52 protein-coding genes and 1 tRNA gene (1 of these 53 running past the window's edge) are annotated in these 57,671 nt (G+C 52.1%); 39 read left to right on the top strand and 14 right to left on the bottom strand.

The genetic code is table 11. The features are described 5' to 3' along the window. The 13 genes from BHAP_RS07535 to BHAP_RS07595 form a co-directional block, all read left to right on the top strand. Positions 1-409: DUF3710 domain-containing protein (locus tag BHAP_RS07535; protein WP_143248763.1), on the top strand; the 409-nt coding region annotated here is incomplete at its 5' end. Between the two features lie 20 nt (positions 410-429). Next, on the top strand, positions 430-1,149 hold the full coding sequence (locus BHAP_RS07540; protein WP_094730124.1) for a DUF3159 domain-containing protein: 720 nt from the start codon (positions 430-432) through the stop codon (positions 1,147-1,149). A gap of 29 nt (positions 1,150-1,178) precedes the next feature. Next, positions 1,179-2,438 carry a class I SAM-dependent RNA methyltransferase gene (locus tag BHAP_RS07545; RefSeq protein WP_094730125.1) on the top strand — a complete coding sequence of 420 codons (1,260 nt, stop codon included), beginning with the start codon at positions 1,179-1,181 and terminating at the stop codon, positions 2,436-2,438. 45 nt (positions 2,439-2,483) lie between these two features. Then, entirely contained in the window at positions 2,484-3,098 is a 615-nt protein-coding gene (locus BHAP_RS07550; RefSeq protein WP_143248764.1) for a type 1 periplasmic-binding domain-containing protein, read from the top strand. Between the two features lie 80 nt (positions 3,099-3,178). Then, positions 3,179-5,731 (top strand): HAD-IC family P-type ATPase, encoded by a 2,553-nt coding sequence (locus BHAP_RS07555; protein ID WP_420807725.1) that lies wholly within the window; start codon positions 3,179-3,181, stop codon positions 5,729-5,731. Between the two features lie 76 nt (positions 5,732-5,807). Beyond that, a complete protein-coding gene (gene acnA / locus BHAP_RS07560) occupies positions 5,808-8,507 on the top strand; it encodes an aconitate hydratase AcnA (RefSeq protein ID WP_094730128.1) in 2,700 nt (899 codons plus the stop codon). Between the two features lie 169 nt (positions 8,508-8,676). Further along, positions 8,677-9,390, top strand: coding sequence for an HAD family hydrolase (locus tag BHAP_RS07565; RefSeq protein ID WP_094730129.1), 714 nt, complete (start codon positions 8,677-8,679; stop codon positions 9,388-9,390). A 63-nt stretch (positions 9,391-9,453) separates the two neighbouring features. Beyond that, a complete protein-coding gene (locus BHAP_RS07570) occupies positions 9,454-10,266 on the top strand; it encodes a histidine phosphatase family protein (protein ID WP_094730130.1) in 813 nt (270 codons plus the stop codon). A gap of 115 nt (positions 10,267-10,381) precedes the next feature. Next, a complete protein-coding gene (locus BHAP_RS07575; RefSeq protein ID WP_094730131.1) occupies positions 10,382-11,671 on the top strand; it encodes a uracil-xanthine permease family protein in 1,290 nt (429 codons plus the stop codon). A 119-nt stretch (positions 11,672-11,790) separates the two neighbouring features. Further along, complete coding sequence (locus BHAP_RS07580) at positions 11,791-12,501, top strand: SDR family oxidoreductase (RefSeq protein WP_094730132.1); 711 nt, start codon at positions 11,791-11,793, stop codon at positions 12,499-12,501. A 107-nt stretch (positions 12,502-12,608) separates the two neighbouring features. Further along, positions 12,609-14,525 carry a DEAD/DEAH box helicase gene (locus BHAP_RS07585; protein WP_420807726.1) on the top strand — a complete coding sequence of 639 codons (1,917 nt, stop codon included), beginning with the start codon at positions 12,609-12,611 and terminating at the stop codon, positions 14,523-14,525. 79 nt (positions 14,526-14,604) lie between these two features. Beyond that, positions 14,605-15,405 carry an AzlC family ABC transporter permease gene (locus tag BHAP_RS07590; protein ID WP_094730134.1) on the top strand — a complete coding sequence of 267 codons (801 nt, stop codon included), beginning with the start codon at positions 14,605-14,607 and terminating at the stop codon, positions 15,403-15,405. Beyond that, positions 15,402-15,737 carry a branched-chain amino acid transporter permease gene (locus tag BHAP_RS07595; protein ID WP_094730135.1) on the top strand — a complete coding sequence of 112 codons (336 nt, stop codon included), beginning with the start codon at positions 15,402-15,404 and terminating at the stop codon, positions 15,735-15,737. Before BHAP_RS07590 ends, BHAP_RS07595 begins: the two co-directional genes overlap by 4 nt. Positions 15,738-15,769: 32 nt before the next feature. On the opposite strand, the gene BHAP_RS07600 is transcribed toward BHAP_RS07595, so the two are convergent. Then, positions 15,770-17,005, bottom strand: coding sequence for a glycoside hydrolase family 3 N-terminal domain-containing protein (locus BHAP_RS07600; RefSeq protein ID WP_169713191.1), 1,236 nt, complete (start codon positions 17,003-17,005; stop codon positions 15,770-15,772). Between the two features lie 186 nt (positions 17,006-17,191). Between BHAP_RS07600 and BHAP_RS07605 the strand changes: the two genes are divergently transcribed. The 4 genes from BHAP_RS07605 to BHAP_RS07615 all read left to right on the top strand — a co-directional run bounded on the left by BHAP_RS07605 (position 17,192) and on the right by BHAP_RS07615 (position 22,200). Then, positions 17,192-20,425, top strand: a complete 3,234-nt coding sequence (locus BHAP_RS07605) for a UPF0182 family membrane protein (RefSeq protein WP_094730136.1) — start codon at positions 17,192-17,194, stop codon at positions 20,423-20,425. Between the two features lie 212 nt (positions 20,426-20,637). Then, entirely contained in the window at positions 20,638-21,072 is a 435-nt protein-coding gene (locus BHAP_RS07610) for a hypothetical protein (protein ID WP_094730137.1), read from the top strand. Between the two features lie 91 nt (positions 21,073-21,163). Further along, a complete protein-coding gene (locus tag BHAP_RS11500; RefSeq protein ID WP_143248765.1) occupies positions 21,164-21,640 on the top strand; it encodes a hypothetical protein in 477 nt (158 codons plus the stop codon). A 71-nt stretch (positions 21,641-21,711) separates the two neighbouring features. Then, complete coding sequence (locus tag BHAP_RS07615) at positions 21,712-22,200, top strand: hypothetical protein (protein WP_094730138.1); 489 nt, start codon at positions 21,712-21,714, stop codon at positions 22,198-22,200. 84 nt (positions 22,201-22,284) lie between these two features. Here BHAP_RS07615 and BHAP_RS07620 read toward each other — a convergent pair whose 3' ends face one another. Continuing rightward, a complete protein-coding gene (locus BHAP_RS07620) occupies positions 22,285-23,079 on the bottom strand; it encodes an ABC transporter permease (protein ID WP_094730139.1) in 795 nt (264 codons plus the stop codon). Between the two features lie 415 nt (positions 23,080-23,494). Here BHAP_RS07620 and BHAP_RS07625 point away from each other — a divergent pair, with 415 nt between their 5' ends. From BHAP_RS07625 to BHAP_RS07635, 3 genes are all read left to right on the top strand, one after another. Next, entirely contained in the window at positions 23,495-24,589 is a 1,095-nt protein-coding gene (locus BHAP_RS07625; RefSeq protein ID WP_094730140.1) for an ABC transporter substrate-binding protein, read from the top strand. Positions 24,590-24,592: 3 nt separating this feature from the next. Beyond that, positions 24,593-25,756: a nucleoside hydrolase gene (locus BHAP_RS07630; protein ID WP_094730141.1), complete on the top strand. Its 1,164-nt coding sequence runs from the start codon at positions 24,593-24,595 to the stop codon at positions 25,754-25,756. 65 nt (positions 25,757-25,821) lie between these two features. Beyond that, positions 25,822-26,358, top strand: a complete 537-nt coding sequence (locus BHAP_RS07635; protein ID WP_094730142.1) for a GNAT family N-acetyltransferase — start codon at positions 25,822-25,824, stop codon at positions 26,356-26,358. A gap of 8 nt (positions 26,359-26,366) precedes the next feature. On the opposite strand, the gene BHAP_RS07640 is transcribed toward BHAP_RS07635, so the two are convergent. Continuing rightward, positions 26,367-26,981, bottom strand: coding sequence for a Fic/DOC family protein (locus BHAP_RS07640; RefSeq protein WP_143248766.1), 615 nt, complete (start codon positions 26,979-26,981; stop codon positions 26,367-26,369). A gap of 31 nt (positions 26,982-27,012) precedes the next feature. Further along, a complete protein-coding gene (locus BHAP_RS12155) occupies positions 27,013-27,216 on the bottom strand; it encodes an antitoxin VbhA family protein (protein ID WP_158216455.1) in 204 nt (67 codons plus the stop codon). 189 nt (positions 27,217-27,405) lie between these two features. Between BHAP_RS12155 and pth the strand changes: the two genes are divergently transcribed. From pth to BHAP_RS07680, 8 genes are all read left to right on the top strand, one after another. Continuing rightward, entirely contained in the window at positions 27,406-28,005 is a 600-nt protein-coding gene (gene pth / locus BHAP_RS07645; RefSeq protein ID WP_094730144.1) for an aminoacyl-tRNA hydrolase, read from the top strand. Beyond that, positions 27,995-31,603 carry a transcription-repair coupling factor gene (gene mfd / locus BHAP_RS07650; protein ID WP_094730145.1) on the top strand — a complete coding sequence of 1,203 codons (3,609 nt, stop codon included), beginning with the start codon at positions 27,995-27,997 and terminating at the stop codon, positions 31,601-31,603. The genes pth and mfd overlap by 11 nt, the downstream gene beginning before the upstream one ends. A gap of 63 nt (positions 31,604-31,666) precedes the next feature. Then, positions 31,667-32,149 (top strand): GNAT family N-acetyltransferase, encoded by a 483-nt coding sequence (locus BHAP_RS07655; RefSeq protein WP_420807727.1) that lies wholly within the window; start codon positions 31,667-31,669, stop codon positions 32,147-32,149. A gap of 457 nt (positions 32,150-32,606) precedes the next feature. Beyond that, positions 32,607-33,905 (top strand): phosphopyruvate hydratase, encoded by a 1,299-nt coding sequence (gene eno, locus BHAP_RS07660; RefSeq protein WP_094730146.1) that lies wholly within the window; start codon positions 32,607-32,609, stop codon positions 33,903-33,905. 113 nt (positions 33,906-34,018) lie between these two features. Further along, on the top strand, positions 34,019-34,690 hold the full coding sequence (locus BHAP_RS07665) for an FtsB family cell division protein (protein ID WP_094730147.1): 672 nt from the start codon (positions 34,019-34,021) through the stop codon (positions 34,688-34,690). Positions 34,691-34,710: 20 nt separating this feature from the next. Next, positions 34,711-35,277, top strand: coding sequence for a DUF501 domain-containing protein (locus BHAP_RS07670; protein WP_094730186.1), 567 nt, complete (start codon positions 34,711-34,713; stop codon positions 35,275-35,277). A 38-nt stretch (positions 35,278-35,315) separates the two neighbouring features. After that, on the top strand, positions 35,316-36,335 hold the full coding sequence (locus BHAP_RS07675) for a Ppx/GppA phosphatase family protein (protein ID WP_094730148.1): 1,020 nt from the start codon (positions 35,316-35,318) through the stop codon (positions 36,333-36,335). A 98-nt stretch (positions 36,336-36,433) separates the two neighbouring features. Then, a tRNA-Leu gene (locus BHAP_RS07680) sits at positions 36,434-36,512 on the top strand. Between the two features lies 1 nt (position 36,513). Here BHAP_RS07680 and BHAP_RS07685 read toward each other — a convergent pair. Next, positions 36,514-36,798: an addiction module antidote protein gene (locus BHAP_RS07685; RefSeq protein WP_094730149.1), complete on the bottom strand. Its 285-nt coding sequence runs from the start codon at positions 36,796-36,798 to the stop codon at positions 36,514-36,516. Next, on the bottom strand, positions 36,795-37,100 hold the full coding sequence (locus BHAP_RS07690) for a type II toxin-antitoxin system RelE/ParE family toxin (RefSeq protein WP_094730187.1): 306 nt from the start codon (positions 37,098-37,100) through the stop codon (positions 36,795-36,797). Before BHAP_RS07690 ends, BHAP_RS07685 begins: the two co-directional genes overlap by 4 nt. A 227-nt stretch (positions 37,101-37,327) precedes the next feature. Here BHAP_RS07690 and BHAP_RS07695 point away from each other — a divergent pair, with 227 nt between their 5' ends. The 4 genes from BHAP_RS07695 to BHAP_RS07710 all read left to right on the top strand — a co-directional run bounded on the left by BHAP_RS07695 (position 37,328) and on the right by BHAP_RS07710 (position 40,596). Next, positions 37,328-37,894 carry a hypothetical protein gene (locus BHAP_RS07695; protein WP_094730150.1) on the top strand — a complete coding sequence of 189 codons (567 nt, stop codon included), beginning with the start codon at positions 37,328-37,330 and terminating at the stop codon, positions 37,892-37,894. 92 nt (positions 37,895-37,986) lie between these two features. After that, positions 37,987-39,444 carry an L-serine ammonia-lyase gene (locus BHAP_RS07700; RefSeq protein ID WP_094730151.1) on the top strand — a complete coding sequence of 486 codons (1,458 nt, stop codon included), beginning with the start codon at positions 37,987-37,989 and terminating at the stop codon, positions 39,442-39,444. A 156-nt stretch (positions 39,445-39,600) separates the two neighbouring features. Next, the gene (locus BHAP_RS07705) at positions 39,601-40,002 is read left to right on the top strand and encodes an FKBP-type peptidyl-prolyl cis-trans isomerase (protein ID WP_094730152.1); all 402 of its coding nucleotides are present in this window, start codon (positions 39,601-39,603) and stop codon (positions 40,000-40,002) included. A gap of 114 nt (positions 40,003-40,116) precedes the next feature. Next, on the top strand, positions 40,117-40,596 hold the full coding sequence (locus BHAP_RS07710) for a GreA/GreB family elongation factor (protein ID WP_094730153.1): 480 nt from the start codon (positions 40,117-40,119) through the stop codon (positions 40,594-40,596). A 100-nt stretch (positions 40,597-40,696) separates the two neighbouring features. On the opposite strand, the gene trhA is transcribed toward BHAP_RS07710, so the two are convergent. Continuing rightward, the gene (gene trhA / locus BHAP_RS07715; protein ID WP_094730154.1) at positions 40,697-41,602 is read right to left on the bottom strand and encodes a PAQR family membrane homeostasis protein TrhA; all 906 of its coding nucleotides are present in this window, start codon (positions 41,600-41,602) and stop codon (positions 40,697-40,699) included. A gap of 207 nt (positions 41,603-41,809) precedes the next feature. On the opposite strand from trhA, the gene BHAP_RS07720 reads away from it, so the two are divergent. Next, a complete protein-coding gene (locus BHAP_RS07720; RefSeq protein ID WP_094730155.1) occupies positions 41,810-43,297 on the top strand; it encodes a sensor histidine kinase in 1,488 nt (495 codons plus the stop codon). A gap of 90 nt (positions 43,298-43,387) precedes the next feature. Here BHAP_RS07720 and BHAP_RS07725 read toward each other — a convergent pair whose 3' ends face one another. From BHAP_RS07725 to BHAP_RS07735, 3 genes are all read right to left on the bottom strand, one after another. Next, positions 43,388-43,663, bottom strand: coding sequence for a WhiB family transcriptional regulator (locus BHAP_RS07725; protein WP_094730156.1), 276 nt, complete (start codon positions 43,661-43,663; stop codon positions 43,388-43,390). A gap of 76 nt (positions 43,664-43,739) precedes the next feature. Beyond that, positions 43,740-45,623, bottom strand: coding sequence for an FtsK/SpoIIIE domain-containing protein (locus BHAP_RS07730; protein ID WP_338024691.1), 1,884 nt, complete (start codon positions 45,621-45,623; stop codon positions 43,740-43,742). 193 nt (positions 45,624-45,816) lie between these two features. Further along, complete coding sequence (locus tag BHAP_RS07735; RefSeq protein ID WP_094730157.1) at positions 45,817-47,286, bottom strand: LCP family protein; 1,470 nt, start codon at positions 47,284-47,286, stop codon at positions 45,817-45,819. Positions 47,287-47,578: 292 nt separating this feature from the next. On the opposite strand from BHAP_RS07735, the gene BHAP_RS07740 reads away from it, so the two are divergent. From BHAP_RS07740 to BHAP_RS07750, 3 genes are read left to right on the top strand one after another with little or no spacing between them, the layout of a single operon-like run. Beyond that, complete coding sequence (locus BHAP_RS07740) at positions 47,579-47,887, top strand: WhiB family transcriptional regulator (RefSeq protein ID WP_094730158.1); 309 nt, start codon at positions 47,579-47,581, stop codon at positions 47,885-47,887. A gap of 35 nt (positions 47,888-47,922) precedes the next feature. Next, positions 47,923-51,132: a glycosyltransferase family 2 protein gene (locus BHAP_RS07745; protein WP_094730189.1), complete on the top strand. Its 3,210-nt coding sequence runs from the start codon at positions 47,923-47,925 to the stop codon at positions 51,130-51,132. Beyond that, the gene (locus tag BHAP_RS07750; RefSeq protein ID WP_094730159.1) at positions 51,129-52,655 is read left to right on the top strand and encodes a DUF5719 family protein; all 1,527 of its coding nucleotides are present in this window, start codon (positions 51,129-51,131) and stop codon (positions 52,653-52,655) included. The genes BHAP_RS07745 and BHAP_RS07750 overlap by 4 nt, the downstream gene beginning before the upstream one ends. 10 nt (positions 52,656-52,665) lie before the next feature. Here BHAP_RS07750 and BHAP_RS07755 read toward each other — a convergent pair whose 3' ends face one another. Next, entirely contained in the window at positions 52,666-53,094 is a 429-nt protein-coding gene (locus tag BHAP_RS07755) for a metallopeptidase family protein (RefSeq protein WP_094730160.1), read from the bottom strand. Between the two features lie 103 nt (positions 53,095-53,197). On the opposite strand from BHAP_RS07755, the gene BHAP_RS07760 reads away from it, so the two are divergent. Next, positions 53,198-54,052 (top strand): HAD-IIB family hydrolase, encoded by an 855-nt coding sequence (locus tag BHAP_RS07760; RefSeq protein ID WP_094730161.1) that lies wholly within the window; start codon positions 53,198-53,200, stop codon positions 54,050-54,052. A gap of 238 nt (positions 54,053-54,290) precedes the next feature. Then, complete coding sequence (locus BHAP_RS07765) at positions 54,291-54,902, top strand: ComF family protein (protein ID WP_158216456.1); 612 nt, start codon at positions 54,291-54,293, stop codon at positions 54,900-54,902. On the opposite strand, the gene BHAP_RS07770 is transcribed toward BHAP_RS07765, so the two are convergent. Further along, on the bottom strand, positions 54,884-55,891 hold the full coding sequence (locus BHAP_RS07770) for a sensor histidine kinase (protein WP_094730190.1): 1,008 nt from the start codon (positions 55,889-55,891) through the stop codon (positions 54,884-54,886). The two genes, BHAP_RS07765 and BHAP_RS07770, sit on opposite strands and share 19 nt — an antisense overlap. On the opposite strand from BHAP_RS07770, the gene BHAP_RS11760 reads away from it, so the two are divergent. Then, positions 55,890-56,042, top strand: a complete 153-nt coding sequence (locus BHAP_RS11760) for a hypothetical protein (protein WP_211279708.1) — start codon at positions 55,890-55,892, stop codon at positions 56,040-56,042. The genes BHAP_RS07770 and BHAP_RS11760 overlap by 2 nt on opposite strands. A gap of 19 nt (positions 56,043-56,061) precedes the next feature. Here the strand turns inward: BHAP_RS11760 and BHAP_RS07775 are convergent, their stop codons facing one another. Continuing rightward, the gene (locus BHAP_RS07775; protein WP_094730163.1) at positions 56,062-56,793 is read right to left on the bottom strand and encodes a response regulator transcription factor; all 732 of its coding nucleotides are present in this window, start codon (positions 56,791-56,793) and stop codon (positions 56,062-56,064) included. Between the two features lie 15 nt (positions 56,794-56,808). Continuing rightward, positions 56,809-57,671 carry the final stretch of a 1,4-alpha-glucan branching protein GlgB gene (gene glgB / locus BHAP_RS07780; RefSeq protein WP_094730164.1) on the bottom strand. Its footprint extends 1,393 nt past the window's final position, so the window shows 863 of its 2,256 coding nt (coding positions 1,394-2,256); the start codon falls outside the window, past its right edge — the gene reads right to left on this strand; it ends in the stop codon at positions 56,809-56,811.

A 57,671-nucleotide genomic window follows, 5' to 3' on the forward strand; every position in this document is an offset into this window, starting at 1 on the left:
CGGTACCGAGGTCACGCTACCCGTGCAGCTCAAGGGTGGGAAGACCCTCGACACGCGTATCGTAGGCGTGGACGGCCCGCGTTGGATGCTACGCGGTATTTTCTCCGGCAAGGCCGCAACCGATCCAACTGACCCTGAGACGCAAGCACTCAATGGATTCTTTGCTGATATTGTCGTTGATCGTGGTGAGGAACCGCTTGCACCGCGTGATCTTATTCCTATGCATCCGCCAGTCGCTCCTGCCGAGCGTAAGGCTGCTGCCGCTGCGGCACAAAACGGCGATAACGCAGAAGATAAGGAACATTTAAAGGATATTCCGAACCGCCCCGATGGTCCGTTTGACTCCGATCAGCAGGTCGAGGTCAAGACAACACTGTCGCGCGGTCCTATGTTCTCTGAAGTTCGCTAATCTAGGGCGGCAACAAACTGATGGTTGACAATAAACGTCGTACAGGCATGGCATCGCTGGCAGCGGTGGGCGATGGCGGTGACTTTTCCGTTATTGAAGCGATCGGCGGTCCTCGTGGTGTCGTTGAATCCATGCTGCCCGGTGTGGTGTTTGTGATGATGTTCATTATCACCAGTAATCTCAATCTCACGATTGCCGTGTCTGCCGCTTTGGCAGTGATTCAGGTGATCGTGAGATTGTTACAACATCAATCAGTAATGGGTGCGCTCAGTGGTCTGGTTGCGGTTGGTATCTGCCTAATATGGGCGTGGAAGAGTCACGAAGCTCGCAATTATTACATGTTTGGATTTATTTCCAACAGTGTGTATTTTGTGCTGTTAACTCTGTCTCTGATCGTGCGAGTGCCTGGACTTGGCGTGATGATTGAGTTCATTCGATCATTGCCAACTGAGCATTTCCAAGCATGGTTTGATGACTGGATGTCTGACCGTGCTCTCAAGCGTGCATATATGATTGTAACCGCATTGTGGATGGGCGTGTTCGCATTACGTCTTGTGGTGCAGGTGCCGTTATATATAACTGATCATGTAGCATTGCTCGGCACTGCACGACTGCTCATGGGCATTCCGTTCTGGGCGTTGGCAATCTGGGTATCGTACCTTATCATTGCCACGCCGTTGCATCGGCACAAGATCGCCGAGCAGGCGAGTGAACGTAATAGCGATCAGTTTGCCGACTGACATAATTAAGATTTTGAGGAGAGATCAGCATGGACGTTGAGGTCCGTATCGAACGCTACGCCGATCAGGGACGTTGCGTTGGTCATATCGATGGCCGCGTAGTGTTCGTACGGTTCGCACTACCTGGCGAACTCGTACGCGTGCGTCTTGACGAACCACACGATCGTGACGACCGATTCTGGACTGGCGAAGTTACGGATGTTGTGGAAGCAAGTGACGATCGTGTGCCACCTGCATGGCCGCTCGCAGGTCCCCTTGCGATGGGTGGCGGTGTTGGCGGCGCTGACCTCGTTCACGTGAGCTTGCCCGGACAGTTGAAGTGGAAAGCAATCACCGTATCTGAACAGTTGAGTCGACTCGGACATATTGACGTCACTGTGCCGATCGACCGCATGGACGGCGATGAAGCACTTGGCGGATTCCACTGGCGTACACGTATTGAAATGATTGCCGACGACGATGGCCGCCCATCCATGCGTCGCCGCGGATCACATACTCGCGTGCCACTTGGCACGATGCCGCTTGCCACCAAATCGTTACTTGACGTGGCCGACCGTGAGCATGTCTGGGACGGTGGTTTTGAACCCGGCTCACAGATTCGTCTATCCGTGCCCGAGCCGCGCGTCAATGTGCCTGAACACGATAATTACGCTGTGCTCGTCGATGGTGAATTGCGTGCCGGCAGTCGCCAACTCATCGAACATGTCACAATCGACGACACGCCATTCACATACGAGGTTGACGCGAATGGTTTCTGGCAAATTCACCGTCAGGCACCAATCGCGTTAGCGAATCATGTCATCACGCTTGCCAAACAAGAACTTGCTGACCAGCCGTCTGCTTGTATCTGGGATCTGTACTCTGGTTCAGGTCTGTTTACGCTACCATTGGCTACTCGTGTCACGCAGCGTACCCGTATGCTCAGTATCGAGGGCGGCCGTATTGCTGTTGCGAACGCGCAACGTAACATACGTCGACTGGATTTGCGAGATGTGGACGCACGATGTGGCGATGTGTCAGCAACGCTTACCAACGTGCCTGCTCATCTGGCACATCCTGATCTGATTGTGCTCGACCCGCCGCGAGCTGGTGCAAGAGCCAAGGTTTGCCGGCAAATGGTTGCTGCTGGAGCTCGCTCAATTATTTACATTGCTTGCGATCCGACCAGCCTCGGCCGTGATGCCGGCACGTTGCGTTCGCTTGGTTACGAACTTGCTGACGTGCGTGCGTTTGATATTTATCCGATGACGCATCACGTTGAGACAGTGGCACTTTTTCGCCGGGCGTAACGCGTGAGACAAGCACGCTGCGAGAGTTTCACGTACAATCAGCGTATGAGTTCACGCATGTCAGTTCGACTGTTTCGCCATACGATCGCAGTACTGTTGTGCGCGATCGTATGTCTAACGTTATCTAGCTGTGCACCAGCTGGTCGTGCAGTTGGCGATACGCAAGATAGCGAGCCTGAGGTTGCTCATATCGGCAAAATCAAAATGGATATGCTGATTGGTCTCATCGGCAGTACGCAGAGCAGTGATATTGATACGCTCGCATTATCCGCGTTCGATACAGCTAAGGTAAATGCCGTGTACTCGTCAACCGTCAACGCATCCGACCCAGATGAAGCTGCACGACAGGCTGTGAACGATATGATCGACCGACGTGCAACGATCATCGTGCTCAATGAAGCCGATGTTAACGGGAAAGCTGCAACCGCATGGAATCAGGTATTACTGCGAGCGCGTGATGCTGGTATTCCTGTCACCATGTTGAACCCGATCAGTGCGCCTGACGATGATACATTGTTTGCTGCCTCGCTCACGACTAATGATCGTGCCACTGATGCGCAGCCGATTGCGCGCGTACTTGCGAATATCATGGATGATAAGCCGCATGGTCGTGAGATTACTGTCAGTACGGTTGCTGCTGAAGATCTTAACCGCCCGTGAATGAGCGAGTGAACACGTTCGTGTAACGATCCGTCCACGGTATGAGAGCATAAGCAGCTGCACGCGGTAGGCTGGACGTTATGAGCGCGAATCCAATTTTGCCACAGACAGTAGCATCATCGGTCAAACAGTCAGCGACCAAGGTGTCAACTATGCCCTACGTGTCCGCAACTGGCTTAACGAGCGACGAAGTTGCTGAACGTGTCGCCAGCGGGCAAGTCAACGCTGTTAACACTTCTACGTCGCGTTCTGTTGCTGATATTGTGCGTGCGAACGTGTTTACGCTGTTCAACGGGATTATTTTCGCGGCCATGATCATGGTGCTTATTACCGGGTCGTGGAAAGACGCTGTTTTTGGTTTCGTGATTCTTATTAACACGAGCATCGGTATTGTCACTGAATTGAAGGCTAAGCGCACGCTCGACAAGTTGTCGATTCTTGTCGCTGCAGACTATGTGGTGCGCCGTGACGGCCACGATGAGACTGTTGCGCACAACGGTATTGTGCTTAATGATGTGCTGTGGTTGCGCGCTGGCGATCAGGTACCTGCTGATGCTGAAGTTACGGACGTATGGGGTATTGAGCTTGACGAGTCGATGCTTACTGGTGAATCACGTACGGTCCGTAAGCAGATTGGTGACGCAGTGTATTCCGGCTCTACGGTGGTTTCCGGTATGGCTTTGGTTCGCGTGACAGCCGTTGGTGAACACGGGTATGCGGCGAGTCTGACGCGCGAAGCTAAGGTGTATCGCAAAACTGTGTCCGATTTGAGTCGCGGTATTAATACGATTCTCAAATTCATGACGTTTCTTGTCGTGCCATTGTGCGTATTGCTGATTGTGTCGCAAATTCGTACGGTTGGCGGTTGGGATGTAGCGTTAGCAACCGGAGCATGGCGACGCGCGGTCGTTTCCGCTGTCGCTGGCGTAGTCGGCATGATTCCTGAAGGCTTGGTATTGCTCACATCACTCAACTTTGCGATCGCAGCGATGCGACTAGCCCGACATAATACGCTCGTACAGGAACTCGAATCAGTGGAAACATTGGCGCGTGTCGACTGTCTTAATGTGGATAAAACTGGCACGGTAACGGACGGTGGTATTGCGTTCGACCAGCTAATCATGTTGGAACCAGATGGTGCTGATAGTGGCAGTAGTGAACAGTCCGCGAAACAGGCACTGTATGATTTGTCCAACGAAGCACAACCAAACAGCACTGGTCAAGCAGTGCTCACTGGGCTACGCGAAGAAGGAATAAATGCAGGCAGTGTTATTGCGCGCATACCATTCTCCAGTGCGCGCAAATGGAGTGCGATTACAGACGAACATAACACGACGTGGTATCTCGGTGCTCCAGAAGTACTGCTCAACGCGTTCGACGGTGATTGGACGAATGTGCTGCACCGCGTAACCGAATACGCGCATGATGGCAATCGTGTACTTCTAGTGGCCAAGACAGCAACCAAGACAGTCTTTCCCCATGCGGTACTGCCACAAGACGGCGAGAATGAGCCAACACTGAATCCGACTGCACAGCCAGTAGCATTAGTGTTATGCACCGAGCGAATCCGCGCCGATGCGGAGCAGACTCTCGCATGGTTCCGGGACCAAGGCGTGCGCTGTCGTATTATTTCCGGCGACAATCCCGCCACCGTTGGTGCGATCGCAGCCAAAGTCAAACTCACCGGCGAACGCACGCCAGTGGCAATGGACGCGCGCAACTTACCGAACGATATCAACGAACTCGCCCGTACTCTTGAAACCGTTGATGTACTCGGCCGCGTGCTACCAGATCAGAAAAAAGCGATCGTACAAGCATTACATGTTGACGGTCATGTTGTTGCCATGACCGGCGATGGCGTCAACGATGCGCTCGCCATTAAAGAAGCTGATCTGGGCATTGCAATGGGCAATGCTGCACCGGCGACCAAGGCTGTTGCACAAGTTGTGTTAGTGGACTCGAAGTTCAGTCATTTGCCTGATGTAGTGGCTCGCGGCCGTCAAGTCATGGCCAATATGGAACGTGTCGCCAGTTTGTTTCTTGTCAAAACCGTTTATTCAGCGCTTATTTCACTCGGCGTGGTACTCACTGCTATTCCGTTCCCATATTTGCCACGTCATATCACGTATATTGGCGGACTGACAATCGGCGCGCCAGCGTTTATCCTTGCGCTTGCACCGAATACGCGCCGCTATATTCCGGGCTTTTTACAACGTGTGGTGCGCTTCGCATTACCAGGCGGCATGGCTATCGCAATATCCGTGTTGCTTAGTTCATGGCTATTGCCGGGCATCATAGGATGGAATCTTACTGATCCTGCTGATCTGGCTGAATTGCGTGCGACAAACGCAATTATCGTGTTCGTACTCGGCGTGTTCGTGCTCGCACGTGTTGCTCAACCGTTGAACTCGTGGCGAGGCATACTCGTTGCTGCCTTTGCTAGTATCGGTATTATCGGCATGTTTATACCGTTTGTAGCGAACTTTTTTGCACTCGAAATGCCTACTGGTCACGAGATTGTCGCGACGATGATTGCATTACTGATTGCGGCTGTACTGTTCATCATCTGCCATGTTGGAGTGAAACTCGTGTCGCGGATTATCTCACATGGCAAGCCGACACGCCAGAGCTGAAGTAACATGCCGGTATTGTAAAGGGCAGATAATCGGCGATACTACCGATTAGAAGTCCCATCAAGCCGGAGGCAATATGTCCGTACGCGACGACCAGCTGTCCACGCTTAACGTGAACGGCAAGGACTATGACTATTATTCGATCGCTGGTCTGCCCGGCATCGATCATCTGCCGTACTCATTGAAGGTACTCGTTGAGAACCTAGTGCGCAATATCGACGGTGCGAATATCACTGACGATCATGTACGCGCATTACTTGACTGGGACCCGCAAGCCCAGCCCAGCCACGAAATCCAGTTCACACCAAGCCGTGTGGTCATGCAGGACTTTACTGGCGTACCCTGCATCGTTGACCTTGCGACCATGCGTGACGCTGTCAAGCAGCTTGGCGGCGACCCCGAGGTTATCAACCCACAAGTCCAGTCCGACATGGTTATCGACCACTCCGTGCAAATCGACAAGTACGGTGTTGCAGACGCGGTCGAACAAAACATGGATATCGAATACCAGCGCAACGGTGAACGCTACCAGTTCCTACGCTGGGGTCAGCAAGCGTTCCGTAACTTCCGCGTTGTCCCGCCAGGAACCGGCATTATCCACCAAGTCAATATCGAGTATCTTGCCAAAGTCATTATGACCAAGGCAGGGGAGCGCGGCCGTGAACTTGCGTATCTCGATTCGTGCGTTGGCACCGACTCACACACTACTACCGAAAACGGTCTTGGCGTGCTCGGCTGGGGTGTTGGCGGTATTGAAGCCGAGGCAGCTATGCTCGGTCAGCCGATTTCCATGCTCGTGCCGCGCGTCGTCGGGTTCAAGCTCACTGGATCTATTCCTGAAGGTGTGACGGCCACCGACGTGGTACTCACCATCACTGATATGCTGCGCAAGCATGGCGTGGTCGGCAAGTTTGTCGAATTCTACGGTGACGGTATCGCGTCCGTACCGCTCGCCAACCGCGCCACTATCGGCAACATGAGCCCTGAATTTGGCTCCACCTGCGGTATTTTCCCGATCGATCAGGTCACGCTCGACTATCTCAAGCTCACTGGCCGCTCTGACGAGCAAGTCGCGCTCGTTGAAGCGTACGCGAAAGCCAACAAGCTGTGGGGTGACGCAAGCGATCCCGACTATGTTGAACCGCAGTACTCTGAATACGAGGAGCTCGACCTGTCAACTGTCGTGCCATCGATCGCAGGTCCGAAGCGTCCACAGGATCGCATTGTGCTTTCGGATGCGAAGAGCACGTTCGAGCAAACGCTGCCATCGTACGAAACTGACAACACTGCACACGAGCCGATCGCCGTGTCGACCGACTTCCGTGGTGACTTCGATCTGACCAATGGCGATGTGGCGATCGCTTCGATTACCTCGTGCACGAATACTTCCAACCCGTCAGTCATGATCGCGGCCGGTCTGATCGCCCGCAATGCGGTCGCGCGCGGACTGTCCCCGAAGCCGTGGGTGAAGACTTCACTCGCTCCCGGCTCGCAGGTTGTCGCCGATTATCTCAAGGCTGCCGGCTTGCAAGACGATCTCGATCGTCTTGGCTATGAGCTCGTCGGCTTCGGCTGCGCAACGTGCATCGGCAACTCTGGACCTCTGCTGCCGGAAATCAGTGAAGCTATTAACGCCAACGATTTAACGGTTACCGCTGTTCTATCTGGCAACCGCAACTTTGAAGGTCGTATCAGTCCAGATGTCAAGATGAACTATCTTGCTTCGCCGCCACTGGTCATCGCATACGCGCTCGCCGGCACGATGGACTTCGACTTCGCGACGCAGCCGCTTGGTAAAGACCCGGACGGTAACGACGTGTATTTGAAAGATATTTGGCCGACGAACGAAGAAGTCGCTGCCGTGGTGAACGGCACGGTGAGTCGTGAAATGTTCCTCAAAGACTACGCGTCTGTGTTCGAGGGCGATCATCGTTGGAAGGGCCTTGATGTGCCTGAAGGTGAACTGTTCCAATGGGATCCGAAGTCCACGTATGTGCGTCGCCAAACATTCTTCGACGGTATGAAGGCAACTCCTGACCCGGTTGAAGACATTCACGGCGCTCGCGTGCTCGCTCTGCTAGGGGACTCGGTGACCACTGACCATATTTCTCCGGCCGGCGCGTTTAAGGCGTCTAGCCCTGCTGGCAAGTATTTGACTGAGCGTGGTGTCGAACCGAAGAACTTCAATTCATACGGTTCTCGTCGTGGTAACCACGAGGTTATGGTGCGTGGCACGTTCGGCAACATTCGTCTGCGCAACCAATTACTCGCCTCGACCGGTAACGAGGTGACGCCGGGTGGTTTCACATTTGATTTCACGACCGGCAAGCCGTCCACGATTTTTGATGCGTCGCTCAATTACAAGGCTGCTGGCACGCCTTTGGTTGTGCTGGCGGGCAAGGAATATGGTACTGGTTCGTCGCGTGACTGGGCGGCTAAGGGCACACTGATGCTGGGCGTGCGCGCTGTGATTACGGAAAGTTTCGAGCGTATTCACCGGTCGAATCTGATTGGTATGGGTGTGCTGCCGCTGCAGTTCCCGGCGGGGGAGAGTTACACGTCGCTTGGCCTCGACGGCACGGAAACCTACGATATCGACGGTATTGACACGCTGAACACTGGTGAAACGCCGAAGACCGTGCACGTTACCGCCACGCACACGGATGGTTCAACAACCGAATTTGACGCGGTGGTGCGTATCGACACGCCCGGTGAAGCTGACTACTATCGCAACGGTGGCATCCTGCAGTACGTGCTACGTAACCTCATGAAGTAACAGCAAGTTCGTCGAATAGAATAAAAAGCCTCCTTGATCAAGGAGGCTTTTTAATGAACGACAGGTGAACGCTGAGAGTCAGAGTGCAAATATAGCCATAACCAAGAGCACAATACCTATGATGTCCGCTATGATTACCTGAAGCATGAAAGGTAGGAGTAGCGAGGGCATGAGGGTATTCGATTTCGACGGAACAATTTACGACGGCGAAAGTCTGTTCGACCTATACCTCTTCAGTGCGCGCTACGATCCGATAGTATTCCGTCATCTTGCGCCAGTATTGCGGTATGCGATCAAATATAAACTCGGTAGAGCCACGCTTGAGCAGATGGAACGTGGCGTGGGTGATATCGCGCGCAAATATTTGCACGATCTTACACACTCACGACGAGTGAACGCATTATGTGAACGCGATAATACTAATGAAGCGGATGACCGTGGTGATCTTGATGTCATTCTCGATGGTGTCGCTCGAGATGTGGAAACCGGTCGCATCGTCGCACCGCAGACTGAACGTGCATCGTCGGGAGGACTTGATGCGCTTGTCAGTCGTTTCTGGGACCGTAATATGCGACGCATCAAACCGTGGTACCATCCACAGCCTGACGATGTTATTCTCACTGCATCATTCGATGTAACCGTAGGCGAAGCATGTCGCAGACTTGGACTGCATAATCTCGTTGCCTCGACGATCGATCCGGAAACGTTGCAAGTCACGTATCTGAATTTCAATACGAATAAGCCAAAACGATTCCGCGAACTGTTCGGTGATGATGTGATTGTTGACGAATTTTATACTGACAGTCGCTTCGATCAACCAATGATCGATCTCGCCCGTAGCGCCTATATGGTGAAAGGCGATCGAATCACGCGCATCAAATAAAGCAACAGTGAGATATCGCAACTCTATAATGCGGTATTACGGATACAGAAACGAGGAACGGCTATGGGAATGCCGCTTGATTTATATGTCATACGACACGGCGAATCCGAAGCAAACGTGATCATCAGCGCCGGAGATCGAGGTGACAACTCGCTATACACGCAGGATAATGTCACCGTCCCCGATCGATCGTGGCGACTGACCGCCACGGGCCGCAAACAAGCTGACTGTATCGGCCGCTGGCTTGTCGAACAGCAGCAATTATTCGACCGCTATCTCGTCTCCCCATACGTACGCACTCGTGAAACAGCAGCTACGATGGCGTTGCCGAAAGCAAAATGGGAAGAAAACCGCGTACTCCGTGAACGTTCATGGGGTGAAATCAACACAATCACCAAGGATGATTTTCGCGACAATTATCCGCGCAACTGGATGTTCAAAAACACGGACCCACTGTACTGGCGGCCGCCAGCAGGTGAGTCAATCGCTGACGTAGCGGAAAATCGCGTACATAATCTACTCACCTCGCTCGATCGCAAATCAGATGCGCAATCGGTGGTCATGGTCAGTCACGGTGATCTCATGCTCGCGTTGATGCTTGTACTCGAAGATCTTTCGGATGAAGAGTTTATGCACCGTGCCGCTTCTGACGATTGGAAAATCACAAACTGCACTTGCCTGCATTATTCACGGCGTGACCCGGCAACTGGGCGCACGTACAAGCGATTCCGCTGGGAACAGACCGCTCGACCGGTATTGCGTGAAGAAACCGGCAAGTGGGAAGTCGAAGTGACTGACTGGCGTTCATTCAAGAAACCGACACTGTCCAACGGCGACTTGGTAGATGTGGTGCGCACCGTTGACCCGCACCTGTGAATAGTGCGACGACTCGTCGCGAAACGTGAAGGACTGGTGAACAGGTTACAATGGCTCACGATGCGCGAGCGCGGATAGTGTGCGCTCGCATCGGGAGAACCAAAGGAGTTCAGTTATGAAGAACTTGTTCACATGGTCACTACACGGTGACGGTAAAACACTCGCCCCTGGCGAAGTTGTCGAACCTGACGAACGCCTGACATGGCCTCGCACCGCTGGCATTGGTGCACAACATGTTGTCGCCATGTTCGGTGCAACTTTCCTTGTGCCGATTCTCACCGGTTTCAACCCATCAACCACACTGTTCTTCACCGCATTGTCAACCGCGCTGTTTTTGCTGATCAACAAGAATGTGCTGCCGAGCTACCTTGGCTCATCCTTCGGCTTCATCGCACCGATTACCGCTGTCACAACCGCGAACAAGGGCCTTGCGGTTGCGAGCTTTGGCATTCTGGCCACCGGCCTACTGCTCGCCCTCGTCGGCGTGGCTGTGCATTATGCCGGTTCCAAGTGGATTGACATTATCATGCCGCCGGTTGTCAACGGTGCAATCGTTGCCATCATTGGCTTCAACCTCGCTCCAAGCGTGTGGACGAACTTCAAAGTCGCGCCCGACACGGCACTCGTGACACTAGTCGCCGTGCTACTCATTGCGGTTCTGTTCAAGGGACTGACCGGTCGACTCAACATTCTGCTCGGCGTGATCGTCGGCTATGCGTATGCATGCGCTCGCGGACAGGTTGATTTCTCTGCGATTGGTAAGGCTGCTTGGATTGGCCTGCCACAGTTCCACACGCCGCAAGTGGATTTCTCAATCCTGCCCATGTTCCTGCCGGTGGTGCTCGTGCTCGTCGCTGAGAACGTTGGTCATGTGAAGTCTGTAGCGCAGATGACTGGTCGCGATTACGACAATCAAATGGGTACGGCACTGTTTGCTGACGGTCTTGGCACCGCGATTGCAGGCTTCGGTGGCGGTTCTGGTACTACCACGTACGGTGAAAATATCGGTGTTATGGCTGCTACGAAAGTGTATTCGACCGCTGCCTACTGGTGTGCTGCTGGTTTCGCGCTACTGTTGAGCTTGTGCCCGAAGTTCGGTGCGATTATCAACACGATTCCTGCTGGTGTACTCGGCGGCGTGACCACACTGCTGTACGGTATGATCGGCATGATGGGTATTCGTATTTGGGTGGAGAATAAGGTCAACTTTGATAAGCCACTCAACATTATGGTTGCTGCAATCGTGATGATTATTGCAATCGGCCAGTTTGCCTTCGCGTTCGACGGTATCCAGTTCAACGGCATTGCGATCGGTACGATCGTGATTCTCATCGCTTATCATGGTCTCAAAGCTATTGGTAAGGCCACTGGCACCATCGATAAGCATGATCCTGACATCCTGTAAATCATGATGATGTGCTGTGCTTAATGTGACCTCAGTGTGTCGTACCGGTTCGATACACTGAGGTCACTTTGTCAGGCGATGTGACATCGCTACATGTCGCAGTAAGCAAGGAGGCTCTTATGGCAACGTCGCAAGGACGCAAGATTGCAATCGTAACGGGTAGTGCATTGGGACTTGGGTTTGAACTGACTCGTCAACTGATTGAGCGCGGCTGGTTCGTCGCAGGCATTGACTTTAACGCTGAGCGACAGGCTGAACTTGCTGATCAATTTCCGCATGATGCATATCGCAGCTTCATAGGAGACGTGTCCGACGAAGATTTTGTGACACGCTCTGTTGCTGAGATCGCTCATATTGGTCATATTGATCTGCTCATCAACAATGCTGGGCAACCGTCGTTTAAAGTACCAACCGGATACGAGGGCGCGGATATTGACAAGTGCCTTAAAGGGCTTAAAGGCATGATCCTATGGTCGGTGGCAACGCTGCGCGCCGATAAGGAATCCGACCTGAAAATCGCAAACGTCATGAGCACTGCCGCCACGCGCGGCAACCCCAACGAATCTGTGTACTGTGCAACCAAGTGGGGAGAAAAAGGCTATACGCAAAGTCTCAAAGCTGCATACAAAGGCACAAGCGTCAAAATCGTTGGCGTATATCCGGGCGGTATTGACACTCCGTTCTATCGCGACAGTCGTGACTATGTTTCCGAAGACAAACAACACACCTTTATGAGCCCGGCTGAACTGGCTGAAGTCATCCTGTTTAACCTTGTCAACGATGCGAATCTCACGGTTTCCGACATTCTCATCGAACGTAACTATCAGTAACTATCAGTAGTTTTCTCACCAATTCTTCGACGCGAAGTAGTGGGCATCGGCTACAGTAGATGAGTTTGTGCGCATCCGGCGCACCATCCTGATGACGAAAGGCCATCGTGCCCACAACATTCGCGAAGAAGAAAACAACAAAGAAGAAGACCTTTGACGACGAACTCGCCGAGCCGTACGCGGTAACTGATACCGCAGTTGAAACACGGCCGATCCCGTTCGCCGAACTCGGCGTACCCGCACCACTCCTGCGCGTACTCGCCGCTGACGATAAAACTATTGCATTCCCCATTCAGGCCGACACCTTGCCTGACTCGCTCAACGGCCGAGACATTCTCGGCCGCGGACGCACAGGTTCTGGCAAAACGCTTGCATTCTGCATCCCGCTTGCAGCACGCTTATGCGAGGCTGCATGGGAGCCGAACATGTCAATGGCTGAATATCGACGCAATATTAAACATATTCGCCGCCTACATCTCGAAGAACGCGCGGACAACGACTTTATGCCGCATCCGCGCGGTCTCGTGCTCGCGCCAACACGCGAACTTGCTAACCAGATTAACGACGTGCTTGAGCCGCTCGCACAAATGGCTGGCATGACCACCACTACCGTGTACGGTGGTGTTCGGTACAATCGGCAGATTCGCGACCTCAAAGCAGGCGCCGACATTGTCGTCGCTTGCCCGGGTCGACTCGAAGATCTGCTGCGCCAGCAAGCGCTCGTATTATCCGATGTGCGCGTTGTGGTGCTCGACGAAGCAGATGAAATGGCCGACATGGGCTTTTTAGAGCCTGTGCGTCGCATTCTCGCACAAATTCGACCCGACGCACAACACATGCTGTTCTCCGCGACTCTCGACCACGGTATTGATCAAGTCGTGCGTGATTTCTTACACAATCCGAAAGTACATAGCGTAGCCGAACCGGAAAATGCTGCGGACACAATGGAACAGCACGTATTCGACATCGACAAAAACGATAAGAATGCGATTGTTCATGCGCTCGCTTCTGGCAAAGGCCGGCGTATTCTCTTTACTCGTACCAAATATCAGGCAAAGAATCTCGCGAAGAAACTCACGCAGTCTGGCATTCCGGCTTCTGAGCTGCATGGCAATCTGTCACAAAATCAGCGCGACCGCAACCTTGCTGCATTCGAGCAGGGTGATGTGAACGTTATGGTCGCCACTGATGTGGCTGCTCGCGGTATTGATGTCAGTGACGTGGAACTCGTCGTACAAGTTGACCCGCCGGCAGACCCCAAGTCGTTCGTACACCGTTCTGGTCGTACCGCGCGTGCCGGCAAGTCTGGCGTGGTAGTCACGCTAGTGACTCCCGATCAGCGTCGTGAGGCACGGCGCATGCTGAAGGCGGCTGGCATTGATGTCAAGCCGGTTAAGGTGCGTCACGATTCTACTGAAGTCCTCGAACTGGTTGGCGAGAGAGCTGATCTTGTTGAAGGCTGGAGTCTTGATTTAACGCAGCCGGCTGGTAACCCGCGCGAACGTGCTAAGCGTGGTATGCGTGGCGGACGACGAGCCGACCGCGACAAAGCGTTGAAACATTTGCCAGCTGATATGGAAGTGGATTTAGCACCGGGGGAGAGCCCTGAAAAGCGTGCGATACGGTTAGAACATGAGCGCAACGCAATGAAGAAGGAACGTCGCCGCCGCCGTGCTGCCGAACGCGCTGAACGCGCTGCAGTACAAGCTGCTACGCCACGTAACGATTCATCTCATGACGAGGCGGCGACTGCGCCGCTTGCTCATCGAACGGTGACGAACCATGTCGAACACGACAGTAAGACTGACAATCGATCGCTGTCACCACGACGCTCTTCATCGAGACAAGGCCAATCTGGTAGCAAGCGTATTCATCGTCGGGACGAGAATCGTATCATCGTTGACGAACGTGGCGAAGCAGTCAAACGTCACGAACGTCGCATGATCGCTAAATACGGCAACGCTGATGGCCCACATCGCCGTCACTCCAAGGTACAGCGTGCACCGTTCCGTATCGGCCGATAACCACGCTGACGTTTCTCCGCAGACTCATCTACGATGAGATGCCATGAACGAGTTGGGTGGCAATGGCAGGAAGCCAAGTATGCAAGGTGGTCATGCGCAGATACACAGACATGACACGGTAGCGCGCGCATGCGCAGCCGCGCTACCGCTCACCCTGCCTATTGCCGCCGGATTCTTCTTCCTTGGCGGCTCATATGGGCTGCTCATGCATGCCAAAGGATTCGGCATACTCTGGCCGATTTCGATGGCATTCTTTATTTTCGCGGGTTCTATGGAATTTGTGACCGTGAATCTGCTGATGTCTGCGTTCAATCCATTTGCTGCATTCTTGCTCGCAATTATGGTGAACGCACGTCACCTGTTTTACGGCCTGTCCATGCTTGAACCATTTCGCGGACTCGGTTGGAAGCGACCGTACTTGATTTTTGCGATGTGTGACGAAACATTCGCGATTAACTCGTCTGCGACAATTCCACCCGACGTTGACCGCGGCTGGTTCATGATGTTCGTGTCTATACTCAACCGCTGGTATTGGATTGGCGGTACTGCAATCGGTTGGCTGATTGGGGGACTGCTTCCATTTTCCACGCGAGGTATTGAGTTCGTATTAACCGCGCTGTTTCTTGTGATTTTCTTAGATCAGTGGATGGGATCGCGACAACATGTACCTGCGATGGTTGGTGTGCTGGCATCCGCATTGTGCTTGGCTGTATTCGGCTCTGAACGGTTCATGATTCCGTCACTGGCACTCATGCTTGTGTTGTTCGTTGCGTTGCGTCCATATCTCGATGATATGCGAGGAAATATTGGCGATGACGATCATGCCGTCGCTGCGGATGATACCAAGGATGGGACTGTGGAACAGGGGGAGACGGCATGACGATGACCATGTGGCAGGCAGTCGCAACGATTGCCGTAGTAGCATTTGGCACGATGCTCACCCGGTTTGTGCCGTTTTTACTGTTTCCAGAATCCAAGGAACCACCGCAATTCGTACGCTATTTAGGCAAAGTACTGCCATACGCCATGACCGGCTTGCTTGTCGTATATTCACTCAAGGACGTTTCGCTCGCCTCAGGCAGTCACGGCATCCCCGAAGCAATCGCTATGCTTGCAATCATCGGACTGCATGTGTGGAAACGTAATATGCTGCTTTCTATCGCTGGCGGCACGATTTTGTACATGATTCTCGTCCAACTTGTATTCGCGTGATCACAGTGCTTTGCGCTGAAAGACAGAGCTGGTTACGACGCCAATCCCATGCGGAACTTCAACGTCATGACGCGTTCGGCCGACTGCCGCACACGTCGCGCAAACGACTCGTCAGTACGTGCGCGAGCCAACAAGCCTTCGATAATTGGTTGCACATATGAATTGTCACCGATGCATGCGAGATCACCTCCTGCTTCAATGAGCCGTACGCCAAGCTGATCGGGAGCGATGCCACCTAGAGCGGCGGCTGACAATGAATCAGATGTCACCACACCGTCATAACCAGTCTCTGTACGCAGCAGACCGTTAATGATGGTAGGTGAGAATACGGCGGGAGCAGTTGAATCAATCTGTTGATAGGTAGCCAGTGACATCATCACCATCGCCGGCTCTGATTCGTGAATAACTTGTGTGAATACGCTTATTTCGGGGCCGTTTGCCGTGGTGGTTACATCGAGAATACCGTCTGTCGTGAAATCCGTGTTGCCGGTCACGGCTCCCAGTCCGGGATAGTGTTTGACTGACGCGCCAACCCCCGAGTCACGCATCCCCTCAACGAAAGCGATCGCATGATCGGCATTACCGTTCGCATCTAAACCGAAATCACGATTCAATGCACCAATCGGAGCGTTGGACGCACGGTCCACCGTCACTGTTCCAGCTACCGGTGCCAGATCAATACCGATACCAGCTGTCGCGAGCTGATTGGCCCACACCTTAGCCGATGCGCGCAACGCGTCGGGCGTCATCGTCCCTTGCACCACGGCGGAAGGTATTCGATCAAAACCTGGTCCTTTGAGATGCTGGACAAGACCTCCTTCCTGATCGGTGGCAATGAGCAATCGATGCTGTGTCGGCGTATACGATTGCAACACGTCGGTGGCTGCACGTACCGACGCGACTCCACTAGTCCAATTCCCGATGATGAGCACTGAACCGATATGCTGTCCTGCGATCACATCATGCAGTGTGGACGGATCGGTTCCTGCAAACAGTGGTGCCATAATAAGCTGTCCGACCTGTTCCTCAAGGTTCATCGCAGCAACAGCATGCCGTGCATGGGCCAAATTTGCGTCTATCGGCGCAGGTACGGCAATGCGAACCAGATCGTCATGTATATTAGGGCGCAACGTTGGACTGGTAACAGTGCCTACCACAGAATCGATTGTTTGGCTGTTGTTAACGTTGTCTGTATATTCGCTGCCAAATTGTGAGCAAGCTGTTAACGATACGATCATCGCGCAACACAGTACTGTGGCAAGCATCATGCGCACAGCATCACATACGCGCCGCACTGCTTTATCGATAACAGAAATATGATGAGTGTCGTGCCAAGCAGTATGACAGTCGCCAGCAGCAACAAAAAATCCCATATCCCTGATTATCTCACCGCGTCGCGCCTAACGATGCTGTAAGCATAAGCTATTTACGTACCTGACGATACGCTGGGGATTATGTCATTTTTCGATGCGTTTGGTCCCTTATTCGATGGCGACCCTCACAATCGCAACCGCCAGTCAAACGGCAATGATGATGGAGAGCCGATCATCATCAACGTGCAAGCTGATGGCGACGATTCAGCCACACCTCACGTTGATACCTCGGCACGCCCACCACGCCGGCCTTCCGAACCACGCATCACGCAACGGCCAAGCGGGCCACAGTCCAACCGTGGCTCAAAAATCCTCATCGGCGTGGCGCTTGCACTCGTCGTGATCGTCGGATTATTCTTCGGCCTTGCCCAATTCATCACTGATCTCATGTGGTACGGTCAGCTCGGTTTCCAAAGCGTGGTATGGACACAACTGGGCACCAAAGTCGGTCTGTGGATTGCATATGCGCTCCTCATGGCACTCACTGGATTCATCTCCGCCGTGCTCGCCATCCGTGCTCGCCCCGACTCTGCTGACGGCTCAACCATTCGCATTAACGGTGACGTGATCGAGATTGGTAAGGGCGTTGCTTCCAAGACCGCCCGTCGCGTGGCCGTTGTGATCTCCTTGATCGTCGGCGCAGTATTCGGCTCACAGTTCAACGCGAACTGGGCTGACGTGCTCCTCATGTTCAACGCGCAATCCTTCGGCACCACCGATCCCCAATTCGGTCTCGACAACGGTTTCTACGTGTTCATCCTGCCCGGTCTTGAACTGGTCGTTTCAGCCATCTCCATGCTGCTGTTTATCGGCATTGTGTTTTCACTAGTCAGCCATGTGCTTATGGGCGGCATCCGTTTCACGATGCCTGTGCACGGCCGCGGTATTCTCGCCGTTACTAAGCGCGCTCGCCGTCAAATCGGTATCTGGCTTATCTTGAACATGTTCGCATGGTCTGCTCGCCAAATCGTCGGCGTCTTCACTCATTTGACGGAGCAAGGCTCACGTATTACCGGTGCTACCTACACCACCGTGAACGCCACTATTCCGGTCACGTTTATTATGGCCGCGATCACTGCCATTCTCGGTGTGTTCCTTGGTATTTGGCTGATGCGCTCGCATGCCCTCGAAGGCCCTGCGAATCCTGCGGTACGAGCGGTTGCGGCTCTCAAGGCATGGCGCACACCAGTGGTGGCTATTGCCGCCACGCTTGTGGTTTCGCTGGTACTTACCGTCGCCTGGCCAATGCTCTTGCAACGGTTCAAGGTCAACCCTAATGCGCAGGAAATGGAATCAACCTATATTCAGCGCAATATCAAGGCTACTCAGCAGGCATATGGTCTCGATAATGTTAAGGTTGAACAGTATAAAGCCACGACTAAGGGTGAGTCTGGAGCACTGTCTGGCGAAGCGGACACAACCGCACAAATCCGCTTGCTTGACCCGCAGATCGTCTCGCCAACGTTTAAGCAGCTGCAGCAGTCCAAGCAGTACTACACGTTTGCAGACACGCTTGCTGTTGACAAGTACGAGATTGACGGAGAAAGTCAGGACACGGTTATCGCTGCGCGCGAGCTTGATCTCGACGGTCTTGACAATCGTAACTGGGTCAACGATCACACCGTATATACACACGGATACGGTATCGTCGCCGCGTACGGTAATAAGGTAACGGCGGACGGTCAACCGAAGTTCTTTGAATCGGGCATTCCGACGCAAGGCAAGCTCACCGATAACGAGAAGTATGAGCCGCGTATCTACTTCTCGCCGAATGCGAGCGAATACTCAATCGTCGGTGCTCCGCAAGGCACGAAGTCGTGGGAGTTTGACTATCCGACCGGTTCCGAGGGTGCGACTACCACATTCGAGGGTAATGGTGGCCCGTCAGTTGGTAACATTTTCTCGCGATTACTCTATGCGATTCGATTTGGTTCTGATCAGATTTTGTTCTCTGATCGTGTTACATCCGCATCGCAGATTCTCTACGATCGTTCCCCGAAGGAGCGTGTTGCGAAAGTTGCGCCGTATTTGACGCTTGACGGCCGTGTGTACCCGGCGGTCGTTGACGGTCGCGTCAAGTGGATTGTTGACGGGTATACGACTTCCGATGCTTATCCGTATTCACAGATGACGGATTTGGGGCAGGCAACCGCTGACTCGACCACTGAAACATCCAATACGGTGCAGGGACTTGGCTCGCAGCAGGCCAATTACATTCGTAACTCGGTCAAGGCTACTGTTGATGCCTACGATGGCTCGGTTGATTTGTATGTGTGGGACGAGAACGATCCAGTCATTAAAGCATGGCAGCAGATCTTCCCCGGCCAATACCACCCGGTTTCTGAGATTTCCGGCGATTTGATGAGCCACCTGCGTTACCCGGAGAATCTGTTTAAGGTACAGCGTGAACTGCTTGCCAAATATCATGTGAGTTCGGCAAACCAGTTCTTCTCTGGTGAGGATTTCTGGCAGACGCCGGTTGACCCGACCGAGTCTGAGGCAGCTCAGTCGCGCGATATTCTTCAACCACCGTATTATTTGACGTTGCAGACGGGTGGTACGAAGGAGCCGATTTTCTCGCTGACTTCGTCGTATATTCCTGCTGGTACGTCGACGCGTGAGATTTTGACTGGCTTCCTGTCAGTTGATTCTGATGCTGGATCAACCAAGGGCGAGATCGGTTCCAACTACGGTACGATTCGCTTGCAAGAATTGCCGAAGGATTCTAACGTGCCCGGTCCTGGTCAGGCGCAAAACAATTTCAACGCGGATGCTGACGTGTCTAAGGAATTGAACCTACTGCAATCCGGCTCTACAAACGTAGTACGCGGCAACCTGCTCACTCTGCCGCTTGGCGGCGGACTCGTGTACGTGCAGCCGGTATACGTAAAGTCGAGCGGTTCGACCTCGTTCCCGCTGCTCAAGAAAGTACTGGTTGCCTTTGGTGATCAAGTTGGCTTTGCTGACACGCTTGATGAAGCACTTGATCAAGTGTTCGGCGGTGATTCCGGTGCGGCTGCTGGCGATGCGGAGAATGCGGCAGGCGGCGCTGGTGCTGGTACCAACAGCGGCCAATCTGGCTCAACAAACCAGAATGGTTCCGGTACTACGAACGAGCAGGGGAATGGCTCTGGTAGTTCTAGCTCGAACGGCAATGCAGCAACATCGGCTGATCTTAAAGCTGCACTACAGGATGCTGCACAAGCAATGAAAGATGCCGATACCGCCATGAAGAACGGCGACTGGAGTGCATACGGCGAAGCCCAGAAGCAGCTTCAGGAAGCCCTCGATAAAGCTCTCGCACTTGAGCAGTAGGGGCGGCAGACAGTTGATTTCCTGATGGGGGAGCGATCGTTCTAGCAAACGATCGCTCCCCTTACGTCTTTAGATATAAAATTTTCGAATGTTGAAAAATTCTTATTATGTCAATGCGACAAAAGAGTAGAAATAATCAAGCCATTTTAGATTTATAGTACAAGATGTGCGTGTTGATAAAAATTCTCATATATAATGAAACTACATCGAAGATGATGGAAGAAGGAAATTATGAGAAAAAAATATATTACTTAGTTTCGTACATTATTAGTTTTGTAATGTTGACTAGTTATTTACCGGTCGCGTTTGCAGATGATGCTTTTCGATATGATGAAAACTATGTTTCAAGTCAATTGATGGATTATGTTATGCTATCTAAGGAGGCTGAGCTAATTTCACGATTCGATGATTCACACTCATCGAATATAAGCGATTATCGAAAAAGTATAGCGTATAAAATTAAAAACAATTTAACAGATGCTGGATACGCTGCATTTGTTGTGGACAGTAGTACATATTCAGATGTTCAGATAGAATTAGGCGCTGATCTGCAATCTATGAATCTTGATCTTCAATATTCTTATTTGATTGTCGGAGCTTCCCCAAATAATGCAATAGTTCGTAGGGGGTGTTATCACCACCTATAAGCATACATATGCTGGGAAGACGTACGATCTGCGAACTCTTCAAGTCACATCCGCAGATGATCCTGCATACGGAAAATCTACATATAAAGATTTGTTAGATTCTACCATTCGTAAAACAATTATAGGATGTATCAATGAAGCTGTCATCGCATATATCAGTGCAATAAGTAAAAAATTGGGTACAGTTGCATCGATTACTGGGCTTGATGTATCGCAAATTGTAACTTCGAGCAGAGAAACGTTGCTTTTTCATGCTGCCACGAATTGGACTCGCGAGTTTACTCAGGTGAAAGGTCAGTATGGATGGACTAGCGGTTCTTCTGTTGAATATGCAAGATTGCTGTCATATATGTCTGGAGATTATTATGATAAAAGAACTAATAGTTATCGAAGAGTTCCTGAGGATCAGAAGTCTGTAATACATTACTCTTCTTATTATAATAATTATACTTGGAGGAAGGATCGTGCGGTTATTGGATATTTGCAGTCAGCTATTCAATGGAACGTTACTGGAGATATTAAATATCGCTGCAGGGATAAAGTTATAACGCATAAAGAAAACTTTTAGTTATAGATAGTCATGTGGCCTTGATTCACATTGTTGTGTAAAGGCCACATTAATTTGCATTAGGAAATTATATGAATGGCGGGTATATGCATTTTGATTTTCGTGGGAAATATTTTTCTCGATTTACGATTGGTATAATATTTTTTATATTTATTGTAATCTTTTTTCCTGTTCCATCTCATATTGAAATCGAGGGAGGAGCCTGTGCTTTTGTTAATGGTAAAGCGGTTGATGAAAAAATCCATCTTTATTATGATGCTTGGGTTGGATCAAGTTTTCTTGGGAAAGATATTATGTCGGCCCATATCTCCTTATTATCTGACAATAGAGGAGAAATTCTATCTAATAAGAAAATAGAAGGTGTTGCAACTTATTTATCTAAAGATAATGAAGGCCAACCCATCAGACGCTTTAATAGCACATATTATAATGAAAAAATTAATGGTTATGTGCCAATTGGTGGATATCTAACTAAAGATAATGGATCAATTATATTGTCTTTCAATGAGGTTACTTATACCGCTCCGATAGATAATGTCTGTGATACTCAACTTTATTAAGTACTTTTATTATAAATAGCTAAATCGTTGGGATTTTTACGGTGAGAATATACGAATCACATGTTCCCTATAGATTTGAGTGAATCACTCGTCAGGATTCTCATCATTTTCTGGAGGTCCCAACAGTACACGTTCGCACACATTCACAATCGACATCAGCAATACCGTCAACAGCACAATCACAATAGTTGCTGAAAAAATCAGCGGCGTACGAAACGAGTTATACGCAGCCTGTAACCAAATACCAAGACCCTTGCGCGCGCCTAAATACTCCGCAGTCGTAGCCGTGGCAAAAATATACGCGGCACTAATGCGCACGCCGCCGAAAATCTGGCGAGCTGCCACGCGCAGTTTGACATGCCACAGTGTCCATACCGGAGTCGCACCACATGTAAGCGCCACGTCAGAATAAAACTGTGGTACCGCTTTCAGACCACGAATCGTTTGCACGGCAATCGGGAATAATCCCCAGAAGGCAGTGATCACGATCTTGCCGGAGATCTCAAATCCAAACCAAATCAAAAACAACGGGGCGATAGTAATCAGCGGCATCGTTTGCGCCGCATACAGTAACGGATACAACGCAGCATTTAACGTACGAAAACAGTAAAACGCAATACCAATCAGTACACCGCACAGTACAGCGAACGCAAATCCAACAAATCCTTCAATGATGGTGACTTGGGTTGCCGGCCATAATGTTGGCCACGCATCAATCGTAGCTTGCACAATCTGCGTGGGAGAGGAGAACATACTCGTCGGCACATGGGATAATCTCACCCACGCCTCCCACACCACTAACAGTATGATCACTGCTGTAGCAGTAGCAATACGATCCAAGAGTTGTTGTCTGCGTTCCAAACGACGCGAATTATCCATGTCACCTTCCCCTTTCTTGGGGTGCATACAATAAGTGGACGACGGCGGTCACGGTAAGGTGAGGAGCCCGCTGCCGATTCATCCAAGGAAAACCCATGACCATTATGACGATTCAACGGACTTTCACGAACGCTCATGCTCAATAGTGAACTAATCGTGAACGTGTGCTGCTTCAGCTGGTATATGCATTGTTTGTCCGATTGTTCACATGCACAGATAGAATAAAAGCGCTTCAGCGCCAATGTGTGGCAAACCAGTCGATACAATTCGCTTGTAATCGTTACCCGAACATCGACTGGGGGCATTGGGCAAGCGGAATCAGGCCCTCAGTCGCTCTCTGCCGAACTCCGCTTGAAAGCATCCCAGAGAACGACGCGTAGCAATACGTTGAGAAGAACTGATTTAGGGAATCATTATGACCATTGCGTCAACAATACGCACAACACTGACCCGTGCTGCCGCAGCTATTCTAGCTTTCGCTATGGCATTTGCCATCGCCGGCTGCGGAGCCACTGCAAACAATACGGACAATACTGCGAGCGGCGACAAACTCACAAAAGTTACCTTCATGCTCGCGTGGATTCCAGACACCAACCACATCGGCGTATATGTCGCAAAAAACAAAGGCTACTTCAAGGAAGCTGGACTTGACGTCGACATCATCGCTGTAGCAAAAACCGGCGCTGAACTCGCCGTCAACAACGGACTTGCCGACTTCGCACTGTCGAACATGTACAACGCCGCAAGCTACACCGATCTCAAAGGCGCACATATCAAGCAAGTATTGCAAGTCCAACAAAAGCCAAGCGCAATCTGGTGCGCGCTCGCCAGCAACACAGCAATCAAGTCCCCAAAGGATTTTGACGGCAAGACCTTCGCCACATTCGGCGGCAACGAATCTGACATCGTCATCAAGCGTATGGTCCAGTACGACGGTGGTAAAGGCGAGTTTGACAAAGTAACCGTCGGCACGTCCACGTTCAAGACGCTCGAATCCGGTCGCGCGGACTTCGGCGGCTTCTACGCCACATGGGAAGGCGTGCAAGCCGACATGTACGGCCCGAAGCTCAACTGCTTCACCGAACCTGATTACGGCGTACCCGGCAACGGTGACGCGATCGGTATTATCACCAGCGACAAGATGATTAAGGAAAACCCGGAGGTCGTGCGCAAATTCGTGCAAGCATCTCAGAAGGGTTACGAATACGCATACGAGAACCCAGATGACGCGGCTTCTATCCTCGTCAAGGAAGCTCCCGACGCCAATCTTGAAGAAGCATTCGTCAAGAAGAGCATGCACATGATCGTTGACGGACAGTACTGGGGCGATCCAGCCAAGATCAAGGACGGTTCCTTCGTGCTCGGCACCAACGATTTTGTGGAGACGCAGAAGCGTTTCGACTTCCTCGGTGAAGGCCACGCGTACACCGACGCTAACGGCAACCCGGTTGATACGGTGCCTCAATCCAAGGACGGTGCCACTAACGAGTTCCTGAAGGGAGCTAAATAACCTATGACACGAATCGTGCTCGACGCCGATACCGGTATTGACGACACCCTAGCCTTATGCTATTTACTCGCTTCACCTGAGGCTGAGCTATTGGGGATTGTCGGTACGTATGGCAATGTAACTGCACGTGAGTCTGTACGTAACAATCGTGCGGTGCTACGCCTCTTCGGCCACGAGCACGTTCCGGTCATGCTCGGATGCGAAGCACCATCATGGGCTGATGCATTTCAAGTCGATGAAGGTTGCGCTCGCTTCCACGGTTCTAACGGACTCGGCAACGTAAATCCAGCGAAATATAATCGTGCGAATGCATCAAAGACACTGGATACAACGGCGTCGAGTCTGTTGGACGACGGTACAATAGCGGCAACATCTTCCGTCAGCGATACAGCACATGCTGAACAGTCAGTATTTCGTCGCCAGTTAACTGTGTCGATTGGCGGGGAACGCGCGTCGGTGGAATCGACGCCAACATTGGCATCTGAAGCTGCGATGGTTGACACAAGTCGACACGGTGAAGGCGTGCAGTTCATCATCGATATTGTGCGTCAATACGGTTGTGACGTTACTATCCTCGCTACCGGTCCACTCACTGACGTAGACGCAGCAATCTCACTGGCACCAGATATCGTGCCAAACTTGCGTGTAGTGATTATGGGCGGTTCCCTCACGCAAGAAGGTAACTGTTATGATCTGATCTGCGAGACCAATATATTCCAAGATCCAGAAGCCGCCAATCATGTATTCCGCTCCGGTACTGACGTAACGATGATCGGTCTTGATGTGACTCACCAATGTCTGCTTACACGTGCTGACGTACAGTCATGGCGTGATACAGCCACTGCTCGCGGTGCATTCCTCGCTGATATGACCGGTTTCTACATCAATGCAAACGAAGCCAGCGATCCAATTTTCCTTGCAGGAAGTCCGTTACATGATCCGTTGGCTGCGGCCGTTGCACTCGATGCATCTCTCGTCAACTGTTTCGATATCAATATGATGACAGAAACAGCCACCGGTAACGGTCACGGATTCCGTGGACGTACTATTGGAGACCCTACGAAACTACGTGACCCGCACAAAACCACGCACGTTGCTTTACACGTAGACGCGCAACGTTTCACAACACAGTTGCGCGAACGAATCTGCGCACTGTGTACGGACTAATACGCTGATTCGTGTGACCGAATGTTGTTGCAAGTCGTGCCTGTATGCCGTGCTAACGTCGAGTCATGCTCGAATACACGATCCGACCTATTGATGAATCTCGCGAATCTGACCTGCAAGCTGTTAGAGACATATATAACGAGGCTGTAATTCGCGGTGGCGCATCTGCTGATCTCGTACCAGTCTCACTGGACGCACGCCGCGCATGGGTTGACTCGCATCAGCCACGTGGCAAATATCCAGTCGTCGTTATCGACGTCACTGATCCTATAACTGGCGTGTCAACGGTCGCCGGATTCGGTTCCCTCTCAAAGTTCCATCAACGTGCCGGATACGACGGTATTACAGAACTCAGCTACTACATTGCAAGCGCCTACCACGGTCAAAAACTCGGCACAGCACTCGTACAATGGCTACTCGACGCTGCTACAGCGCGCAACTTCACTCACGCTACCGCTATTATCTACGCTGATAATGCCGGTTCAATCGCGCTCATGCACAAGTTCGGATTCACTCGCTTCGGCTTGTTACCCGCCGCTGTCACCACCGCCGGCGACCCCACCCCGAAAGACATGAGCTACTGGGTTAAACCATTGCAATAAGTGTGATACTACTCAGAAAGATGCTGACTAAGTCCGAATATTGTAGCTTGTGCATTGGCCCCATCTTGGACAGTACGAGCAATGAGATCACGCAAATCATCAAGATCATTATCCATACTTTTCGCTGAAGCTCGCCGCATCCACTGTCCGTTAACATGAGACCAATCCAGTGGATGACCAGCATCGGCTGCAATAAACGTCCAGAACAGTCTCTGCACTCGTCCATTGCCTTCCCGGAATGGGTGAATACGATTAACCTGCGCAAAGTGATAGGTGAGACGTGTAATAAATGTTGCTTCATCCATGCCAGCAAGTAATGATTCCGAGTGCAGCAGCCGACTCTCCTCTCCCATATCATGAACGATACGATTCCACGGCGTAAAAGAATGCGCCGTATCGTGTTCTTTGTATAAGTCAACTGTGCGGATTTTCCCTGCCCACTCATACACAGCACCAAAAAGACGTGCGTGAATCTCACAAAGTTGACGCAAATCACCGGTATTAGCTGGAGGATCAATACGAAGCATCGGCTCCGCATAAGCCGTGGCATTCGCTTCTAGCTGATCAAGTTCTTGCTGTGTATAAACTCCTGCTTTATTGCGCAGTACTGTTGTTCCGGGCATAAAGTAGGAGTGCCAACGAAGATAGTTAAGCTCAAGAGACGACAAGTCGACGGATTCCTCTCTCGGTTAATTCCTGAGCATTGATATATCCATTGATAAAATCTTCAAGATCTGCATTGGTTAAAGAATCAGGAGACGGTAGACCCTCGATCTCTGCATTATGAATTGATGCAGCCACGACACGTTCACGAAAAGTCTTTCGCTGCGCAGAACTTAACTGAGAAAACGATGTCATAATTGCTACCTGTCTATCTGCATGTTTTCATGAAGCTATCGACGAAAATAATACTTGAGCATATGGATAGCATATGTAATTATCAAAAGATGCACTGATGACGGCGGGCACGGGTATGATTCGTATGTTTCGTATATGTACGTCGTGAAGATACGACGCGAGGCGAGTGATAAGAGTAGGGATACGAAGATGGCATCTGATTTTTGGCTGATCGTAGGATTAGGCAATCCGGGCAAAAAATACGAAGACACGCGGCACAATATGGGTTTTATGACTGCCGACGTGCTCGCTGAACGCTGGTCAGTTGCGTTTAGCGATCACAAAGGACTCGCGATGCTCGGCAAAGGCGCAATGCAACTACAGGGCCGCACAGTCAAATTCTTCCTCGCGAAACCGCTAACCTACATGAACGATTCAGGCAACGCAGTCGCTTCGATCAGCGCTTACTATCAAATTCAACCTGATCATATCGTCGTTATTCACGACGATATGGACCTCGAATTCGGCCGTATCAAAGTCAAAGCCGGAGGCTCTGCAGGCGGACATAACGGTATCAAATCCATTGACCGTTCACTTAGCACACCCAAATACGCACGCGTACGCATGGGCGTCGGTCACGCGAAACGCGGCGCCAACGCCCACGACAACACCATCAACTGGGTACTCGGCGGATTCGGCCCAGACCAACGCAAGCAACTGCCCGATTTTCTCGCCGACGGTGCCGACGCAGCAGAAGCCATTGTTTTTGACGGACTAGCGAAAACTCAGGAGAAGTTCAATGGTCGATAACGCCAAACGTCAACGTACGGCAAACTCGACAACCGCAGCCAACCCATCACTCATCCACGGCTCTCTCGCCGGCGTACTTGACGCACTCGATCGAGATCCAGTCTTCCACCAACTCAGCGTCGACGGCATCGAACCATACAGCGACGACCACACTGACCCAACCATCACCATCGGCATCCCCGAAGGCATAAGACCAGCACTCGCCGCCGCAACCGCCACACACAACAGCAACAAGTCAGTCATCCTCGTCGTCGCATCAGGCCGCGAAGCTGAAGAAACCGTCAACGCACTGCGCTCATGGTACGACGGCAACCCCAACGACATCGCCCAACTCGAAGCATGGGAAACCCTGCCACACGAACGGTTAAGCCCACGCGCCGACACAGTCGCCAGCCGCATGGCAGTCTTCCGCAGACTCACCCATCCGAGCACCACTAATCCCATGTTCGGTCCGATCAAAATACTCGTCATGCCAGTGCGCTCGCTGATTCAGCCGGTCGTCAAAGGTCTTGGCGACGTTGAACCGCTCGTATTTACGCGTGGTGAGGAACTACCACTGGACGAAGCGTCAGCACGGCTTGTTGAGAACGCATATACGCGCGTTGATTTGGTAATGGATCGTGGCGAATTCGCTGTGCGTGGCGGCATTATTGACGTATTCCCGCCCACCGCTCCACACCCGGTCCGTATTGAGTTTTTCGGTGATGACATCGACACCATCCGTGAATTCCATGCGTCTGATCAACGCACCTACGGTGACGGATTAGCTACGATTTGGGCGACGCCATGCCGCGAATTGCAGCTTACGCAGGCGGTACGCGATCGAGCGCATAGTCTTATCGGGCAGATTCCCAACGCTGATGACATGCTTGAGTCTATTGCGAATGCGATTCCTGTCGAAGGTATGGAATCGCTGATGCCGGCACTGATTGACGACATGGAGCCGATTACTGTCATGCTCGATAAGCATGCGCTTATCATGCTGTCTGATCCAGAAAAGTTGCGCCGTGCTGCCGATGATCTTGCAAAAACAGCTAATGAGTTTCTCGCTGCCAGCTGGCATGTTGCCGCATCTGGACACGGTGCTGGCGCTCCGATTACGTTCGATCAAGCGAGTTTCCTTGACTTTGAGGACATGATCAATTCGCTCGCGTATTCGAATCATGATGTGTGGAAGCTCAGCAGTTTTGGTGTGGATACCACGCTGCCGAATCATGTTATGCTTGCCGCGCAAAATCCCGGTGAATATCGAGGTGACGAAGAGAAAGCTGCAGCTGGTATCGAAGGACTGATTGACGCTGGATATCAGGTTACGGTTACTGCTGCTGCGCAAGGTACGCTAACGCGTCTCAAACGTGCGATTAATGAAACCGGTATTGCCACGTTTGACGTTATTCGTTCTCAAGCTGTGGACGGTTTTGTGGACACAGCGGCAAAGATCGCGCTACTAACTGAGCGTGATTTGACTGGACGTTCATCTGCTGCAGGTGTTGCAAAAACGCCGAAACGTCGGCGCAAAGCGATTGATCTCATGGAGTTAAAGCCCGGCGATTTCGTCGTGCATGAGCAACATGGTATCGGCCGATTTGTTGGCATGAAGCAACGTGAAATCGGCACTGGTGCGAACAAAAGTACGCGCGAATATCTCATTATTGAATATGCGCCGAGCAAGCGCGGTGCTCCAGCTGACAAACTATTCATTCCTACTGATCAGCTTGACCAAATCAGTAAATATATCGGTGCGGAAGTTCCTAAGCTCAACAAACTAGGCGGTTCCGATTGGGCTGAAACCAAGGCAAAAGCGCGCAAGCATGTGCACGAAATTGCTGAGGATTTAGTCAAACTGTATTCGGCTCGCCAACGTACTGCCGGTTTTGCGTTCAGTCCCGACACACCGTGGCAGAAAGAATTGGAAGACGCGTTCCCGTATCAGGAGACTGCCGACCAGCTCACCACGATTGACGAAGTCAAAGCTGATATGGAAAAGCCAGTGCCGATGGATCGCCTCATCTGTGGCGATGTGGGCTTTGGTAAGACTGAAATTGCTGTGCGAGCTGCATTCAAGGCGATTCAGGACGGCAAGCAGGTGGCTGTGCTCGTGCCCACTACGCTGCTCGTCCAGCAGCATTACGAGACGTTTACTGAACGTTACGAAGGTTTTCCGGTCACGGTTGCGGCAATGAGCCGATTCCAGACTACGAAAGAGATTAATGAAACCATCGAAGGCTTGGAATCTGGCGCGGTGGACGTGGTCATCGGCACGCACAAGTTACTCAACCCGAAGATCAAGTTCAAAGATCTTGGCCTTGTGATTATTGACGAGGAACAACGCTTCGGTGTTGAGCATAAGGAAACACTCAAAGCTTTGCGCACAAACGTGGACGTGTTGTCACTATCTGCAACACCGATTCCACGTACGCTGGAAATGGCAGTGACTGGTATTCGTGAGATGTCTACGCTGGCGACTCCGCCTGAGGACCGTTTGCCAGTGCTCACGTATGTTGGCGCCTATGAGGATGCGCAGGTAACTGCTGCGGTGCGACGCGAATTGTTGCGCGGTGGACAAGTCTTCTACGTGCATAATCGCGTGCAAGATATTGCGAAAACCGCGGCGAAAATTCACGAGCTTGTGCCCGAAGCGCGCGTCGGTATTGCACACGGCAAAATGGGGGAGAAGCAGCTCGATCAGATCATCCGTGACTTCTGGCATCGCGATATCGACGTACTCGTATGTACGACGATTATCGAAACGGGTCTTGATATTTCGAATGCGAACACGTTGATTGTTGATCATGCTGACAAGTTTGGTTTGTCTCAGCTGCATCAGTTGCGTGGACGAGTCGGTCGTGGTAGGGAACGCGCGTATGCGTATTTCTTATACGATCCGAGCAAGCCGATGACTCAACAGTCGCATGATCGACTGGCGACGATCGCACAGAATACGGCGCTTGGTTCCGGTTTCGACGTGGCAATGAAAGATTTGGAGCTGCGCGGTACCGGCAATCTACTTGGCGACGAACAATCTGGGCATATTGAGGGCGTTGGCTTCGACCTATATATTCGCATGGTGTCTGAAGCGGTTGAACAGTATAAGGAACCGGAACGCGCGGTTGAACCGTTGACGGTGACGATTGATCTGCCGATTGAGGCGTCGATTCCGGTTGACTATATTGACTCGGATAAGTTGAGGCTTGAAGCATACCGTAAACTTGCGGCAGCACATAACGAGGATGATTTGCGCGAACTGTCTGAAGAATTGAGTGACCGTTACGGCAAGTTGCCTGAAGAGTTTGAAACGCTGTTCGGTGTGGCTCGACTCCGTATGCGGGCGCGTACGCTTGGAATTTCGGAGATTGTTGCGCAAGGTAAGAATGTGCGTGTCGGTAAGATTGACCCGCCTGAGTCGTTGCAGATGCGTATTAACCGTATTTATAAAGGTGCGCAGTATCGTCCGCTCACGCACACGTATCTGATTCCTGCCCCGTTCGCAGGGTCTCTCGGTTCTGGTCCGATGAGTGGTGAAATGGTTATGGACTGGGTGAGTGACTTGCTCAACGATTTCGCGTGGACGTCGAAGAAACGCGTGGATACGCATTAAGCAAGTCGAATATGAGATGGGATCAATATGAGTGTAGAGCACGGTTGTTCGCAGGCGGCAATGATATCTGGCATGCATATTCGCTGCGCTGAGACGCGAGACATTGAGCAGTTGCATAAGTTGTTGCGTCAAGTACTTGAAGTTCATCACATGGGTCGACCAGATTTGTTTAAAACTGGTGCGACGAAGTATACGAACGATGAATTGTGTACTATTCTCGCAAACGAACAAACTCCAGTATTTGGTGCGTTTGCTGATGATGATGTGACGTTACTGGGTTATGCATTTTGTATATTTCAGCAGCATGAACACAGTAATATTCTCACGGATATTACGACGTTATATATTGACGATTTGTGTGTGGATGAATCAGCGCGAGGACAGCATATCGGTACTGCTTTATACCAGCATGTGCTTGATGTTGCGCGCTCGGCTGGTTGCTACAACGTGACGTTGAACGTGTGGTCATGCAATCCGGGAGCACAAGCGTTCTATGAGCGTTTGGGATTGACTCCGTACAAGGTTGGTATGGAACAGATTCTCTAATCACGCACGTACAGTCAACATACGCACGCATATGGTCGCTGTGGGAGTGAAAATCGGATGTATGTGTGCGAATTGTATTGCTCTGCTAAACCAAAAATGACGACATTGATTCTTTCCCTAGCTCCCCTTGTCAGCGAAGCTGACTGAGAGATAGTCCGCAAGTATATGTCAAAGTTGGTTTAACAGATCTAATTGTATTGCATTACCTTGGTTGGTGTGGATGTTATATAACAACAATGCACGAATTTACGACGTAGTTAGTCGCATGTGCCACGTATGTGCAATATGGAATATGCGATGTCTACATGAACGATGCGTGAATAGAATATGGACAAGAATACGGCGATCTCACAATGATGTGAGCGCTCACATATTCGTGTCGCGTGATCTTGCATCTCGTCCATAAATTCCACTATTCTTGACGTTGTCATCACAACCTAACGTTAAAGGAGTAGTTGTGGCAGCAATTGAAAGCGTGTACGCGCGTCAGATTCTCGATTCCCGTGGCAACCCGACCGTTGAGGTTATCCTCGACACTGAGGACGGCGCTGAAGGCCGTGGTCTGGTTCCGTCTGGTGCTTCCACCGGTGAAGCTGAGGCTTGGGAGCGTCGCGACGGCGACAAGTCCGTTTACGGCGGCAAGGGTGTTCTGAACGCGGTCAAGGCCGTCAACGAGGAGATCGCTCCGAAGGTCATCGGCATGGATGCCTCCGACCAGCGTGCTCTCGACGACCTGATGATCGAGCTCGACGGCACCCCGAACAAGGGTCGTCTGGGCGCAAACGCCATCCTCGGCGTCTCGCTGGCCGCCCTGTACGCATCGGCTGAGTCCGCTGATCTGCCGCTGTACCGCTACATTGGCGGCACCAACGGCCACATCCTGCCGGTTCCGAACATGAACATCATGAACGGTGGTGCTCACGCTGACTTCGCAACCGATATTCAGGAGTACATGATCTCCCCGTACGGTTTCGACACCTTCCACGACGCACTGCGCGCTGGTGTTGAGGTCTATCACACCCTGAAGAACGTCCTGAAGAAGGAAGGCCTGAACACTGGCCTCGGCGACGAGGGTGGCTTCGCTCCGAAGCTGAAGTCCAACAAGGACTCCCTGAACTACATCGTCGACGCTATCTCCGCTGCCGGCTACGAGCCGGGCAAGCAGATCGGCATCTGCCTCGATGTGGCTTCCTCCGAGTTCTACAACAAGGAAACCGGCAAGTACCACTTCGAGGGTGGCGAGCGCGACGCTGAGTACATGCTCGACTTCTACGAGCAGCTCATCGAAGAGTACCCGATCGTTTCCATCGAGGACCCGTACCAGGAAGAAGGCTGGGACGACTGGGCAAAGATCACCGCTAAGCTCGGCGATCGTCTGCAGTTCGTCGGCGACGACCTGCTGGTCACCAACCCGAAGCGTCTGCAGAAGGGCATCGATCTGGGTGCTGCCAACTCCCTGCTGGTCAAGCTCAACCAGATCGGTTCTGTCACCGAGACCCTCGACGCTATCGAGCTGGCCACCGCTAACGGCTTCACTTCTATGGTTTCTCACCGTTCTGGCGAGACCCCGGATACCACCATCTCCGATCTCGCGGTTGCTAAGAACACCCGCCAGATCAAGACTGGTGCTCCGGCCCGTGGCGAGCGCGTTGCCAAGTACAACCGCCTGCTCGAGATCGAGGAGGAGCTCGGCTCCACCGCTCAGTACGCCGGTTACAGCGCCTTCAAGGCTTGCAAGAAGTACATCGCTAAGTGAGTCATTGACTCGCCGCGTGTGGCTTCGCTGGCATAGTATCGAACATCGTATATCATGCCGGCAAGTTCAATAGCATGGCGTAGACGTGCATAGCCCGTCGCATTCTCAGTCGAATGCGACGGGTATTTTTATTACCTATGAGTGCACGATCGACATCTGGTAAATCCCGAGGTAGTAACAAAAAAATCAAAAGTGCCGCCAAAACGACTGGATTCTCGTCGCGATCATCGCGCACAGCGACAATAAACAAAACAGACAAGCGCACGTTCACGAAAACCAAAACCCGTAGTAGCGGTCCAATCGTGTTTTTTATTGCGCTCTTTATTGTCGCGTTGGGAACTATCCAACTGCTGTCGACGTTCTACACATATGCAATCAGTGTGTCCGAACTCAACGGTTTGAAACGCGAAGAAGCATCACTTATCGCGCAAAAACAAGAACTTGAAAACAACATCACTCGGTGGGATGACAAAGCTTATGTTGCAGCACAAGCTCGTGAAAAGCTCGGTTTTGTATTCCCCGGTGAACAAGTGGTACATGTACTCCATCCCGAAGCAGTAACTGGTGATACAACTTCCACTGATACCAATATAGACACGACGTCACGCACTACCAAAAAAGCCTTGCCTTGGTACAGTGAATTAGCGTACTCGTTTGAACAAGCGGACAAACGACCCGAACAAACGAGCACAGAAACACATTCAACTACGAACAATACGACCGATCAATCTAACCAATCCGAAACCACTACGACCGACACCAATACGGAGGACCAACAACAGTGACGAATCTTGATACCACGATTATGGACCAAGCAGCAGCACTCGCAGATCGTATTATGGCTAATCCTGCCAACGATCACGACGTCGCTATCGTCGAACGTCAACTTGGACGTTTCCCTCGTGGTATGGTTGCGGTCGGTGCGCGGTGTGTGTGCGGTCGGCCGCTCGCGGTCGTCACTCGGCCCATGCTGCCCGGAGGTGTGCCATTCCCGACTACTTGTTACCTCACTGGTCCGGAAGTGGTCAAGGCCGTTTCTCACGTGGAAGCAGACGGTGTGATGGCTGACTATAATGCGTTGCTCGCTCAAGAGGGTGAGGATGGCGATCGTTTGCGTGCTGCATATCAGCGTGCGCATGATCTCTATCTTGCGTTCCGTCACGAACTGGCCGTCCGTCTTGGCGATGATGAAACGCATATCGCGGGTATTAGCGCGGGCGGTATGCCGGTCCGCGTTAAATGCCTGCATGCGTTACTCGCGCAAACGTTGGTTATGGGCGAAGGTGTGAATCCGATCGGTGACATGACATTGGCTCGTATTGCTGACGAATTCGATCCGCATGTATGCCGTTGTTCAGTTGATGCTGAATAATATTGGCTGTTACCAGACATAGGGGGAGAGGCTGTGCGATGAATGATAATCGGCATTCGGATCAGCATTCAGTAACGGTCGCAGGTATTGATTGCGGCACGAATTCGATCAGGCTCAAGATTGCGCGTGTGGATGCGGACGGTATGCACGATATCGTGCCGCGTACGCTACGCGTGATTAGACTCGGGCAGGATGTTGATAAAACGCATCGTTTTGCTGACGAAGCGTTGGAACGTGCGTATGCTGCGGCCCGCGAATTTGCGCAGATTCTGTCTGCACATCCGGTTGATGGATTGCGATTTGTAGCTACGTCAGCAACGCGTGACGCTGAGAATCGTGATGAGTTTGAGAATGAGATCGAACGGATTCTTGGGGTGCGTCCTGAAGTCGTTCCCGGTACCGAAGAAGCTGATTTGAGTTTTCTCGGTGCTACGAGCGTGGTGCCACGTACACAACTTGATGCACCGTTCCTTGTGGTTGATTTGGGTGGAGGCTCGACGGAACTTGTGCTCGGTGGCGATGGTGTTCATGTGCCGGATACGCAAGTAGAAGCGGCATTTTCAATGAATATTGGTTCAGTTCGTATGACTGAACGTCATTTACACTCTGATCCGCCTACGCAGCAAGAAATCGATGAAACAATTGCTGATATTGACGCGCACATTGATGAAGCATTTCAAACGGTACCAGCGGGTAAAACGCGTACGATTATCGGTGTGTCGGGAACGGTCACCACGATGACTGCGCTGGCGCTCGGTTTGAAAGAATATGATCATCGGGCAGTTGATGGTGTGAGGTTGAGTCTTGAGGATGCGTTCGCTGTTGATGATCGGTTCCTTCGCATGACTCGCGCTGAACGGCGTACGTATAAGACTATTCATCCGGGACGTATTGACGTGGTAGGCGGTGGAGCTCTCGTTTGGAGCCGCGTTCTTGCTAAAGTGTCAGCGGCTGCCGAGGCTGATCATGGTACGTCGATTGATTCGTTCGTATCGAGTGAACATGGCTTGCTCGACGGTATCGTGCTTGATTATGGCAGGCGTTTACTGGCGCAATAACTCGTGTTACGAGAGCGATCGTTGCAGTTCGGCATGACGCGACATGCCGAACTAGAGTTGATGTCGTACAATGGTACGGTTGATCGTTTTCGGTCAGCGCCTCCGTGGCGAAATGGTATACGCAGTCGACTTAAAATCGACCGCTTCGGCTTGTGGGTTCGAGTCCCATCGGAGGCACTTAAGCGGCTTGGATGCTGATGCGTCCGCCGAGCGCGTGGATAACCTTGAGGATGGTCTGGAAGCTCGGATTGCCGTCTTTGCTGAGGCTCTTGTAGAGGCTTTCGCGTCCGACGCCGGCTTCTTTAGCGATCTGAGTCATACCCCTCGCTTTAGCAACATTACCGAGTGCTTCCTGCATGAGTGCGGGATCATCGTATTCAGCGATGGCGTTGAGGTAAGCGAGGATGTCTTGCTCATCCTCAAGGTATTCGCTTGTATCGTAATTGGTGAATTGTGTACTCATTGCTGCTCCTTATAGTTGTTGAGAATGTCGTGAGCGTGTTTGATATCGGATTGCTGAGTGCTTTTGTCTCCACCGGCTAGCAGTAGCATTAGCACGTTACCGCGCATAGCAAAATAGACGCGGTAGCCAGCTCCGAAATGGAATCGCATTTCGCTAACGGGTCCTCCTGTGGGTTTAATGTCGCCAAGTGGTTTGCCGGCGATCTTGCATGCGTCAAGACGGGCCATAATGGCAGCTTTTGCCTCGCGGTTCTTAAGTTTTCTGAACCACTTTGCAAATTCAGCGGATTGTTCAATTTCCATTGTTATATCGTATCCTATGAGATACATATTTGTCAATTTATGTAATGTTCGATTGACTTGGAACTTTATTTTCTTGTGGGTTCGAGTCCTATCGGAGGCACTTAAGTGACGATGAGTTGCCAAAAATAACGGCGTTCGGAAACATTGGGTTTTCTTGGTTATCGTAGACTGTCCGCTCGTATAGGAATGACCGTTTTCTAGTCGTTGAGATGCGGAGGGAGTTGCTCATGACTGATTGGTTGGCAGTACGCCGTGAATCAAACGATGCTTTGCCGCAGATGCTGGTGCAGGCAATCATCATAGCTGGCGTACTATGCATCTGTGAGCTGGTCAGTGCACCAATTTATGTGCGTATGTCCGGCAATGCTTTCAACATATTGCCGTGGTTTCTTGTCGCTGACTTGTTTGCGGTGGCCTTCACCTACACTGTTGGATTCATCCTGCTGTGGGCGGTGGAATCATTGACTGATCGATTAGACATTCCTAAAATTCTGCCGTTTGTCTATGCGTTAGCTGGCCTGATCGGATTCGCGGCTTGGGGATATGCAGTATTTCCTGCTGTAATCAATGCAATCATCGTGCCAGCTCACGGTATCGCACTCACCAGTGCTGCCAAACTTGGTATAGGCGTTAACTGTGCCGCAGCAGGATTCGTCGCGTTTTTCTTCGGTGCGATTCTACCGAGTAGACTTGCCTCACGACGTACCACGGTTATCGTGATCGGAGTAGTGACTGTTGCATTCGCTGTGCTCGGCGGTATTATCTATGGGCTGACGATAAGCGCACTGTCCTGATATGGACAAACATAGAAACGTATATTGCTCAATAAAACTTACTGATAACATCACTGCATCGTCCGACATATGGACTCGCTATACTGACAGTGATGTTCAGTATTCTCGATATGTTCAAAATCGGTGTCGGCCCGAGCTCATCGCATACCGTAGGCCCAATGGTCGCCGGTCAACGATTCGCCACGTCCCTTGTCTCATCCGGCGCGCTTAACCGTGTACACCGTATCCGAGTCGTACTCTATGGTTCTCTCGCGTTAACTGGACTCGGTCACGGCACGGATCATGCCATTATGGCCGGTCTCGAAGGTGGATTACCGGCAACAGTCAACACTGACCATGTACTCACCATCCGCCAAGAATGCGAAGCTAACGGCACACTTAACCTCGCCGGTACTCATCCAGTCGCCTTCGACTATGATCGCGACATTATTTTTGAACGTTGGCAACGCATGGCCGCGCACCCCAACGGCATGCGATTCCAAGCCTTTGATACTGCCAGCAACCTCGTCGACGAACAAGTCTGGTACTCCATCGGCGGCGGATTCATCCGACAAGGACACCCCGACGATCTCATGATCGGTATACACGACCGGCCGCCAGCAGGCACCTCCTTCGCTGACCAAGATGAAAGCTCATCTACCGACTTTGGACCACACGTACCCTACAACTTCACATCAGGCGACGAACTCGTCGCACTCTGTCACACACACAACATATCCATCGCCGAACTCGTCTGGGCAAACGAAACTGTCACCAGATCAGCCAACGAAGTACGTGCTGACCTCATCAACGTATGGCATACTATGCACGACTGTGTCACCAACGGATGCACCAGCGAACTGGCCACACTGCCGGGTGGTCTCGACGTACCCAGACGTGCGCCCAAAATGTACGCACGACTGGCCGCCAACAGCGACGTACTCAAACGAAATCACCGACTCGACGCAGCACTCGAAGCATCAGACGCCGCATGGGTCGATCTGTTCGCGCTCGCCGTATCCGAAGAAAACGCTGGGGGAGGGCGCATTGTAACAGCACCAACGAATGGTTCAGCTGGTATTATTCCGGCTGTGCTCCAGTATTACTGGCATTTTGTTGATGCGGCTGACGAAGATGGTGTCGTCACTTTTCTTCTCACCGCTGGTGCAATCGGCTATCTGTTTAAGCGTAACGCGTCGATTTCTGGCGCTGAAGTTGGATGTCAAGGTGAAGTTGGTGTTGCCTGTTCGATGGCTGCTGCTGGCTTATGTGCGGTGATGGGTGGTAATCCGGCTCAAGTGGAAAATGCGGCTGAGATTGGCATAGAACACAATTTGGGATTGACTTGTGACCCAGTAGGCGGACTCGTACAGATTCCGTGTATTGAGCGCAATGCAATGGCAGCGAATACGGCGATTAATGCGGTGCGTATGGCTATGCTCGGTGACGGTTCGCATATTGTCAGTCTTGACCAAGCCATCAAAACGATGAAGGATACAGGCGAAGACATGATGGCGAAATACAAGGAGACTTCTGAAGGAGGGCTCGCGGTTAATGTCGTCGAGTGCTGAGTTTTTGTTGAGAGCTCAATAAGTGAGAAACTGCCTGTTTGCGTCGCGTATCGTATGCTTTCGCGTGACATTGTGTTATGAGAATGTGAGTGCGGTTGCAAGGTCGGCGTGGCGCGGGTATTCTCATGTACATTGTGCGTCACTAAGGAGGAACACATGGCGAACATGCCCAAGGTTAACGCCGAATTCGGTGCTACGCCGTCCATCTCGTTTGACGGAGAGGCCCCAGCTGGTCTCAAAGTTGTTGAGCTAGTGGAAGGCGACGGTCCGATGGTGCGTCGCGGCGACACGGTGACTGTGAACTATCACGGTGTTGTCTGGGGCAAGACCGATCCATTCGATTCGAGCTTTGCTCGTCACCAGCCTGTCAGCTTTGGCATTGGTGTCGGTCAAGTCATCAAGGGTTGGGATCAGACTGTGCCCGGGCACAATGTTGGCTCGCGTCTGGTCGTCTCAATCCCGCCGGAATACGGCTATGGCTCGCGGGGCGTCCCGCAGGCCGGCATCGGCGGCGGTGACACGCTCGTGTTCGTGATCGACATCATCTCGACCCGCTGACATTCGTCTCGGATCGAATCACGCTCGATTCTCGAAGCGTGGACGCGTCGGCGCAAGTCGGCGCTTTTTTCGTACCATACACCATTGATACTATGCGTCAACTAAGGAGGAATCATGGGTGAGGAGAAAGTCGTCCCGCTTACGCAGGACGCTTATGACAAGCTGAAGGATGAGCTCGCATATCGCGAAGGACAGTACCGTGACGAGATTACCAAGCGTATTGCTGCGGCGCGTGCTGAGGGTGATCTGTCTGAAAACGGTGGTTATCAGGCTGCTCGTGAAGAGCAGAGCAAAAATGAGGGCCGCATTAACGAGCTGACGGTCAAACTGCGTAATGCAAAGATCGTGGAAGCTCCGAAGGCTGGCATTGTTGGCAATGGCTCGTTGGTGACCATCGAGCTGGCTGGTAACGAGATGACATACGTGCTGGGCGCGCGAGACATGGCTTCGGTCACCAAGTATGACGTACTCAGTGAAGAATCGCCGATTGGCAAAGCTATTATGGGTGCCAAGGCTGGGGATACGGTCAGCTATCAGGCGCCGAACGGCCGCACGATTAGCGTAACTGTTAAGGATGCGAAGCCACTCGAGTAGTGAGCTTGTTTAAACGAAAATGGCTCTCCTGACAAGGGGAGCCTAGACATCTGAGAGCCTGTGTGTGGCATGTGTCGGTTTTCTTATCAATAGGACTGAGTTACTGCCACAGTGAGACGATCACCATATAGATCGCGACCATATGGCATGCGTATCCGGCGACAGTACCGGTATGGAAAATCTCGTGGAAGCCAAACACGCGTGGCCACGGGTCTGGCTTGCGTAAGCCGTACACAATTGCGCCCGCGATATAGCATGCGCCTCCGGAGCCGAGTAGAATCACCACGGCAGGTCCTGCATAAGGTGACGTCCAGAACAAGCTCATGAACGCTACTCCAGACACGCCAAACACGATGTATACGATGACATACAACCAGCGCGGCGCGCCAATCCAGATCACATGAATGATCAGTGCGACAAGCGTGCATGACCACATGCCGATGATAATAGCGTTACGCCAGCGTGGCTCGAGTGCAAACGATACTGGCGTGTAGGTGCCGGCGATGAGCAGGAAAATGTTCATATGATCAATACGGCGCAGTACGTCGGTGACGCGCGGCGACCAGTCACCTAAATGGTAGGCGGCTGAGTTGGTGAACAAAACCAGCGAACACGTCATGAACACAGCGCATGCCCATTTAAGCCCTGCGCCTTGTGCAAGACAAATGAGCACGATGCCAGCTGCCAGTGCGAGCGGTGCGGCAACGGCGTGAATCCATCCGCGCAGCATTGGCTTCGGGCGACCATGTACGTCAAGTCTGATTTTGCGTTCGACTTCAGCGGGGGAGATGCCTTCGAGCCGTGCGGCACGGGTTTCTGCTTTAGCAATTACAGATAAGGCATGTTCGTCGGCGCGGCGGCGGATACGTTCCGCTTTAGCTTTTGCGCGGATGCGTACTGCGTCTGCTTTGGCTTGTAGCGCTGCTTCGCGTGCACGGGTTGCAGCATCGCGTGCTGCTGTTATGGCCGCCTGTTTACGTGCGACTTCTTCTTTGGAGACTGTCATTTTGCTCCTCCCCGTTGCTTGATTGTGGATCATTACTGTACGTAATTACTCACTATCATAACCTACGTTACCGTAACCTACGGTAACGTAATAATCGTTTTTGTCAAGAAATGCTGATGGTAATCGTTATTCATCGTCATATTAACTGGACTACAGATTGTCACAACAGTGTGCAGTCACGGCGTGGTATTGCGTATGATGGACCGTATGGCAGATTTTACCCAAGTACTTGCGACCCGACCCGATTTCGATGACACGGACCGCGAATGGCTTCATCATCTGGTAGCCGACTGGCAGGTCATTGCTGACCTCAGTTTCGCTGACTTGCTACTCATTTTGCAAAATGGTAACGGAGACTATGTGGTAGCAGAACAATGTCGTCCATCTACAGTGGCAACACTGCGAACTGAAGATGTAGTTGGAAAGCCCGTTCCTGCAGACATGGTCGGCGAGCTGGATGCAGCGATGCGTTCGGCCGTGGTCTTTCGTTCTACAGTGCTGCGTAATGTCGGCAAATCCACAGTGTGCAACGTGTACGCGCCAGTGCATCACAATGGCAAGACACTTGGTCTCGTTGTGCGCGAAACCAATATGGCAACACGCGAGTCCAACGGTCGTAACGAATCAGAAAGCATCAACGCTGGTAAGCAGCTGTACGAGATGATTCCGCGAGGCCAGTTCCCATATATGGATTCCGTGATGAGTCAACGGCATAACGCGCGCGTAGCCGACGGTTTCATCGTGCTCACTGACGATGGTGTGGTACGTTATGCCTCGCCTAACGCGATTAGCTGTTTCCGTCGTCTTGGATCACTCGACCCGATGCAAGGCAAGCTCTTGAGCGAGGTTGGTACTCAATTACTTCATGAGAACGATCCGCTGCCTGAATCGCTACCTCTGGTATTAAGCGGTAAAGCGGCTGTTGACTCCGAGCTCAACGCTAACAACTCTGCTGTATCCATGCGCTCTATGCCGTTGTATGATACGAACGGACGTACCGGTGCGATTATCCTCTGTCGTGACGTCACTGAGCTGCGTCGTCGTGAACAGGAATTGCAGACTAAGAATGCGACCATCTCGGAAATTCATCATCGTGTCAAGAATAATCTGCAAGCAGTCTCTGCACTGCTGCGATTGCAGGCGCGCAAAACCAAGTCTGAGGAAGTCAAGAAAGAACTGGAAGAGGCACAGCGACGCGTGCAAACCATCGCAATGGTGCATGAAGGGTTAAGCCAAACTGCTGACGAAATCGTCGACTTCGACAAGGTGATTTCCAACCTGCTGAAGATGAGCGTTGATCTGGCAACAATGCGCGATCAGCATATCAACATCGAGTATGTTGGCCAGTTTGGTATGATGCCGGCACAGGATGCTACCCCGTTGTCACTGGTGTTGACTGAGTTGATTACTAACGCGGTCGAGCATGGTTTTGAGGGACGTAAAGAAGGTCACATCGTCATTTCTGTAGGCCGTTCCGGTGCCAACCTCAATGTAGTTGTAGAAGATGACGGTTCAGGACTTGCGACCGAGGAAAGCCACGGCATGGCACGTTCGTCTGGCTCTGGACTGGGCACGCAGATCATCAACACGTTTGTGACCAACGATTTTGGCGGTTCCGTACGATGGGAGCCGCGTCGCGAAGGTGGCACGCGTGTGGTGCTCGAGATGAAGCTGCGTGCAGCACAGGAAGAATAGTATTCTGGGTATTTTCGAATGAGATGTAAGAAGCCCCGCAATCGTAGATGGATTGCGGGGCTTGTTTAACGGTTATAGCCGTATGAATGATCAGAGATTCTGCAGCGCCTGCGAACGACGAGCGCGCATCGCGCGACGCTTCAAAGCACGACGCTCATCTTCGCTTAAACCACCCCATACGCCGTAATCTTGATTCGTATCCAACGCGCACTTCAAGCACGCGTCAATCACCTTGCAAGTACGGCAGACAGCCTTAGCATCCTCAATCTGCCGAAATGCTTGCCCAGTGTTGCCTACTGGAAAGAACAACTCTGGATCTTTGTCACGGCACGCCGCCTTGGCACGCCAGTCATAAGCACTGCTCATCGTCTCGCCTTCCTTGAGGCCCCCGCGGGCCCATAATGAAATCCACTACACAGGTAACCACGAAACTGTCGACTTTTCAAGAGGATTCGCTCACGGATTGTAAAACAATGCATTGTACTGGCATAGCATGCCCCCGTTCTACCAATACAGCGCGTCCGGGAATATCGGCATCCGTCGCAGCGAATCGGGCAAGTATTTCGGCTGGTATGCCATCCATAAGGTCAACAGAGCGGTCACCAGTGGGGAACACAATGCGTGTCGTACCATGTTCAGGAACACGTACATAGCGTGACGAAGTAACCGTAAACACCACAGTGACACGTGGATCATGCAATGCTTGACTGAATTCAGCACACAGCGCATCACTGCTTAACGGGTCAAGTAACTCATCGGCATCATCCACAAGCCATATGGTGCGCGGATACGGTGGGGGAGCAGTATTAGTGACATTCACTGTAATCGATACTGACTGGCGAACATTCTCAACAGTCATGCCACGTACACTGCGATACGCGTGTCGCAATCGTATGCCAGGCATCGAGCGCAACATAGCGGCGATCGTTGCCAACACCGTTGTACGACCACGACCATGCTGTCCGATAATGGCAATATTGCCACGCAAGAGCAGCCGCGTCAGATTCACGTTCACACCATCATCACCGAGAGCAAACGGCACACGTATATCCGCATCATTCGCATGAACTGCATTCTTGCGATCATCGCTAGTCAACGCAATTACATCTGCTGCCTCTAGACGCGCAATCTTCGGCAGTGGTGGGCTGAACAAGCGTTGCTGAGAGGGAAATCCACAGAAGTGTTGCGCTGAACATACAGCATCAACTAACGCATCCATGTCACGAGTCTGCGCACATATAAACGGTGACATGGTTTCACCATCAGCACAATACGCAGCACCTGGCAATGATGGACTAATACCAGCTGCAGCCGTCGAACCCAACAATTCTGACGATTGCATCGAATCTCGCACACGCAAGCAAATATTGACAGCAATATTCGCCTTCATATCAGCACTGATTTGTCCCGCAGGATTTTGCGTACACGCCACCAAATGCATACCAAGCGAACGTCCAAGCGACGCAATACGCACCAAACGATCAACATAATCCGGCAGCTGACTGCGCAACGCATGAAACTCGTCAACCATAATAATCAGCCGAGGCGGCGGCTCAGCCAAATACCGCACATCACCACAACGATGCTCAGCCACGATACGCTCACGACGTTGAAGTTCCGCTTCAAGAGCATGCAAAGCGCGAGTTGCATGAGCAAGATCAAGATCACACACATTGCCCACCACATGCGGCAAACGTGCCAACTGATCAAACGCAGCACCACCCTTAAAATCAAGAAACACAAAATTCAACCTAGTCGGCGGATTACGGCACGCCAAGGCAATACACCACGTCTGCAACAGCACTGACTTGCCAGAACCAGTCGTACCAGCAACCATTGCATGCGGTCCATGACGGGCTAGATCAAGCCGGAATACATCAGATACTCCCATACCGAGTGCTACATCAAGACTTGGCTTGTGCAGCCACATGCGCACGATATGCCGCCAACGTAGCGGTTCAACACTGATCGGAGGCAAGGCAAGCGTCTGCCATGATGGGCAATCAATAGCAGTGAAAATTTGAGCACTGTCCTTCTCAGATACTGTATCCGCTGAGTTATAACTCGTATCTACAGTGTTGATCTGTCCTGACTCATCAATACCGCCTGTAGTGTTCGATGCACGCACAGCCATGAGTGCAGCCGATGCTGCACACCCAATCAAACCGGGAACGACCATCATCGCAAACATCCATCGACGCTCAACCAGCATAGCCACCAACATGATGAATTGGGCAGCAATCGGTGCGGCCGCAGCTATTATCGCTAATCGGTCGTGAACGCGCCGACGTTGCTGTTTCGGCACCAAACGTTTCGCCATACCCATACCTGCCACTGTGCAGGCTCGAATGACGTTACACAAGCGAAAACGAGGTATGTGGTCGAACGGTTTTCACACGGCGTGTCGCCTTATGAGACAACAGTTTGCGCTCGCGACACGCCGTAAAACGAATTTACGCAGGATAAGAGCTTCTAGTGTCTCGCGTCATGAATTCGTGAGCAAAGTAATGACTCGCAGGTCACTGTTCAGCTAACGTGCCCACTTCACCGCTTGCGTGACTGCCAGCAGCCAGTTGGGAGAATAACTTAGTATTTGCCGCATCATCGAGCAATACTGACGAGCCAACCCCATCGACGTAGTAATCAGGATTCGACCAATACAAGCTACCGGTCACACCACCATCTCCAGTAGCATCACGGAACGCGAACGCCATCGACGCTAACGTCATGGGATTCGTATCCTCATCCACTGTGACGGCAGACAGTGACGCATCTGCCAGTTTGGCAACTTTTGCAGGATTAAGCAAAGTGGATGAGCTTAAAGCTTTTTTCATTACCGCTGCAATAACTTGGCGTTGACGTGCCGCACGGCCAAAATCGCCTTGGGCATCCGAATAACGCATACGAGAGAATGCTAACGCGGTTGTACCGTCTGCATCGTGACATCCAGCTGTCCACTTCAACCCTGAATACAGATCATCAACAGTCTGGTCGTAGCATAGATTCACGCCGCCGATCACATCAACCATATTCTTCAATCCGCCGAACTGGATTTCAGCCACGTGATCAATCTTCTGACCGGTAATCTGCTCGATTTGGCCGACCAATGCTTGATTGCCATACACTTGAGCAACCGAATTAATCTTCATATACTGCCCATCCACGGTCACTAAAGAGTCACGTGGAATAGAAATCAGCGAACTCGGACCGTTCTTTGGCTTGGTGAGCACAAGAAGCGTATCAGTACGGAATCCCGTAACTGTCGGATCGTCAGCTCCAGCAACACCTTCCGTATTGTCTCGTTTATCAGAACCGACAAGCAACCACGATGATGCTCCCGACGAATCTGCCATATTGGTGAGCCACGAAGCGCGTCCAATCTTGCCATTTGCCCAATTCCATGCGCCAAACACACCAAATATGAGAAGCGCAACAAGAATAGCAAGCGTTACCAGCACCACATGACGCACACGACCGGGGCGAGGGGAGCGTGCGACGGCTGTCGACGCTGACGACTGAAAATGCGCGCCTGATTTCGCGGGTTCGATGCGAGAAGCCGTGGCGAATCTAGCATTGCTCGGTGTGGTCATCGCAGGACGAGCATGATAAGCGGCTGGAGTAGGGGCTGTGGACTGTGTTGAGCCAGAGGAACGACGAGGTTGACGAGATTGTGGCTCGTAACTGCGAGGCGCATATGAACGCGGCGTACCTGATGCTGGCACGTGTGGTGTTTGCGGTGCTGATGCAGCTGTAGAGACGGAAGATGATTGATGTGCTGCATCATTAACGGAACGTACTCGCGGTGCAGCCGGTGAAAATGACGGCGGAACCGTAACCGAATCAGATGGTACTGATTGACGGGCTTGAGGCTGCGCTTGACTGGAGCGCGCATCAGACGTGGACGATTGAGTAGAACCACGACGTCGACCGCTGGACGGGGAGAAGCTGGGCGGTGTCGCCTGATTCATACCTCCGTTACCGTCAATCATGGTGTCGTTGCCCTCCCTATAAGACTGTTCGTGTGTCCGTTTGCGCTCGAATTTCCTCATGACACTGTGACACATGTGTGTGTTGCACTTGCCGCACGTTGCGAATCCTACGCAGGAACAGCACAATGCACTATTCCAGCATAGGTTCATGCCTGCGTATTATCACATTTTAACCGCGGTTATGGTAATGACACGGTACAAGACTTGACAAAACGCAAGTCACATGTGTGTAATTTAACGGTTGGTCGTTGAACATTCGATCATACAAGTTCATCAGATAAGGAGGAGACGAATGTGGGGTGTCGTCGGTGATTCCTCCGAACAACCAACTCATGCAATGAGTGAACTATGGGGACTGTTCCATCCCGACGGTGACGTGTCTTGGCAGCACAAAGCACTCTGTTCCCAAACTGATCCTGAAGCATTTTTCCCCGAAAAAGGTGGCTCCACACGGGATGCCAAACGGGTTTGTGCGCAGTGCACCGTACGCGAGCAATGTTTGCAATGGGCTATTGAGCATGATGAACGATTCGGTATCTGGGGTGGCATGAGCGAACGTGAACGTCGTCGGTACAAGAAGGAGCACAGGGAGCAGGCGTGACGTCATTTGACGCATCCATGCGTACACTGGAAACCATGAATTCCACAGGCAACAGCGACATTGAACAGGTACTTGCCGCCCTGCTGACAAACCGAGCTCAGTCGAGCAGCCAGCATATCGACCCCACGGTCGCAGCCGTGATTACGGCAGAGCATGATCTTCGTTTTCTACCAGACACGATACGTGCTGTGCTATCCCAGCGTGTACTTCCCGGCATAATCGTCGTCGTTGACTGCTCTGGAAGCAAAAGCCAGCCAGTATTTACCCATGTTGCCATCACGCCGTCAGCCGACTCACACACAACTTCTTCCCAACCACACAATATTGAAATCCGTGTGATACCAATTCAGGGAGCAACCTCGTTCAGCAATGCCGTATGCACCGGCATGTCCCGAGCCGCACTCCCCGCTACTATCAGCGCATGGTGGATGCTTCATGATGACTCACGACCCGCTGACGACACCTGTCTGGCACGGCTACTCGATGCATGGCGTAACAATCCCGCAGCATCCCTCCTCGGCTGTAAACAACTCGACTGGCAAGCCAACAATCTGCATAACGTCGGCATGTACGCTGGACATCACCGATTGGAATCACTCGTCGTTGACGGCGAAGAAGACCAAGAACAATACGATACGAGACAAGACGTTTTCGCTGTCTCACTCGCCGGCGCGCTACTGCCCGTCGAAACATTACACACAATGGACGGTATCAACCGCTGGTTCACCACCTACGGCGAATCCGCTGATTTCTGCCGCCGCATTTGCCTTGACGGCGGCCGAGTCGTTGTCGTACCTGAAGCACGCATCGCCCACCGACGCGCACGCTATGAGGGTATCCGCACCCGCAACGGCGAACCTGTAGACGAACAAGAGCCACTGCACTCTGCAATGGCCGTTATGAGCGCCGCACAACGATACCTCTACACGGACATCCCCACACTGCTATGGCCACTACTGTGGCTATGGCGTCTACTCACATCCATCGGCAAAGCACTCGAACAGCTCTTCGCCAAACGCCCATACAAAGCAGGATGTGAACTGGGCCTACCTTGGCGCGCTCTCATTGCAATTCCAAGTGCCATCAAGGCACGCCGACTCGTCGTGGCACACAGCAACGTGCCAATGAGTCGCTTATCCGCGCTGAGCGTAAGCCGCCAGCAAAAAGCCCAATGGAAAGACCGCGCACAAGCACTCGAAGATCAACAGCACACCATACTGCTCAACCCACTTGCACGCGCACACCTACGCCGTCGCCGTATCCGCCGCTGGGGGCTTGCACTCAGTGCCGCACTTATTGCATTCCTCGCCATCGCTATCAGCTATCGCACTACACTCACCGCAGCTTTCAGCGACAGTGCATCAATCTACTCAGCTCAACTGCTCCCCACATCAGCAACCTTCCACCAACTCGCCCAAGCCGCCACCACCCCGTGGATATTCGGCGCTGGCACCGGCATCCCCGCACCCCCAACCCCTTGGCTCCTCGTCTGGCTCGTTACCTCACTCTTCACCCTCGGCCAACCAGCTGCAGCCCTCGCGCTCATCTTCTTTGCCGCAGCACCACTCGCAACACTCTCATTCTGGGCGCTCGCTGGTGTATTTACCCGTTCTGATGGTGTACGTGTTACCGCATCGCTACTGTGGGTTGGACTTGGCATGGCTACTGGTTTGTTTGCTACGGCAAATCTACCCATGCTCACAGTGCTTATGTTCATGCCAGCTGCATTTGCATTCGCATTTCGCGCTGTAGCGATGTATCGCACTGAAGATCAACTCCACCCGCATCGCTCGATTCAATCTGCAGCTCTTGCTTCACTGTGCTTTATCCCTGTGGTGGCCGCAGAACCTCAGTTACTGTTGCCGCTGATTGCTACATTCCTGATCTTCTTGCTCTTTGTTCGTCGTCATCGCGTGATGTTGCTGCTCATACCTGTGCCATCTGCGTTCGTGATCGCGCCGACATTGGTGAATGCTGTTAAATATGGGTCTGAAGGTATCTGGCGGCAGATTTTCGGTGACATTATGATCCCGTCCAGTAGCGTGGATGGACGTCCTGCTGCTGCTCACTTGCTTGGTGTAATCGGTCGCGCGCTGAGTCTTGATAACGATGACGCATGGACCATGCGACTGTCCGGTAACTGGCCAGCACTGGCGTTACTAGTGGTACTTGCGCTGATAGTGGTACTTGCACTTGTCTCGCTGTGTCTTCCGTTTGCATTGCGTGCATCACGCTTGATGTGGGTGACTAGTTTGGCAGGTGGACTTCTCGCGTTGTGCTGTGCTCGTATTGCGATTGCAGCTGATGCAGATGGCGACGTGGCTGCTTCGGTGCTTCCTGGATTCATGATGATGATACTGGGATTATTGTCTTGCGTGTGTTTGGTGGCTGGTGCTGCGGTGAAACGGTTTACGCTACTGCGTCAGTCTGCTGATCGCATTGACTCTGCTCATGATACGGCTGCCGGACTTCGTGCTGAACGAGTGGCTGCAAGAGTAGCTGCCCGCACTGCAATGGCACGCACTGGTCGTGTAATGCTCGTAGCTATCTTGACATTATCGGTGAGCGTATGTGGCTGGTATGCATGGTCTGCATCAGCACGTCGTAGCGTAAACGTTTCCAATACGGGACTACCAATGGTTGCCACGGACTATTTAGCTCAAGGATCTGATCATCGTGTGCTTGCGTTGCATGCGTCGTCAGACGACACGGTCGCGTTTACGGTCTTACGTAGTGGACGTGGTGATCTTATTGACAGTTCACCGGTGCGACGTTTGCGGCTTGCGTTAGATACCAACTCTTCATCTGACACGTCAACACATTCGGATGTGGATGCTACAGATGCTACGGATACTACCGATGCGATACTGTCGCGTTCGGCGGCGCGCCTGCTCGCTGGAGCTGATGCACAATCCATTATCGATATCAGTCAGCTCGGTTTTGGCGGCATATTCGTCAGTGTCGCTCCATCTGATAATGACAACAGTGCCGCTCAACGGTTGATCAGTAACGTTACCGCATCCGAAGGTACGCAAACTGTAGTGTCTGCCGCAAACGGCACATACTATCGTCTGACTATCAGCAGTGCTGACAGCCAAAATATTGACACTTCATGGCAGGAACGTACCCAATCAAGCCAATGGCGTTACGCGTGGCTCATCTGTGCAGGCATCATTGTCGCACTATACTGCCTTGTCGCATTGCCTCATGGCACTACCCGGTATTCGCAAGGAGAGGAATCATGAGCGATCCAACACCGCGTCATCGTGCCACGCGCACCGGGTTCACGGTGAGCGCTGCGATCATCAGTTCAGCGCTTATTCTTGCCTCGCTTGGCGGCATGGCTATCATCACACCATTGCCATCGATGCTCGACAAAGTGGCAGCGAACGGCTCAGCCTCTTCGCAAACGGTAAGTCAGTTACAGCTCGTTTCATACTGTCCAGCACGCATGAGCTTGGCTGACAGTGGTTCATTCGGTGATAGTGAATTCCAGCCGAGCGCTGGCAATATCGCGTCTGCTGCGCGGTATGCTGCGTTTGGTTCAATCTATCAGTCGTCAATCGGTACGCTGGCGCACAGTGGCGATCTATTGCCGGCACCGCAAGATGACACCAGTATCATCACATCATCCGGTGATGTAGACAAGACGGCTACGCTCATGCAAACGCATTTGTTGGAATCTGCTTCAGGCACCGGAACAGTTGCATCAAGCGCATCATGGGCGACCGATGGTGATCTCAAAGGTGTCGCCGCCTCTTCGTGCACCTCTACAGCGCTTGAACATGAATTTCTCCTACCTGCTACTACAACAGGCACTACGCAGCAACTCGTTATTGCCAACCCTTCTAATAAGTCCACCACAGTTCAGCTTCAGGTATGGGGTACCTCCCATCAAGGAGCTCTGACATTATCAACTGGAGAAAGTGTTTCTGTTAAGGCATCCGGGGAGAGCGTGCTCGATTTGTCTGCTGCTGCGAGTGATCAAAACGGCTTGTACGTGAAAGTATCTAGTGAACAGGCTCCCGTTGCCGCATCAGTGCGAGTAGTGACTATGGACGGTCTTGTCTCGCACGGCACAGAATATGCCACACCAGTGAGCCCAAAGGCCAATGTTTCCGTGATGCCGGGCGTGCAACAAGGTGATCGAGTAAACGTCATCGCATACAGCGACCAAGGCGGTAACACCACGTTCTCTTGGATTACTGAACAAGGAGAACGTCGAGCCGATACCAAACCACTTGACGCTGGCAAAGTCACGATTGTTGATCTAGGAGAAGCTCCTGAAGGGGCGCTCGCTTTGCGTGCCGTATCGGATACGCCATCTTCGATGACCATGCAATTGACGCGCAGCGGTAAAGACGGGCAAGAGGATTTCGCCTTAGTGAATGCTGGTGTGACTCATACGGTATCAGCTGTTGCGGTGCCGGGCGATCTTAACGCGTCACTCACGTTGGTGAACAGTGGCAACGACGAGGCTACTGGCACGATTACGGCGTACGATAGCAATGGTGCGCCGGTTGGCAAGCACGACGTGACATTAGGAGCTTACGCAGCTACTAGTATGGATGCGTCTTCCATCAACGCAAAAGCTACTATCTTGCGACTAGACGTACACGATAACGGTCAGATCGTATGGGGTGCGCGGGTAAGCGATACGGCTGTTCATGACGCTGATCTTGCCGGTCTTGCATGGTTGCCATCCAGCACCCTCGACGCAAGCACTACGCAAATCAAAGTCGAACAGGATCCAACCATCGTTCGCTAGTTCACACCAATCACAGTCCCCAATCAGGATCGATCTCTTCGGGGCGGCGACCATACAGATCAGCTAGCCGTTCTACCAGCTCGTCGCGGATAATCAGCTGCATATCCATGCGGCTTGTCGCCAACGTTTGAATCGGCATACGATACAGCACAATACGCGCTGGAACACCATGCGCTGACGGAAAATACTGTGAATTAAGATCAGGTTCCGTTTCCCACGGTGCCGGCTGCGATGGTGGTACATCTTCAACCGCGAACTGTACTGGTCTTACGAGTTGCGGCCACGCGTCATTGAGCCGACGAATCTGAGCCGCCATCATGTCATCAAACATGCCACTGCGCGTACGGTAGCGTGGTAGGCGAGTGCCAAACATAGGCGTGCGAGTACCCCGTCCGTGACGGTTACGATACACGCGAGCATTCCAAGGAGCTTCAATCATGCTTTCCACCATAGGCCAAGGCGACGGCATCATGCGTTACGATACTGTCATCGGGGTAATGCATGAGTAGTGTAAGTGGTAATGATATGGAAAGGCGGCACGCATGACGGTGGTGCATTCGTGGAATGATATCGACTATATTGCACTCGCGGCACGTATGCGAGTTATCGCCTTTGACCTTGACAATACGCTTGCCTCATCCAAACAACCCATGATTCCGGCAATGATTGACCGATTCGCAGCGCTCACACACTGCCTACCAGTAGCTGTCGTCACCGGTGGACGGTATGAACTCGTAGTCAGCCAAATACTCGAAGTCGTACATGATCGTGCTAACTTGACTCAGTTACACCTCATGCCGACCGGCGGCACACGATACTACAGGTGGAACAAGCCTGAACATGAGACGACAGGATCATGGACCTGCGTATACACACATGATTTAAGCGAGGTAGACCGCCGATCAGCACGCACCTCACTCGAACGACGAGCACGAGAACTTGGACTATGGGAAACAACCGTCTGGGGAGCCCGATTCGAGGATCGAGGCAGCCAACTCACCTTCTCCGCCCTTGGACAGAACGCGCCCGAATCCGCAAAACGAGCATGGGACCCCGGCGATATCAAGAAACAGCGTCTCGTCAATGCTGTCGCAGGCGATTTACCTCATCTCAAAGTACGTTCGGGAGGATACACCAGTATCGACGTATCACTACCAGGCATGGATAAGTCATTCGCAGTACACGAACTGAGTAAAATCCTCAACACCCCAGTCGACAGCATCGTCTTCGTAGGCGATCGCATGACCCCCGGCGGCAACGACTACCCAGCAGCCATCGCCGGAGCATGGGCGATCAGCGTATCCAGCCCAGCCGACACACTACTCATGCTCGACCAACTCTTACCAGCACTTCACGCATTGCAGGATGAGCTGTCGACGAAGCCGACTAATGGGTAGTCTGCCAGCATATGCCAAAGTTGGTGTAACCGAGCCAACAATGACTCCTCAACAATTTCTCCGCTAAGCTATGAACATGACTGGGATCACAAGCAGCATACGGACAACACTGGCAACGATACGCGACCTGATCATCCCACGCGGCTGCGCAGGATGCGACACGCCAGACGACATACTATGCCCACACTGCCGCGCCGAATTCAACACCACCATCGCCAGACCAATGCACGGCCTGGCCATGAACACCGCCTACGCATGCGCTCACTATCGCAACGAAACTCGTCACGCAATCCTGTCATGGAAAGACCACAACGACGAAGAATGCGACACCATATTCGCCACAGCACTCGCCGATCTCGCTATACGCTGCAAAGCAATAACCAGCACCACGCCGATCACACTCGTACCAGCACCATCCTCACGATCCTCAATGATTCACCGAGGACGATGGCACATGCGCCAAGTCGCCAACGCAACAGCCCACTCACTGAACACACGAGGCTACACAGCAACCGTCCAACCAGTCTTACGCACCGCAAATATTGCCGCCAAATCAGTTGAAGTCACCAACGCCACCCAACGCAACATACGCATCAGCGGCAACATCATCGTCACTAACCCTGCACAATGCAACAATCGCAACATCATCATTCTCGACGACATCATCACCACCGGCGCAACCATGCGACAATGCATCGCCGCACTCAACAACGCCGGTGCACACGTGATCACCGCTCTTGCGCTCGCGTCAGTCGAAAAACCGGTGAGTGAGCCTCACGAAATTGACGAACAGTACGAAAACTCACTCACCTCACGAGAGATTGATTTGCTTCACGATGAAGCAATGTGATATCGCGGCAGTCGAATCTCAAAATCAACGCCGCGGTCATCATCTACCACACGAACGGTACCACCATGCAACTGTGCAGCCCAGCGTGCGATAGACAAGCCTAATCCAGTGCCACCAGATTCAGTGCCCGGCCCAGTTTTCCCCTTCACAAAACGACGGAAGATATCCGTACGCTCCGCTTGGGGAATTTGTGAACCGAAGTTCACCACATTCGTCACAATCATCCCATGATCGCTATCTTCATGAGCTTCAACCAATACGGTAGTGCCGTCGGGAGAATGCTTGAGCGCGTTAGCAATAATGTTGGTAAACAACTGCCGCAGCCGGTCTTGATCGCCTTCCATGCGAATATGTTCATCAACGTTCATGACGATCTCATGAGCATGCCCTGCATCCGCAATTTCTAGCGGTTCGATCGTTTCGTCAAGAAAGTCATGAACGTTGAATTCATCAATCTTCAGGCTTGCTGCGCCTGCTTCCATACGTGACAGATCGAGCAGATATGCAATCAGATCGCTAAGCCGGTGTGTTTGATTGAGGATGCTCTCAAGATTGGCGGGGGAGGGTTCAGTGACGCCGTCTGCCATATTCTCGACCATAGCCTGCAGCGCAGAAACTGGTGTACGCAGTTCATGACTTACATTGGCGATCATGTCGAGGCGCATTTGATCGGCGTGCTGAAGTTCTTCAGCCATTTCATTGAATGCGCGTGCGAGGCGTCCAATTTCGTCGCTACTGTCAGTGGCTAAATGCACGCGTACTGAGTAATCGCCGTCAGCCATAGCATTTGCAGCGTCACGCATCTGCCGCAATGGTGCGATAAGACCGCGCGAAAAGAAGTACGTAATGCCCAGTGCCACGACCAACGTTAACGGCATGGCAATCCAGCCGTTCCACCCAAATTTCAGCAGTAGCCATGCCATGCCGAATGCGATTGCAGTGGCAATGGTGATAATAACGCTGAGCTCAACTTTAAGTGACGACAACATGCCGATAGGGCGCACAATGCTACCGTGCGCCCTCGAACGGGTGGATGACTTACGTCGTGATGTTGATGCGTTCAGTCGACCACCCGAAAACGATGAAGATAAAGAAGCCGGCCGTGGCGATTCCGAGGCAGGACTCGTAGGCCGACTCTGAGCAGTGCTCGTATTGCGTTTCATGCGGTTACGGTTGTGGTCGGTGGTTCAAACGCGTAGCCCACGCCGTGCACGGTACGGATCATTTCTGAACCGAGCTTGTGTCGCAGCGCCTTGACATGCGAATCGACAGTACGAGTACCAGATGCGTCAACCCAGTCCCATACTTCTTCAAGCAACTTTTCGCGAGTCAGCACTGAGCGAGGTTTGCGTGCGAGGGTAGCCAGCAGATCAAATTCCGTAGGCGTTAAATGCACTGGCTCGCCGTTCATCGTCACAATACGTTGAGCAGGGTCAATCACCAAGGAACCGAAGTTGAGAATCTTCTCGTTCTCAGAATTCTTGGCAATCACTTTTGCACGTTCCACACGACGCAACAATGCCTTGCAGCGAGCAATAAGTTCGCGCATAGAGAACGGTTTAGTCATGTAATCATCTGCGCCAGCACCCAAACCAGTGACCTTGTCGCTTTCGTCATCACGAGCCGTCAGGATAAGTACCGGTACTGGTCGCTCGGCCACAATACGCTTGGTCGCTTCAAGACCATCCATCACCGGCAGCATAATATCCATGATCACAAGATCAGGCTTGAGCTGTTTAGCGGCCTGAACGGCGCTAGCGCCGTCCGAGGCCACGCGAGCAGTCCATCCTTCCGCCGTGATGCGCTGCGCAATAGCCGTGGCGAGGGTAGGTTCGTCCTCGACCACGAGCACTGTGCGCGGCGTGGTAACGCGCGTCGGAGTATTGAGCATGTTAGAAACCGCCTTTCAGTCTGTCGGTTCTAAGAATACCGCTCCCAGCGCTGGAATGGTGAGTCGTGCTGACCATTCACGAGAATGATACTCTTCTGGCTCAGCTTCAAACGTACCGTTGTGGATGTCAGAACCGCCATATTTTGCGTCGTCAGTAGTGAGTACTTCACGCCACTTACCACCTTGCGGTAGCGCGATTTGATAGTTCTCCCATGCTTCTCCGGAGAAGTTGACGACTACAACCATCTGTTCGCCGTTCTTGCCGATACGCACAAAGCTGAGCGTATTATGATCGGCGTCATCGCTGGTAAGCCATTGGAATCCTGCAGGATCAAAATCTTGACTCCACAAGGCCGGAGATGCTTTATACAGTGTGTTGAGATCAGCTACGAGCTTCTGCACACCGCGATGATCTGGCCAGTCAAGTGCAGCCCAATCAACAGAGCTATCGTGATCCCATTCACCCCACTGCGCAATCTCATTGCCCATGAAGGTTAAATTCTTGCCCGGGTGAGCCCACTGATACGCGAATAGCGAACGCACGCCAGCATATTTCTGCCAGTCATCGCCCGGCATCTTGCCGTACAATGAACCCTTGCCGTATACAACTTCATCATGGCTGATAGGCAGCACGTAATGCTCAGAATACGCGTACACCATTGAGAACGTAATCTCACCGTGATGCCATTTGCGGTTGATTGGAGTTTCACGCAAATACTGGAGCGTATCGTGCATCCAGCCCATATTCCACTTAAGGCCGAAACCGAGGCCACCTTCGTCAGTGGGCGCAGTAATACCCGGGTATGCGGTCGACTCTTCGGCGATCATCATCACGCCCGGATTGTTCTTGTATGCGGTGGCATTAGCTTCCTTGAGGA

Origin of the sequence: Bifidobacterium hapali, assembly GCF_002259755.1 — a bacterium.
In the GTDB taxonomy this organism is placed as follows: Bacteria; Actinomycetota; Actinomycetes; order Actinomycetales; family Bifidobacteriaceae; genus Bifidobacterium; species Bifidobacterium hapali.

Bases quoted from the DNA above. Each gene is read 5' to 3' on its own strand.
- BHAP_RS07540 (WP_094730124.1), top strand. From the start codon at position 430: ATGGTTGACAATAAACGTCGTACAGGCATGGCATCGCTGGCAGCGGTG.
- BHAP_RS07545 (WP_094730125.1), top strand. From the start codon at position 1,179: ATGGACGTTGAGGTCCGTATCGAACGCTACGCCGATCAGGGACGTTGC.
- BHAP_RS07550 (WP_143248764.1), top strand. From the start codon at position 2,484: ATGAGTTCACGCATGTCAGTTCGACTGTTTCGCCATACGATCGCAGTA.
- BHAP_RS07555 (WP_420807725.1), top strand. From the start codon at position 3,179: ATGAGCGCGAATCCAATTTTGCCACAGACAGTAGCATCATCGGTCAAA.
- acnA (WP_094730128.1), top strand. From the start codon at position 5,808: ATGTCCGTACGCGACGACCAGCTGTCCACGCTTAACGTGAACGGCAAG.
- BHAP_RS07565 (WP_094730129.1), top strand. From the start codon at position 8,677: ATGAGGGTATTCGATTTCGACGGAACAATTTACGACGGCGAAAGTCTG.
- BHAP_RS07570 (WP_094730130.1), top strand. From the start codon at position 9,454: ATGGGAATGCCGCTTGATTTATATGTCATACGACACGGCGAATCCGAA.
- BHAP_RS07575 (WP_094730131.1), top strand. From the start codon at position 10,382: ATGAAGAACTTGTTCACATGGTCACTACACGGTGACGGTAAAACACTC.
- BHAP_RS07580 (WP_094730132.1), top strand. From the start codon at position 11,791: ATGGCAACGTCGCAAGGACGCAAGATTGCAATCGTAACGGGTAGTGCA.
- BHAP_RS07590 (WP_094730134.1), top strand. From the start codon at position 14,605: ATGCAAGGTGGTCATGCGCAGATACACAGACATGACACGGTAGCGCGC.
- BHAP_RS07595 (WP_094730135.1), top strand. From the start codon at position 15,402: ATGACGATGACCATGTGGCAGGCAGTCGCAACGATTGCCGTAGTAGCA.
- BHAP_RS07600 (WP_169713191.1), bottom strand. From the start codon at position 17,005: ATGATGCTTGCCACAGTACTGTGTTGCGCGATGATCGTATCGTTAACA.
- BHAP_RS07605 (WP_094730136.1), top strand. From the start codon at position 17,192: ATGTCATTTTTCGATGCGTTTGGTCCCTTATTCGATGGCGACCCTCAC.
- BHAP_RS07610 (WP_094730137.1), top strand. From the start codon at position 20,638: ATGATGGAAGAAGGAAATTATGAGAAAAAAATATATTACTTAGTTTCG.
- BHAP_RS07615 (WP_094730138.1), top strand. From the start codon at position 21,712: ATGAATGGCGGGTATATGCATTTTGATTTTCGTGGGAAATATTTTTCT.
- BHAP_RS07620 (WP_094730139.1), bottom strand. From the start codon at position 23,079: ATGGATAATTCGCGTCGTTTGGAACGCAGACAACAACTCTTGGATCGT.
- BHAP_RS07625 (WP_094730140.1), top strand. From the start codon at position 23,495: ATGACCATTGCGTCAACAATACGCACAACACTGACCCGTGCTGCCGCA.
- BHAP_RS07630 (WP_094730141.1), top strand. From the start codon at position 24,593: ATGACACGAATCGTGCTCGACGCCGATACCGGTATTGACGACACCCTA.
- BHAP_RS07635 (WP_094730142.1), top strand. From the start codon at position 25,822: ATGCTCGAATACACGATCCGACCTATTGATGAATCTCGCGAATCTGAC.
- BHAP_RS07640 (WP_143248766.1), bottom strand. From the start codon at position 26,981: ATGCCCGGAACAACAGTACTGCGCAATAAAGCAGGAGTTTATACACAG.
- BHAP_RS12155 (WP_158216455.1), bottom strand. From the start codon at position 27,216: ATGACATCGTTTTCTCAGTTAAGTTCTGCGCAGCGAAAGACTTTTCGT.
- pth (WP_094730144.1), top strand. From the start codon at position 27,406: ATGGCATCTGATTTTTGGCTGATCGTAGGATTAGGCAATCCGGGCAAA.
- mfd (WP_094730145.1), top strand. From the start codon at position 27,995: ATGGTCGATAACGCCAAACGTCAACGTACGGCAAACTCGACAACCGCA.
- BHAP_RS07665 (WP_094730147.1), top strand. From the start codon at position 34,019: ATGCGACGGGTATTTTTATTACCTATGAGTGCACGATCGACATCTGGT.
- BHAP_RS07670 (WP_094730186.1), top strand. From the start codon at position 34,711: ATGGACCAAGCAGCAGCACTCGCAGATCGTATTATGGCTAATCCTGCC.
- BHAP_RS07675 (WP_094730148.1), top strand. From the start codon at position 35,316: ATGAATGATAATCGGCATTCGGATCAGCATTCAGTAACGGTCGCAGGT.
- BHAP_RS07685 (WP_094730149.1), bottom strand. From the start codon at position 36,798: ATGAGTACACAATTCACCAATTACGATACAAGCGAATACCTTGAGGAT.
- BHAP_RS07690 (WP_094730187.1), bottom strand. From the start codon at position 37,100: ATGGAAATTGAACAATCCGCTGAATTTGCAAAGTGGTTCAGAAAACTT.
- BHAP_RS07695 (WP_094730150.1), top strand. From the start codon at position 37,328: ATGACTGATTGGTTGGCAGTACGCCGTGAATCAAACGATGCTTTGCCG.
- BHAP_RS07700 (WP_094730151.1), top strand. From the start codon at position 37,987: ATGTTCAGTATTCTCGATATGTTCAAAATCGGTGTCGGCCCGAGCTCA.
- BHAP_RS07705 (WP_094730152.1), top strand. From the start codon at position 39,601: ATGGCGAACATGCCCAAGGTTAACGCCGAATTCGGTGCTACGCCGTCC.
- BHAP_RS07710 (WP_094730153.1), top strand. From the start codon at position 40,117: ATGGGTGAGGAGAAAGTCGTCCCGCTTACGCAGGACGCTTATGACAAG.
- trhA (WP_094730154.1), bottom strand. From the start codon at position 41,602: ATGACAGTCTCCAAAGAAGAAGTCGCACGTAAACAGGCGGCCATAACA.
- BHAP_RS07720 (WP_094730155.1), top strand. From the start codon at position 41,810: ATGGCAGATTTTACCCAAGTACTTGCGACCCGACCCGATTTCGATGAC.
- BHAP_RS07725 (WP_094730156.1), bottom strand. From the start codon at position 43,663: ATGAGCAGTGCTTATGACTGGCGTGCCAAGGCGGCGTGCCGTGACAAA.
- BHAP_RS07730 (WP_338024691.1), bottom strand. From the start codon at position 45,623: ATGGGTATGGCGAAACGTTTGGTGCCGAAACAGCAACGTCGGCGCGTT.
- BHAP_RS07735 (WP_094730157.1), bottom strand. From the start codon at position 47,286: ATGATTGACGGTAACGGAGGTATGAATCAGGCGACACCGCCCAGCTTC.
- BHAP_RS07740 (WP_094730158.1), top strand. From the start codon at position 47,579: ATGTGGGGTGTCGTCGGTGATTCCTCCGAACAACCAACTCATGCAATG.
- BHAP_RS07745 (WP_094730189.1), top strand. From the start codon at position 47,923: ATGAATTCCACAGGCAACAGCGACATTGAACAGGTACTTGCCGCCCTG.
- BHAP_RS07750 (WP_094730159.1), top strand. From the start codon at position 51,129: ATGAGCGATCCAACACCGCGTCATCGTGCCACGCGCACCGGGTTCACG.
- BHAP_RS07755 (WP_094730160.1), bottom strand. From the start codon at position 53,094: ATGATTGAAGCTCCTTGGAATGCTCGCGTGTATCGTAACCGTCACGGA.
- BHAP_RS07760 (WP_094730161.1), top strand. From the start codon at position 53,198: ATGACGGTGGTGCATTCGTGGAATGATATCGACTATATTGCACTCGCG.
- BHAP_RS07765 (WP_158216456.1), top strand. From the start codon at position 54,291: ATGAACACCGCCTACGCATGCGCTCACTATCGCAACGAAACTCGTCAC.
- BHAP_RS11760 (WP_211279708.1), top strand. From the start codon at position 55,890: ATGCCGATAGGGCGCACAATGCTACCGTGCGCCCTCGAACGGGTGGAT.
- BHAP_RS07770 (WP_094730190.1), bottom strand. From the start codon at position 55,891: ATGTTGTCGTCACTTAAAGTTGAGCTCAGCGTTATTATCACCATTGCC.
- BHAP_RS07775 (WP_094730163.1), bottom strand. From the start codon at position 56,793: ATGCTCAATACTCCGACGCGCGTTACCACGCCGCGCACAGTGCTCGTG.